Annotated in this window: 49 protein-coding genes; 28 read left to right on the top strand and 21 right to left on the bottom strand. The window is 75.6% G+C overall.

What is annotated here, in order from left to right; genetic code table 11:
- Positions 1 to 13: 13 nt before the first annotated feature.
- Positions 14 to 826 (bottom strand): nitroreductase/quinone reductase family protein, encoded by an 813-nt coding sequence (locus tag ACR807_RS19760; RefSeq protein WP_438922824.1) that lies wholly within the window; start codon positions 824 to 826, stop codon positions 14 to 16.
- 336 nt (positions 827 to 1162) lie between these two features.
- Here ACR807_RS19760 and ACR807_RS19755 point away from each other — a divergent pair, with 336 nt between their 5' ends.
- Complete coding sequence (locus ACR807_RS19755) at positions 1163 to 1825, top strand: DUF4232 domain-containing protein (RefSeq protein ID WP_438922823.1); 663 nt, start codon at positions 1163 to 1165, stop codon at positions 1823 to 1825.
- Between the two features lie 72 nt (positions 1826 to 1897).
- On the opposite strand, the gene ACR807_RS19750 is transcribed toward ACR807_RS19755, so the two are convergent.
- The 4 genes from ACR807_RS19750 to ACR807_RS19735 all read right to left on the bottom strand — a co-directional run bounded on the left by ACR807_RS19750 (position 1898) and on the right by ACR807_RS19735 (position 6133).
- Positions 1898 to 3199, bottom strand: coding sequence for an ABC transporter permease (locus ACR807_RS19750; RefSeq protein ID WP_438922822.1), 1302 nt, complete (start codon positions 3197 to 3199; stop codon positions 1898 to 1900).
- Positions 3196 to 3912, bottom strand: coding sequence for an ABC transporter ATP-binding protein (locus tag ACR807_RS19745; RefSeq protein WP_438922821.1), 717 nt, complete (start codon positions 3910 to 3912; stop codon positions 3196 to 3198). Before ACR807_RS19745 ends, ACR807_RS19750 begins: the two co-directional genes overlap by 4 nt.
- Complete coding sequence (locus ACR807_RS19740; protein WP_438922820.1) at positions 3909 to 4958, bottom strand: permuted SH3 domain-containing protein; 1050 nt, start codon at positions 4956 to 4958, stop codon at positions 3909 to 3911. The genes ACR807_RS19745 and ACR807_RS19740 overlap by 4 nt, the downstream gene beginning before the upstream one ends.
- A gap of 143 nt (positions 4959 to 5101) precedes the next feature.
- The gene (locus ACR807_RS19735; protein WP_438922819.1) at positions 5102 to 6133 is read right to left on the bottom strand and encodes a GDSL-type esterase/lipase family protein; all 1032 of its coding nucleotides are present in this window, start codon (positions 6131 to 6133) and stop codon (positions 5102 to 5104) included.
- A 202-nt stretch (positions 6134 to 6335) separates the two neighbouring features.
- On the opposite strand from ACR807_RS19735, the gene ACR807_RS19730 reads away from it, so the two are divergent.
- Positions 6336 to 8558 (top strand): PQQ-dependent sugar dehydrogenase, encoded by a 2223-nt coding sequence (locus ACR807_RS19730; RefSeq protein WP_438922818.1) that lies wholly within the window; start codon positions 6336 to 6338, stop codon positions 8556 to 8558.
- A gap of 175 nt (positions 8559 to 8733) precedes the next feature.
- Here ACR807_RS19730 and ACR807_RS19725 read toward each other — a convergent pair whose 3' ends face one another.
- From ACR807_RS19725 to ACR807_RS19715, 3 genes are read right to left on the bottom strand one after another with little or no spacing between them, the layout of a single operon-like run.
- Complete coding sequence (locus ACR807_RS19725; RefSeq protein WP_438922817.1) at positions 8734 to 9687, bottom strand: sporulation protein; 954 nt, start codon at positions 9685 to 9687, stop codon at positions 8734 to 8736.
- 24 nt (positions 9688 to 9711) lie between these two features.
- Complete coding sequence (locus ACR807_RS19720; RefSeq protein WP_438922816.1) at positions 9712 to 10752, bottom strand: hemolysin family protein; 1041 nt, start codon at positions 10750 to 10752, stop codon at positions 9712 to 9714.
- Positions 10749 to 12038 (bottom strand): hemolysin family protein, encoded by a 1290-nt coding sequence (locus ACR807_RS19715; RefSeq protein ID WP_438922815.1) that lies wholly within the window; start codon positions 12036 to 12038, stop codon positions 10749 to 10751. The genes ACR807_RS19720 and ACR807_RS19715 overlap by 4 nt, the downstream gene beginning before the upstream one ends.
- Before the next feature lie 153 nt (positions 12039 to 12191).
- On the opposite strand from ACR807_RS19715, the gene ACR807_RS19710 reads away from it, so the two are divergent.
- From ACR807_RS19710 to ACR807_RS19695, 4 genes are all read left to right on the top strand, one after another.
- A complete protein-coding gene (locus tag ACR807_RS19710; RefSeq protein ID WP_438922814.1) occupies positions 12192 to 12581 on the top strand; it encodes a MerR family transcriptional regulator in 390 nt (129 codons plus the stop codon).
- Positions 12582 to 12745: 164 nt separating this feature from the next.
- Positions 12746 to 12925, top strand: coding sequence for a hypothetical protein (locus ACR807_RS19705; RefSeq protein WP_438922813.1), 180 nt, complete (start codon positions 12746 to 12748; stop codon positions 12923 to 12925).
- Positions 12926 to 13078: 153 nt separating this feature from the next.
- The gene (locus ACR807_RS19700) at positions 13079 to 14248 is read left to right on the top strand and encodes an L-histidine N(alpha)-methyltransferase (protein ID WP_438922812.1); all 1170 of its coding nucleotides are present in this window, start codon (positions 13079 to 13081) and stop codon (positions 14246 to 14248) included.
- Between the two features lie 60 nt (positions 14249 to 14308).
- Positions 14309 to 14872: a hypothetical protein gene (locus ACR807_RS19695; protein WP_438922811.1), complete on the top strand. Its 564-nt coding sequence runs from the start codon at positions 14309 to 14311 to the stop codon at positions 14870 to 14872.
- A gap of 41 nt (positions 14873 to 14913) precedes the next feature.
- Here the strand turns inward: ACR807_RS19695 and ACR807_RS19690 are convergent, their stop codons facing one another.
- Positions 14914 to 15252, bottom strand: a complete 339-nt coding sequence (locus tag ACR807_RS19690) for a DUF6292 family protein (RefSeq protein ID WP_438922810.1) — start codon at positions 15250 to 15252, stop codon at positions 14914 to 14916.
- 101 nt (positions 15253 to 15353) lie between these two features.
- Positions 15354 to 16982 carry a tannase/feruloyl esterase family alpha/beta hydrolase gene (locus tag ACR807_RS19685; RefSeq protein ID WP_438922809.1) on the bottom strand — a complete coding sequence of 543 codons (1629 nt, stop codon included), beginning with the start codon at positions 16980 to 16982 and terminating at the stop codon, positions 15354 to 15356.
- Positions 16983 to 17117: 135 nt separating this feature from the next.
- On the opposite strand from ACR807_RS19685, the gene ACR807_RS19680 reads away from it, so the two are divergent.
- On the top strand, positions 17118 to 17804 hold the full coding sequence (locus tag ACR807_RS19680) for an HNH endonuclease family protein (RefSeq protein WP_438922808.1): 687 nt from the start codon (positions 17118 to 17120) through the stop codon (positions 17802 to 17804).
- On the opposite strand, the gene ACR807_RS19675 is transcribed toward ACR807_RS19680, so the two are convergent.
- The 4 genes from ACR807_RS19675 to ACR807_RS19660 form a co-directional block, all read right to left on the bottom strand.
- Positions 17801 to 18334 (bottom strand): hypothetical protein, encoded by a 534-nt coding sequence (locus ACR807_RS19675; protein ID WP_438922807.1) that lies wholly within the window; start codon positions 18332 to 18334, stop codon positions 17801 to 17803. The genes ACR807_RS19680 and ACR807_RS19675 overlap by 4 nt on opposite strands.
- Before the next feature lie 106 nt (positions 18335 to 18440).
- Positions 18441 to 19328, bottom strand: a complete 888-nt coding sequence (locus ACR807_RS19670) for an NAD(P)-dependent oxidoreductase (RefSeq protein ID WP_438922806.1) — start codon at positions 19326 to 19328, stop codon at positions 18441 to 18443.
- Between the two features lie 13 nt (positions 19329 to 19341).
- The gene (locus tag ACR807_RS19665) at positions 19342 to 20829 is read right to left on the bottom strand and encodes an amidase family protein (protein WP_438922805.1); all 1488 of its coding nucleotides are present in this window, start codon (positions 20827 to 20829) and stop codon (positions 19342 to 19344) included.
- A 108-nt stretch (positions 20830 to 20937) separates the two neighbouring features.
- The gene (locus tag ACR807_RS19660; protein ID WP_438922804.1) at positions 20938 to 21090 is read right to left on the bottom strand and encodes a hypothetical protein; all 153 of its coding nucleotides are present in this window, start codon (positions 21088 to 21090) and stop codon (positions 20938 to 20940) included.
- A gap of 17 nt (positions 21091 to 21107) precedes the next feature.
- Between ACR807_RS19660 and ACR807_RS19655 the strand changes: the two genes are divergently transcribed.
- The 3 genes from ACR807_RS19655 (at position 21108) to ACR807_RS19645 (ending at position 23917) form a co-directional block, all read left to right on the top strand.
- Positions 21108 to 21743 (top strand): hypothetical protein, encoded by a 636-nt coding sequence (locus ACR807_RS19655; protein WP_438922803.1) that lies wholly within the window; start codon positions 21108 to 21110, stop codon positions 21741 to 21743.
- 100 nt (positions 21744 to 21843) lie between these two features.
- Positions 21844 to 22797, top strand: a complete 954-nt coding sequence (locus tag ACR807_RS19650) for a hypothetical protein (RefSeq protein ID WP_438922802.1) — start codon at positions 21844 to 21846, stop codon at positions 22795 to 22797.
- 412 nt (positions 22798 to 23209) lie between these two features.
- Positions 23210 to 23917: a MerR family transcriptional regulator gene (locus ACR807_RS19645; protein WP_438922801.1), complete on the top strand. Its 708-nt coding sequence runs from the start codon at positions 23210 to 23212 to the stop codon at positions 23915 to 23917.
- Between the two features lie 30 nt (positions 23918 to 23947).
- Here the strand turns inward: ACR807_RS19645 and ACR807_RS19640 are convergent, their stop codons facing one another.
- Complete coding sequence (locus ACR807_RS19640; RefSeq protein WP_438922800.1) at positions 23948 to 24667, bottom strand: MBL fold metallo-hydrolase; 720 nt, start codon at positions 24665 to 24667, stop codon at positions 23948 to 23950.
- A 104-nt stretch (positions 24668 to 24771) separates the two neighbouring features.
- Here ACR807_RS19640 and ACR807_RS19635 point away from each other — a divergent pair, with 104 nt between their 5' ends.
- Positions 24772 to 25329 carry a TetR-like C-terminal domain-containing protein gene (locus ACR807_RS19635; RefSeq protein WP_438922799.1) on the top strand — a complete coding sequence of 186 codons (558 nt, stop codon included), beginning with the start codon at positions 24772 to 24774 and terminating at the stop codon, positions 25327 to 25329.
- Between the two features lie 50 nt (positions 25330 to 25379).
- Here the strand turns inward: ACR807_RS19635 and ACR807_RS19630 are convergent, their stop codons facing one another.
- From ACR807_RS19630 to ACR807_RS19615, 4 genes are all read right to left on the bottom strand, one after another.
- Positions 25380 to 26039, bottom strand: coding sequence for a response regulator (locus tag ACR807_RS19630; protein WP_438922798.1), 660 nt, complete (start codon positions 26037 to 26039; stop codon positions 25380 to 25382).
- Positions 26036 to 27070: a sensor histidine kinase gene (locus ACR807_RS19625; protein ID WP_438922797.1), complete on the bottom strand. Its 1035-nt coding sequence runs from the start codon at positions 27068 to 27070 to the stop codon at positions 26036 to 26038. Before ACR807_RS19625 ends, ACR807_RS19630 begins: the two co-directional genes overlap by 4 nt.
- A gap of 146 nt (positions 27071 to 27216) precedes the next feature.
- Positions 27217 to 28644 (bottom strand): serine hydrolase domain-containing protein, encoded by a 1428-nt coding sequence (locus ACR807_RS19620; protein WP_438922796.1) that lies wholly within the window; start codon positions 28642 to 28644, stop codon positions 27217 to 27219.
- Positions 28645 to 28789: 145 nt separating this feature from the next.
- Entirely contained in the window at positions 28790 to 29677 is an 888-nt protein-coding gene (locus tag ACR807_RS19615) for an aminoglycoside phosphotransferase family protein (protein WP_438922795.1), read from the bottom strand.
- 51 nt (positions 29678 to 29728) lie between these two features.
- On the opposite strand from ACR807_RS19615, the gene ACR807_RS19610 reads away from it, so the two are divergent.
- From ACR807_RS19610 to ACR807_RS19565, 10 genes are all read left to right on the top strand, one after another.
- Entirely contained in the window at positions 29729 to 30787 is a 1059-nt protein-coding gene (locus ACR807_RS19610) for a sensor histidine kinase (protein WP_438922794.1), read from the top strand.
- Positions 30780 to 32084, top strand: a complete 1305-nt coding sequence (locus tag ACR807_RS19605) for a hypothetical protein (RefSeq protein WP_438922793.1) — start codon at positions 30780 to 30782, stop codon at positions 32082 to 32084. Before ACR807_RS19610 ends, ACR807_RS19605 begins: the two co-directional genes overlap by 8 nt.
- On the top strand, positions 32066 to 32719 hold the full coding sequence (locus ACR807_RS19600) for a response regulator (protein ID WP_438922792.1): 654 nt from the start codon (positions 32066 to 32068) through the stop codon (positions 32717 to 32719). The genes ACR807_RS19605 and ACR807_RS19600 overlap by 19 nt, the downstream gene beginning before the upstream one ends.
- A gap of 82 nt (positions 32720 to 32801) precedes the next feature.
- The gene (locus ACR807_RS19595; protein WP_438922791.1) at positions 32802 to 33452 is read left to right on the top strand and encodes a hypothetical protein; all 651 of its coding nucleotides are present in this window, start codon (positions 32802 to 32804) and stop codon (positions 33450 to 33452) included.
- A 349-nt stretch (positions 33453 to 33801) separates the two neighbouring features.
- Positions 33802 to 35124, top strand: a complete 1323-nt coding sequence (locus ACR807_RS19590; protein WP_438922790.1) for a glycoside hydrolase family 6 protein — start codon at positions 33802 to 33804, stop codon at positions 35122 to 35124.
- A gap of 51 nt (positions 35125 to 35175) precedes the next feature.
- Complete coding sequence (locus tag ACR807_RS19585; RefSeq protein ID WP_438922789.1) at positions 35176 to 35664, top strand: MarR family winged helix-turn-helix transcriptional regulator; 489 nt, start codon at positions 35176 to 35178, stop codon at positions 35662 to 35664.
- A 128-nt stretch (positions 35665 to 35792) separates the two neighbouring features.
- Entirely contained in the window at positions 35793 to 36239 is a 447-nt protein-coding gene (locus ACR807_RS19580) for a TIGR03618 family F420-dependent PPOX class oxidoreductase (RefSeq protein WP_438922788.1), read from the top strand.
- A gap of 126 nt (positions 36240 to 36365) precedes the next feature.
- Complete coding sequence (locus ACR807_RS19575; RefSeq protein WP_438922787.1) at positions 36366 to 37643, top strand: MFS transporter; 1278 nt, start codon at positions 36366 to 36368, stop codon at positions 37641 to 37643.
- Complete coding sequence (locus tag ACR807_RS19570) at positions 37622 to 38029, top strand: RidA family protein (RefSeq protein WP_438922786.1); 408 nt, start codon at positions 37622 to 37624, stop codon at positions 38027 to 38029. Before ACR807_RS19575 ends, ACR807_RS19570 begins: the two co-directional genes overlap by 22 nt.
- A 63-nt stretch (positions 38030 to 38092) precedes the next feature.
- On the top strand, positions 38093 to 38470 hold the full coding sequence (locus ACR807_RS19565; RefSeq protein ID WP_438922785.1) for a hypothetical protein: 378 nt from the start codon (positions 38093 to 38095) through the stop codon (positions 38468 to 38470).
- A 96-nt stretch (positions 38471 to 38566) separates the two neighbouring features.
- On the opposite strand, the gene ACR807_RS19560 is transcribed toward ACR807_RS19565, so the two are convergent.
- Positions 38567 to 41401 carry an ATP-binding protein gene (locus ACR807_RS19560; RefSeq protein ID WP_438922784.1) on the bottom strand — a complete coding sequence of 945 codons (2835 nt, stop codon included), beginning with the start codon at positions 41399 to 41401 and terminating at the stop codon, positions 38567 to 38569.
- A gap of 289 nt (positions 41402 to 41690) precedes the next feature.
- Here ACR807_RS19560 and ACR807_RS19555 point away from each other — a divergent pair, with 289 nt between their 5' ends.
- Both ACR807_RS19555 and ACR807_RS19550 read left to right on the top strand, forming a co-directional pair.
- On the top strand, positions 41691 to 42053 hold the full coding sequence (locus ACR807_RS19555) for a hypothetical protein (RefSeq protein WP_438922783.1): 363 nt from the start codon (positions 41691 to 41693) through the stop codon (positions 42051 to 42053).
- Complete coding sequence (locus tag ACR807_RS19550; RefSeq protein ID WP_438922782.1) at positions 42050 to 42217, top strand: hypothetical protein; 168 nt, start codon at positions 42050 to 42052, stop codon at positions 42215 to 42217. The genes ACR807_RS19555 and ACR807_RS19550 overlap by 4 nt, the downstream gene beginning before the upstream one ends.
- A 93-nt stretch (positions 42218 to 42310) precedes the next feature.
- On the opposite strand, the gene ACR807_RS19545 is transcribed toward ACR807_RS19550, so the two are convergent.
- Positions 42311 to 43591 (bottom strand): COG1470 family protein, encoded by a 1281-nt coding sequence (locus ACR807_RS19545; protein ID WP_438922781.1) that lies wholly within the window; start codon positions 43589 to 43591, stop codon positions 42311 to 42313.
- Positions 43592 to 43740: 149 nt separating this feature from the next.
- Between ACR807_RS19545 and ACR807_RS19540 the strand changes: the two genes are divergently transcribed.
- The 5 genes from ACR807_RS19540 to ACR807_RS19520 all read left to right on the top strand — a co-directional run.
- Positions 43741 to 44364, top strand: coding sequence for a helix-turn-helix transcriptional regulator (locus ACR807_RS19540; RefSeq protein WP_438922780.1), 624 nt, complete (start codon positions 43741 to 43743; stop codon positions 44362 to 44364).
- A 111-nt stretch (positions 44365 to 44475) separates the two neighbouring features.
- The gene (locus tag ACR807_RS19535; protein WP_438922779.1) at positions 44476 to 47541 is read left to right on the top strand and encodes a hypothetical protein; all 3066 of its coding nucleotides are present in this window, start codon (positions 44476 to 44478) and stop codon (positions 47539 to 47541) included.
- 28 nt (positions 47542 to 47569) lie between these two features.
- Positions 47570 to 48274, top strand: coding sequence for a Pvc16 family protein (locus tag ACR807_RS19530; protein WP_438922778.1), 705 nt, complete (start codon positions 47570 to 47572; stop codon positions 48272 to 48274).
- 86 nt (positions 48275 to 48360) lie between these two features.
- Positions 48361 to 50457, top strand: coding sequence for an ATP-binding protein (locus tag ACR807_RS19525; RefSeq protein ID WP_438922777.1), 2097 nt, complete (start codon positions 48361 to 48363; stop codon positions 50455 to 50457).
- Positions 50458 to 50482: 25 nt separating this feature from the next.
- A partial coding sequence (locus ACR807_RS19520; RefSeq protein ID WP_438922776.1) for an eCIS core domain-containing protein occupies positions 50483 to 52270 on the top strand: 1788 nt, incomplete at its 3' end.

Raw genomic sequence — 52270 nt, 5'->3', positions numbered from 1 at the left:
CGGCGAGACGTGCTCAGGCGTCGAGGAACGGGATCAGCTGCTCCTCCTCGTAGTCGAGGTGCGCCTCCAGGTCGGCCACCAGCCGGTCGACGTCCTCGCGCAGGGTCGCCACGTCGCCGCGCTCCAGCGTCGCCTGCAACTCGGCCAGCAGCACCGCCAGGCGCTCGTGCTCCTCGCGCAGCCGGGCGAGGACGGGGTCCAGCTCCGGGAAGCGCTGCTCCAGCGACGGGAACACGCCCGTGTCCTCCGCGGTGTGGTGGAACTTCAGGCCCTGGCACGCGGTCAGGCAGTTGACCTTCAGCTGCGCGCCCAGCGTGCCGCCGCTCCCGGCCACCTCGCGGCGGATCGTGCGCAGCTCGCGCCGGAACGCGTCGTGCAGCAGCCGCAGGGCCTCCCCCATACTCGACGCGTTCGGCGGGCCGCCGGCCACCTGCTCCAGCGCCACGACCGGGATGACCCGGCTCGTCTGCTCCTGGTACCGCGCCCACCCCTCGTCCGCCTCGACCGCGCGGGCCCAGATCGCGTCGCGCTCCGCGCCCTCCAGGACGGTGGCCTTCGCGTCGTAGGTGAACACCCCGTCCTCCACCTGCACGACGGGGTTGGCGCGCAGGTTGTGGAACCAGTCGGGGTGGCGCGGCGACCCGCCCGCCGAGGCGATGACGAGGATGCGGTCGCCGTCGGGCAGGTAGCCCACGGGCGTCGTGCGGCGGGCACCGGTGCGCGCGCCCGTGGTGGTGAGCAGGACGAGCCTGCCGCCTTCGAAAGGCCCGCCCACGCGGCCCGCGTTCGCGCGGAACTCGTCGATCACCTGTTGGTTGAAATCCATTCGATCGCTCTCCTGAGGCGTTTTCCGGGCATGACGGCAGAACCGCGGGTGAATGTTCCCGCGATTTTCCGTGGAGGTCGTGTGAAGGTGCGCGGGCAGCACTGGGCCCGCGGTGGTGCGAGGAGGTGGAGCTGCGAAAAGCCGGGTACATCACGTTGACGTGCGACAACGTGGAAAACCCGGAGAAGGGGGGCGGGCCGCGGGCCCACCCGGCGCTCACTCGGCGGCCGGGTGACTCTCTCGCTGATGGCTCAAGGCCGACCCGGCAGTCACGGGAGAAGCCTATCCCGGAAATGCGCGGCGCGGCAACACCCATTGCTGTGCCACCATCGAACCGTGCCCCGCATCATTGTCGCCGCGCTGCTGCTGGTGTTGACCGCCTGCACCACGCCGCCGCCCGAGATCCCCGCTTCCGTGCCGCCCTCGACGCCGGCCCCGGGCACCACCCAGCCCACCACCACCCTGCCCGGCACTGCCCCGTCCGCCGACGCCCTGCCCGGCACCGCCCCCTCAGGGGCGGAGCGGGTCGACGCCGGGGCCGCGCCGTGCACCGGCGGCCTGCTGCGCTACTCGTTGGGGACGCAGGACGCCGCCATGGGCCTGCGCGTGCTCGGCATCCGGGCCACCAACTGCGGCACGCAACCGCTGACCCTGGACGGCTACCCGGTGATCGAGGTGCTCGACGAGGACCGCGCCGTGCTGCCGGTGGTGGTCGGCCGGGGCTCGTTCGGCATCTCCAGCGTCGAGTCCTTCGACCGCGCGCCCCAGCCGGTGACCATCCACCCGGGCGAGTACGCGACCACGAGCGTGCTGTGGCGCAACAAGTACGACGACCTCACCGCACCGCCCGCGGTCGGCACGCACCTGCGCATCGTCGCGGCCTCGGACATCGCCCCGGAGGTCTTCGCCCTCGTCGGCGAGGACGGGCCGACCACCATCGACCTCGGCAGCACGGGCCGGCTGGGCGTCGCGCCGTGGCAGGCCGTGACACCCGGCTGACCCCGGCCTGGCTGACCCCGGGCCGGGAGGGTCAGCCCCCGGGCCGGGGTTCAGGCCCCGGGGCCGGGGGTGTCAGGCCCGCATCACCGTCGCGATCGGGATGCGGGCCGCCCGCAGCGCGGGGACCAACCCGCCCAGCACGCCCGCGACCAGCCCGGCCACCACGCCCGCCATGCCCGCCTGCCACGGGAACTCGACGCCCTCCAGCGACGGGGTCCGCGAGCCGAACAGGGCCAGGGCCACCTCCAGCCCGAGCACGCCCGCCCCGATGGCCAGCGCCGCCGTCAGCAGGCCCGTCAGCAGGGTCTCCGCCAGCACGATCCCGGCCAGCAGCAGCCGGGGCGTGCCGACGGCCCGGCGCAGCGCGAACTCCTCGACCCGTTCGCCCACGGTCGCCAGGCCCACGTTGAGGATGCCCGCCACGCCGATCAGCAGCACCAGCGCCGCCATGCCCAGGAAGATCCAGCGCATCAGCGCCAGCTCAGCGGACATCCGGTCCCGCACCTCGATCGTCTGCACCTGGATGTGGTCCGCCGGCGTGCCCGCGGCCGTCAGCCTCGCCGTCAGCACGTGCTCCACCTCGGGGGCCGTGGGCGAGACCAGCACCTGGAGGCCGGGCCCGAAGCGGCCCTCCTTGACGCTGTCGACGGGCATCCAGTTCAGCAGCTCGTCGGACCGGACGTACGCCACGGGCCGGTCGTTGCCGTCCGCCACGACACCGCTGAACACCGGCGTCGGGTTGTGCGCGGCGCCCTCCACGCGCATCTCGGCGGGCACGCGGTGGCGGGTGAACGCCTCCGCCGCGGCCTCGTTCAACACGAGCCGGGGCGCGAGCGACGGTTCCCCGCCGAAGTGCAGCCAGTCGCCGCCCACGGTGCGGAAGGGCCGGAACTGGCGGACGTCCCCGGTCAGCCCCACCAGTTCCAGCTCGACGGCCTGGCCGGGCGGGTCGCCCTCGGCCTCTTCGACGATGTAGCAGCCCGACGCGTCGCAGGTGCGCGTCCCGCTGTAGCCGGGTTGGTCGATCGGCCCGCCGCCCTCGTTGAGGGGCTTCACGCCGGGTTCGCCGATGAACGCCTGCACGCTGGTCAGCGCCACCGCGTCGGTCCGGCCGCGCAGCACCTCCAGCGCCACGGGCACGGTCTGCCCCTCCGGCGGCAGGTACACCTGCCGGGTGCCGTCCTTGGCCACGGACAGCTCCAGGTCGGCGAGCAGCGCCCGGTTGGCGATCTCCGCGCCCGCCTGCACCAGCACGACCGCGAGCACGCCGAGGAACAGGCTGACCATGGACAGGAACGTGCGCAGCTTGCGGGCCCTGATCCCCTGCCCGCCGATGACGACCGCCGACCGCAGCCGCCCGGACAGCCCGCTCACACGACCACCCGCGCCGCGGCCGAGCCCTCGTGCAGCAGGCCGTCGGACAGGTGGAACACTCGGCCCATCTTGGCCGCGTGGTCGTGGTCGTGCGTCACGAGCACCAGCCCGCACCCCTGCTCGGTGGCCGAGCGCAGCACCTCCACCACGAGGTTGCCGGTGTCGGTGTCCAGGGCGCCGGTCGGCTCGTCGGCGAGCAGCACGCGCGGTTCGCGCACCAGCGCCCGCGCGATGGCGACGCGCTGCTGCTCGCCGCCGGACAGCCGGGGCGGCTTCTGCTTGGCCAGGTGCGCGATGCCGACGCGCTCCAGGGCGGCCATCACCTTCGCCTTGCGCTTGCGGCGCGGCAGCCAGCCCTGGCCGTTGACCAGGGCCATGGCGACGTTCTGCGCCGCCGTCAGGTGCTTGAGCAGGAAGAAGCGCTGGAACACGAAGCCGAACTCGGCGCTGCGCAGCGCGGCGGCCTTGCGCTCGGGCAGGCGGGTGATGTCCCGCTCCCCCAGCAGGTACTGGCCGCCGTCGGCCCGGTCGAACAGGCCGATCAGGCTGAGCAGCGTGCTCTTGCCGGAGCCGGAGCGGCCGAGGATGGCGACGCTGTCGCCCGCGCGCACGGTCAGGTCGACGCCCGCCAGGATGGAGCGCGGCTCCTCCTGGCCCTTCAGCGTCTTCGTCAGGCCGGTGAGCCTGATCAGCGGGACGGCTTCGGTGCTCACGCGCCACCCGCCCCGGAGCCGCCCCGCTCCGGCCCGTCCTGCCCGGCGTCGACCGGCGGCAGGCTCGGGCCGGGCACGGCCAGCGTCTCGTCGCCGGTCAGGCCGGACCTGACCTCCACGACCTTGCCGTCGGTCAGCCCCAGCTCGACGTCCCTGGTCTCCCGCGCGCCGTCCGCGCCGACCACGTCGACCTTGCCCTTGCCCTGGCCGCCCGCGACGGCCTCGACCGGCACGACGAGCGCGTTCGGCGAGGTGGCGGTGACGAGTTCGAGGGTGGCGGCGGCGCCGTTGATGAGCTTCACGTCGGCGGGCGCGGTGCACACCAGCCGCAGGCCGGTGGGGTCGGACGACGGCGAGTCGACCGGCTCCTCCCGCTGCGGCGGCGGCGGGGGCGCGGCGGCCCCCGTCGGCGGCGTCCCCGGCTGCTCCGGGGCGGGCGGCTCGACGGGCACGGTGCCGGCGGGCAGCGCGGCGATCGTGCCGAGCAGCGCGCACGCGAACGGCCCCGGGCCGTTCTTGATCTGCGCCTGCACGGTGCCCTGCGCGGCGTCGGCGATCTGGTACGCCTGCTCGCCGCTGATCTCGGCGACGATGCCGTAGCCGCCGTGCTTGGCCGACGCGATCGGCATCCCGGCGGTCACCGCGGCCCGGTCATCGACGAGCCGGCCGCCGAACACCGCCCCGGCGGGCACCTCCACGTTGGTGGGCTTGCCGTCGACCCACACGGTGGCGAACCGGGTCGGCCTGGTCGGCGTGCCGGTCGCCTCGGGCAGGGTCAGGTAGCGCACCTGCCCCGCGACCGGCGACACGATGCCGAAGACCGGGTTCATGGTGACCTTGCCGGTCAGGCCGATCTCGTTCGACAGGTCCTGCCTGGTCGGCTTGGCCGTGGTCTGCACGGTGCCGCGCGGCGCGAGGCCCGGGTCGAGCGGCTCGCCCCCGGTCGACGTGCAGGCGGTGGCGACCGGCGCGACGACGGCCAGCACGGCGGTCAGCACCGCCGCCGCCGGCCGGCCCGGGCGGGCGAGTGCGTTCTCGTGAGACACCGGTTCCCCCAAAGCAGATCCCCACAATCCGGTCCGGCCAACTTACCCACAGGACGCCCACGCACCGGACGGGGTTGCACGAAAAGCGGAAACCGCTTCCACGCCCGGTGGGGTGAAAGCGGTTCCCGCTGGTCGGGGGTGGATCAGGCGATGGCGTGCAGGTTGCCGTCCGCCCCCTCCAGGCAGCGCGCCGAGGAGGCGCCCGAGGTGACGAACTCGGTGATGCAGCGGCCGAGCTGGGCGTGCGCGGCGGCGTTCGGGTGGAACGACTGCTGGGCGAGGTGGATGCCGATGGCGTCGAGGCCGCCGGTGACGAGCGCGTACGGGTCGACGGTCAGCCGCCGCTGCCACTCGCCGCTGGTGGTGGCGCCCTTGCTGCACGCCTCGCGGTTCTCGGTGGCGCGGGAGAAGTCGAGGAACTTCACGCCCGAGCGCGTCGCCACGCCGCGCAGCGCCTCGGTGAACTGCGGCACGGCGACCGTGCGGCCGTACTGGGCGTCGGCCAGCCGCAGCGGGCAGCCCTGCGGGCCGTGCAGGAGCTTGTCCATCTTCTCGGTCACCGGGGAGGCGTACGAGGTGAGGACCAGGTCGTACGAGGAGTCCGCGTACCCGGCGGTGGTCATGGCGGTGCGCACGTCGCGCAGCGCGTTCTCGACCTTCGGGGCCATCGCGGCGAGCCGGCCGGGCCACTCGCGCTCCAGCGCGGAGCGGCAGCTCGGGCCGAACGGGTTCACCCACGCGGCGACGCAGTCGACCATGGTGTCGGCGAACCGCACGTCGTCGTTCGCGCCGACCTGCACGACGACGGTGGTCACGCGGAACTGGCGGGCGATGTCGATCAGCCGCCGCGCCTGGGAGCCCTCGGTGTAGTGCACGGTGTCGGCCAGCGACACGTTCGCCGAGTCCGCGCCGGAGCAGGCGAGGTTGAACGTCCGCGAGGCGAGCTGCGTCCGGTGGACCATGGCCTGCGTGGAGCGGTGGCACCAGTTGCCGTTCTGGCCCTCGGTGCCGGCCTCGTAGGACCCCGCGCCCTCGCCGGACATGGCGCTGTCGCCGAGCGACACCACGGCGGTGGGCCGGTCGTCCGCCGCGCCGGCCGCGACGGGGGTGGTGGCCAGCGCGGCGCCGGCCAGCAGCAGGGCGCCGACGGCGGCGCAGACTCGTTTCCTCGACACCGCGGACCTCCACAGGGCGTTCGGCGGCAGGACGTCAACCGACCGTAAAGGCGCGTTCACACGGCGACAACAAGCCGATCGGCTGGTTCCGCCGGCCCTTCGGTGCTCCGCAGGACGGCCCGCCGGTGTGCCGCCCTTCGGCGGTTGCCCCCCGGGGCCGGTCTGCGAGGCTCGCCTCCTCCGCCGCCGTGAGGGGACCACCATGCGAGTGCTCACCGCCACCGCCTCAGCCACCGCCTTAGCCGCCGCGGCACTGGCCGCACCGCAGTCCGCCGGACTCGCGCACGCCGCCGCGTTCACCGCGCGCATCGACTTCTCCGACCAGGCCACCGCGCCCGCCACCGGCTACGCCCGGGACTTCGGCGAGCCGTACGGCACCCGGCCGAACGGCCAGGTGTTCGGCTGGGTCTCGCTCGGCACCACCACCCCGCTGTCGCTCGTCGGCAACGGCCGCGACCGCGGCGGCACCGGCGACCCGCGCCTGGCGACGCTCGTGCACGCCCAGCTCCCGGCGACCTCGCCGGGCGTGCCGACGCCGGGCAGCTGGGAGATCGCCGTGCCCAGCGGCTCCTACACCGTCACGGTCGCCGTCGGCGACGCGGGCACCGCCACCGACAGCACGCACTGGCTCAACGTCGAGGACCAGAACGCCGTCGCCGCGTTCAAGCCCACGTCGACCGCGAAGCACGCCACCGCGACCCGCGTGGTCACCGTGACCGACGGCCGGCTGACCCTGTCGCCGCGCTCGGGGACCAACACGAAGGTCAACTACGTCGACGTGGACGGGCTGCCGGACGGTCCGCCGTCGGTGCGCGCCGCGACGCCCGCGAACCTGGCGACCGCGGTGGACCCGACCACGTCGGTGGTGGCCGACCTGCGGCTGCCCGCGGGCGCGGTGGACCCGGCGACGCTGTCGTCGACCTCGGTGCGGCTGACCCGGGTGCCCGACGGCGCGGCCGTGGCGGCGAACGTGATCACCAGCGGCGGCGGGGACGTGGTCAACCTGTCGCCGCTGGCGCCGCTCGCCGCGTCCACGCCCTACCGGTTCTCGGTGACCTCGGGCGTGCGGGACGTGGCGGGCAACGCCTTCCGGCCGTTCTCGTCGGTGTTCACCACCGGCACCGGCGGGGGTGGTGGGGCGATCGCGTTCCAGCAGGTGTTCGGGGTGGCCACCGGCGCGCCGTTCACCAGCGTGGCGTTCGGGCCGGACGGGCGGCTGTACGCGGCCACGTTCACCGGTCAGCTCCGCCGCTTCCCGGTCAACGCCGACGGCACCCTGGGCGCCGCGACGGTGATCGAGACCGTGCGGGCGCACGCCACCGCCGCCGGGCTGCCCGGCGCGCCGAACCGGACCGTGATCGGCCTGGCGTTCGACCCGGCGTCCACCGCCGCGGCGCCGGTGCTGTGGGTGACGGACAACTTCGGCGGCACGTCCAACGCGCCGGACTGGTCCGGCAAGGTCGCCCGGCTCAGCGGTCCGGACCTGGGGACGTACACCGAGGTCGTGACCGACCTGCCGCGGTCGATCAAGGACCACGAGTCGAACTCGCTCGCGTTCGGGCCGGACGGCGGGCTCTACCTGGTGCAGGGCTCGATGAACGCGATGGGCGCGCCCGACACGACGTGGGGCGGCCGGGCGGAGCACCTGCTCAGCGCCGCCGTGCTCAAGCTCCACCCGGCGCGGCTGCCCGCGGCGCTGCCGGTGAACGTGCGCACCGAGGCCGGTGGTTCGTACGACCCGTACGCGGCCGACGCGCCGGTGACGATCCACGCGACCGGCGTGCGCAACGCCTACGACCTGGTGTGGCACCGCAACGGGCACCTGTACGTGCCGACGAACGGTTCGGCGGCGGGCGGCAACGCGCCGGCCACGCCGTCACCGCTGCCGGCGGCGTGCGCGTCCCGGCGCGACGGGCCGTACACCGGTCCGGCGGTGCCGGCGGTGGTGAACAACCCGCAGTCCGAGACCGACTACGTGTTCGACGTGAAGCCGGGGAAGTACTACGGGCACCCCGCGCCGGTGCGCTGCGAGTGGGTGCTGGCGGGCGGCAACCCGACGTCCGGGACCGACCCGTTCCAGACGTCCGCGTACCCGGTGGGCACGCTGCCGGACCGGAACTTCGACCTCGCGGGCACCTACGACGCGGGGCTGCACGCGTCGCCGAACGGGGTGGTCGAGTACCGGGGCGGCGCGTTCGGCGGACGGCTCGACGGCAAGCTGCTGATGGTGCGCTACTCGTCCGGGCAGGACGTCCAGTACTTCGACGTGGCCGCGAACGGCGTGCTGTCGAACCGGACGACCGGCACCACCGGCATGACGGGCTTCAACCAGCCGCTGGACATCGTCCAGCACCCCACCACCGGCAACCTCTACGTGACGGAGCTGGGCGCGAACCGCATCACCCTCCTCCGCCCCACCACCTGACCCCGAGAGTCCAACCCCCAGGCCGCGAGAGTCCAACGCTCAGACCCCGTGAGTCCTACGTTCGCGACCCCTGAGTTCTACGCTCAGGACCCCGAGTTCTTACTCGCGAGTGAAGAACTCAGGGGTCTTGAGCGTTGGACTCTCGGGTCCTGAGCGTTGGACTCTCGGGTGGGGGTTATTCCTCGAAGCCGAAGGCTTCGCCGCCGTCTTCGAAGGCGTCGTCCAGGGCCTCGCCGATGATCATGCCGCCGACCACGCCGGCCGCCGCGCCGGCGACCACGCCGCCCATGCCGGGGCCCCGGCGGTGGCCGTGGTGGCCCTGGTGGGCGTAGCCCGGCCGGCCGTACGCGTTGTGGCCGCCGCGTTCGGCCACCTGGGCGACCCACTGGCCGATCACCGACGCCCAGTCGGTGTGCAGCGCGTCCTGGTGGGAGGCGTGGAAGCGGCCGAAGACGTCGCCGCCGGAGGAGAACACCCCGCCGCGCTTGTCGGCCTCCAGCACCACGACCAGCTCGTGCGGGCTGGTCACGAAGGTCAGCTCGACCTGGTTGACGCGGCCCGCGAACTGGGCGGGCGGGAAGAACTCGATCTCCTGGTAGAAACCCAGCTCCTGGTGGACGCCGTGGATGCGCCCGGCCTCCACGTCGGCCGACCGGAACTGGAAGCCGAGCTGCCCGAACGCCTGGAGCACGCGGTCCTGCGAGGGCAGCGGGCCGACGAGGACCGGGTCCAGGTCGCCCTTGTCCGGCGCGCCGGAGATCACCAGCTCGGTGCGCACGCCGACGGTCATGCCGGGCAGCGGCTGCCCCTCGACGGCGGTGATCGGGGTCTCCCACGGCACGGGGAGCTGGAACGGGATGGACACCGACTGGTTCGGCGCGACGCGCACGCCCTGCGCGACGGGGACGCGGAGGAACTCCGAGACACCGCCGAACTCGTGGTCGCCGTGCTCGACCTCGACGCGCGTCACGAGCGACAGCACGACCTGGTCGATCTTGGCCTCGGCGCTGCCGCCCTGGATGCGCACCTGCCCGGTGATCACCTGACCGGGCTGGGCGTGCGGGGTGTCCAGGACGGTGTCGACGGACGGTCCGCCGACGCCGAAGGCGCTGAGCATCCGCTTGAACATGGAGGGGGACCTCTCGCTGAAGGGTTAGCGGGGTGGTTGGTCGGTCTCGTCCTCGAAGTCGCCGATCAGCTCTTCGAGGAGGTCTTCCAGGGCGGCGATGCCGACCACGCGGTCGTCCTCGTCGGCCACCAGCGCCAGCTGCGCGCGGTCGGCGCGCATCGCCGTGACCGCGCCCGCGACGGGCAGCGCGGCGGACAGCGTGAGCGGCTCGGTCATCAGCTCGCGGGCCGGCGTGTCGCGGCCGGCGGCGGTGGCGCGCACCGCCTCGCGGATGTGCACCAGGCCGACGAACCGGCCCGCGCCGTCGGTGACGGGGAACCGCGAGCGGCCGGACTCCCGGCTGCGTTGTTCGACCTCCAGCGCGCCGGCGCGCTCGGTGACGCTCACGGTCTCCCCGATGGGCACCATGACCTGCGCGACGGTGGTCTGCTGGAGCTGGATCATCCGGGTCAGCAGGCGCTGCTGGCCCTCCGGGATGAGGCCGTGCTCGGCGGACTGGCGCAGCAGCATCCGCACGTCGTCCGGGCGGTGCTCCTGGGTCAGCTCGTCCTTCGGCTGCACGCCCACCGCCCGCAGCAGGGCGTTCGTCGTGCTGTTCAGCAGGCTGAGCAGCCCCCGCACGGTCCGCGCGAACGCCCGGAACGGGATGGCGAGCAGCAGCGCCGAGCGCTCGGGGTGCGTGATCGCCCACGACTTCGGGGCCATCTCGCCGACCACCATGTGCAGGAACACGACCAGCAGCAGCGAGATCGTGAACGCGATGGCGTAGGACAGCCCGGCGGGCAGGCCGACGGCGAGCAGCAGCGGGTCGACCAGGTCGGCGACGGCGGGCTTGGCGAGCGCGCCGAGGCCCAGCGTGCACAGCGTGATGCCGAGCTGCGCGCCCGCGAGCATCAGCGACAGCTCGCGCACCCCGGCCACGGCGGCGCGCGCCGCGCGGCTCGTCTCGGCGGCCTCCTCCAGCCGGTGCCGCTTCGCGGCGATGAGCGCGAACTCGGCGGCCACGAAGAACGCGTTCGCCGCGAGCAGCACCAGGGACACGAGCAGGGACCACGTGGCGCTCATCGCCCCACCTCCAGGACGACGCGGCTGGGCACGTGCCGCTGCACGGCGACCACGCGCAGCCGGACGCCGTCGAACGCGACCTCGTCGCCCACGGCGGCGGTGCGGCCGAGGCGGTGCAGCAGGAGGCCGGACAGCGTGTCGTAGGAGTCGTGCTCGGGCAGCTCGACGCCGGTCGCGTCGGCGATCTCGTCGATGCGCAGCCTGCCGGGCACCTCCCAGCGGCCGTCCTCGCCGCGCACCTGGTCGCGCACCACGTCGTCCTCGTCGTGGATCTCGCCGACCAGTTCCTCGGCGAGGTCCTCCAGCGTGACGACGCCCGCGAAGCCGCCGAACTCGTCGACGACGCACGCGAGCTGGCGGCGTTCGGCGCGCAGCCGTTCCAGGACGGCGGGCAGCGGCAGGGTGGCGGGCACGACCAGGGCGGGCGAGGCGACGTCGCCCACGGCGGTGTCGGCGCGCTTGTCGGGTTCGACGGTCAGCACCTCGGCGAGGCCGACGACGCCGCGCAGGTCGTCCAGGCCGTCGCCGGTGACCGGGAACCGCGAGAACCCGGTGTCGAGCAGTTCGACGACGCGCGCGGCCGGTTCGCCGGCGGCGATCGTGCGCACGGCGGGGCGGGGCGTCATGGCCTGCCCGGCGACGAGGCCGCGGAAGTCGAGGCCGCGGTCGAGCAGCCGGGACAGCTCGGGGTCGAGGTGGCCGAGCGCGCCCGCCTCGCCGATGATCTGCCTGAGGTCCTCGGGCGTGGCGCCCTGCGGCAGCTCCTCCACCGGTTCGATGCCGACGCCGCGCAGCAGCTTGGTGGCCGCCGCGTCGAACAGCCGGATCACCGGGCCCGCCACCTTCAGGTAGACGAGCGTGGAGGAGGCCAGCCGCACGGCCAGCACCTCGGGTTCGGCGATGGCGAGGTTCTTGGGGAACAGCTCGCCCAGCACCATCTGCACGACCGTGGCGAACACGAGCGCCACCGCCATGGACAGCGGGACGCCCACCCCGGCGGGCAGACCGGTGACGCCGAGCACGGCCGAGAGCCCTTCGCCGAGCAGCGGTTCGGCGACGTAGCCGACGAGCAGGGCGGTGACGGTGATGCCGAACTGGGCGCCGGAGAGCATGAACGACAGGCGTTGCGTGACCGCGTACGCGCGGGCCGCGCCCTTGTCGCCGCCCTCGGCCAACCGCTGGAGCTTGCCCCGGTCGACCGCCATGTAGGCGAACTCCTGGGCGACGAAGTACCCGGTGGCGACGGTGAGCAGCACGATCGCCAGCAGGCCGTAGATGATCAACACGACTGCCGCCGGGCCCGGCCCGGCCCGTGACTGCAGCCGTCGGCGTCTGTGGACATGTATCGACACTAACACGTGGCACTGTATGGTTGCCCGACGAGAGCCGGTGGCCCGACGGGGCCGCCGCGACGGCGGACGCGGACAGGGGGTGCGGCGGTGACCGGCGCCCTGCTCAGGATCGGCGAGCTGGCGGCCCACGCGCGGGTCAGCATCCGCACCGTCGACTACTACACGGGCCTGGGCCTGCTCTCCCCCGCGCAGCGCACCGCGGGCGGCTACCGCCTGTACGAGCGGTCCGATGTGGACAAGATAGACCTGGTGCGGCGCCTGGAGGTCCAGGGCGTGCCGCTGGAGGAGATCGCCACCGCGCTGCGGACGGGCCAGGTGGACGTGGCGCCGATCCTGGAGCGCATCGACGAGGACCTGAGGGCGCTCCAGGCGGCGGCCGACGCGGCGTCGCCGGAACTGCACGGCCTGCTCGCCGCGATCGCCACGCGGGCCCACTCGCTCCTCGCGCTGGCCCTCCAGATCCCCCCGGCGACCTGAGCCGGCCGGATCTCGCCCGGGAGGCGAAAAGTCGTGACGATTCACTCTGTTGCCGCAGCGCTTCGAGCATATTCGCCCTGACGGTCGGGTATCCGTTGCTCCCCCACTCCGTTCGACGAGGAGCGCGACATGGGCACCCACACAGCACTGGTCGGGAGGTCGTGATGGCACACGTGCGCGACTTGGTCGACATCGTCAGCGGCGACGAGTTCGACCAACCAACCCCCTACGGTCTGGTCTACCCGGTGTGCACGGCGGACGGCTCGGCACCGTCCAGCCAGCGCGGGCGCACCTGGGAGCACCTCACCGCGTCCGGCCGCATCCTGAGGCCGGTCGGCGGGTGACGCCCGGCGAGTTCCCACCCACGGGGTCGTAGGCGAACGCCTACGACCCCCTTTTTTTCGGCCCGGCGAGGCGGGAACGGCGGCGGCAGCGCGCCTCCCGGCCACCGCCGGCGGTGATCGGTAGGCTGCGGTGGGCGACGCGAGGGAGGCCGAGTGACGGCGAGCGAGGGGCGACTGGTCGGCGACCTCGCCAAGGCCATCGACGAATCGGACTTCGCGTGGTCGCTGGTGCTGGTCGGCGAGGACCAGCGGGACAAGCTGGCGGCGCTGACCAGCGACCTGCTCGGCAAGCCGTCCACGACCGGCGACGGCAAGCAGATCACCTCGGGCTACGCCTACTGGGGCATCGGGCCCACGATCGCCTGGGCGCACGCCTGCGCCGACCCGTTCTACCTGGTGATGAAGCAGAGCCTGGACTCGTTCACCCGGCGGTGGGGCCGGGTGCGCGGGCGGATCGGCGCGGGCTTCCACCACGTGAGCTTCGGCGTCGGCACCGGCCACAAGGACCGGCTGGTGCTGGAGCACCTGCTCGACCACAACCCGGACATGCTCTACGTGCCGGTCGACATGAGCTCGGAGATGCTGCGCCTCGGCACCCAGCAGGCCACGCACGGCCTGCGCCTGCGCGGGCACCGCGTGGTGCCGGTGCAGCTCGACTTCTCCATCCCGGGGAACCTGACCGAGTTCCGCGACCTCGTGCACCGGGTGGTCGGCGACGAGCCCGTGCTGTACTCGCTGTTGGGCAACACGATGGCGAACTTCGACCACGACGCCGAGCTGCTCGCGAGCCTCACCGGGCTGGTCCGGCCGCAGGACCTGTTCCTGCTGGAGGTCGCCACCACCGACGCGCTGTCCGACGAGCTGGCGCAGGACGCGGTCGAGGAGTACGCGCGCAGCCGCGCCTACCGCGAGTTCGTCACCAGCGCGTTGATGCACAACACCGACCTGACGATCACCCTGGACGCGGTGCAGTTCCGGGGCGCGGTCGAGGGCGACCGGGCGCTGAAGGTGAAGGTCGTCTACCAGAACCGGACGGGCGGCGACATCATGGTGATGCTGCCCGACCGCACGCGCGTGCCGTTCCCGGACCAGGACACCATCCGCCTGTACCTGACCCGCAAGTACGCGCGGAAGGCGCTGGACGGGGTCGTGCGCGCCGCCGGGATGCGCAAGGTCACCGGCACGCACTCGGACTTCCCGGTGCCCCGGTCGGCGCAGGGGTTCGGCATGGACCTGCTGCTGCTCGCGCCGGGCGGGCCCGACGAACCGGCCGAGCCGGCGCGGGACAGCCGCGCCCGCGACATCTGGGAGCACCGACCGTGACCACTCCCCCCGCGACCACTTCTCCCGTGACCACCGACCTGCGGGAGCGCTGACCCGCCGATGGTCCGGATCGCCATCACGGCGCTCACGTTCGGCGCGCTCGCGGTGGCGATGGGGCTGGGCGTGACGTGGCTCGTCGTGTCGCCGCCCGGCGACCGCTGGGAGCCCGCGGTGAACTCACTGGCCCTGCTGGCGGGCATCACCGGCATCTTCGCCGAGCGCTGGGCGGCGCAGCGCGAGCAGCGCAACCAGGCCGTCGAGTCGATCCGGCTGGAGATGGCCCGCAACCGGGAGACCCTCGACGGCGGGGAGTTCAGCGCCGACGCGCCGGCCGGCCGGCGGCTCTACCCGAGGCTCATCCAGTCGGCGGTGGACTCGGCGTTCTCGTCGGGCGCGCTCAGCCCGCGCCGGGACGCCGAGCTGATCGACCTGCTGCACCGGTGGCGGAGCGCGGTCGGCTCGGTCAACCGGAGGCTGGAGATGACCGAGACGCTGATGTTCACCAGCGCGTCGGCCGAGGAGGTCGAGCAGCTGCACGAGGCGCTGCACGGCGAGGGCAGCTTCATGCGGGGCGTGCGCGCCCTGCTGGACGAGACCCGGACCTACCTGGCCGCGACCCGCTGACCCCGGGGCGGCACCCCGGGGCCGGACGTCGGGCTCGCGGGTCAGCTGGCGGCCAGCATCCCGTCGTCGGTGGTCAGGGCCAGGCCGTCGACCCAGCGCGCCACGCTCGCCGGGTCCGGCCGCACCGGCCCGCGCAGGCGGGACAGCACGAACGGCGGCTCGGCGCTGTCGCTCTCGACGGCGACGGCCCAGCCGCGCGCCTCGTCCCACAGCAGGGCCACGTCGCGGTCCGGGAAACCCGGTAGCCGACCGTCGAGCGCCAGGTAGGCGCTACCGGCCTGCACGAAGAAGGAATCGCCTCGCAGCCCCAACGCCCGCGTCACCTGGGTGAGGTACACGTGCAGGGCGCGGATCTCGTTCTCGTCGAACTCCCAATCCACCGTGAGCACCCCCGAAGACCGCCGTGTCGCGCCGTGGAGAGCGACGCACTCGGGGGTAACCCGTCCGGGGGTAGTTGAAACACGTGAGTTTCGTTTCACACTCACCTGCCGGGCGCGACCGGTCCCGGCAAGTGGTGCAGGTAGGCGCCGTACCAGTCGACCGCGTCGCGCACCGGACCCGACGGCCGCGCGGGCACGAAGTTCGCCGCGTCGTCCACGCTGCCGGTGCCGTCGTACCGGGCGGTGAGCGGGTACGGGAACACCGGCCGGGTCCGCACCGCGCCGCCCTCGTCGCGGCCGGTGGCGATCACCCGGTCGGGCGCGGCCCCCTGCTCCACCCAGCGCAGCAGGCCGGGCAGCGGGTCGAAGCCGGAGATCCGGTCGCCGCCGGAGCAGTGGTGCAGGCCGGGCACCAGGAACAACCGGGTCCACCGGTCGAGGTCGCCGCCGTGGCGGCGCTTGAGCCGGTCGTGGTAGTCGAGCAGCCCGGCGGGCGGGATGGCCTGGTCGTTCCAGCCGTGCCACAGCACGAGCCTGCCGCCCGCGCGGCGGAACGCGGACAGGTCGAGGGCCATCGCGTTGTGCCGCGCGCCGACGGCGTCGAGCCGGCGGAACTCGGCGGCGGTGAACCGGAAGTCGTCGAGCGACGAGTGCGGCGCGCCGATCGGGTAACCCATGTACCGCAGGTAGTTGTCGGCCAGCCGCGCGGCCAGCGGGACGTCGCCGAACTCCGGCGACGGGAGCGTCCAGCCGTACCAGGCCGGTTCCGAGCCCCTGGTCAGGCCGGACGGGTAGAGCCGGCGGCCCCGCTCGTCGCGGGGGCCGTCGTAGAGCTTCCGGACCACGTCGACCTGCTGCGGCGTCAGGCACGCCGGGCCGTCCTGGCAGGTGAGCGCGCCGGGGTCGAAGTCGCAGCGGCGCGGGTCCTCCAGCACCCCGTCGGCCAGGCCGTCGAGGGTGTCGCAGCGCGCCAGCACGGCGTCGTGCAGCACGGGGAGCCGGTCGGTGGTCAGCACCGGCAGGCCGTCCGCGCCGGTGTTCACCCGCGCCAGCCACGCCTGGAGGACGACGACCGCGCTGAGGTAGTTCGCGGGCGCGCCGGCGACCACGCCGTCGAAGTCGTGCGGGTAGCGCTGGGCCAGCAGCAGGGCCTCGCGACCACCGTTGGAGCAGCCGGAGAAGTAGGAGAACCGCGGGGGCGCGCCGTAGAACCGCTCGATCACCCGCTTGGCCGCCAGCGACACGACGTGCGGCGCGCGGAACGCGAAGTCGTCGCGGGCGGCCTGGTCGTCCGCCGCCCAGGTGCCGTCCACGGAGGCGAGCGGTCCCCCGGCGCCCACGTGCCCGTCGTCGGTCGTGGCCACCGCCGTGCCGCCGACCCGGGCACCGCAGTCCGGGATCACCGGCGGCACCAGTTCGCCGCAGAACCCGCCGCAGCCGTACTGGAGGTAGCGGCCCGCGTACGTCGTCGTCGGCAGCTCCAGCGCGAACCGCACGGCCGGCTCGACGTACCCGCGCACCGCGCAGTGCGCGGGTTCGGCGCCCGCCGGCACCTCCACCGCCTCGGTCACGTGCGCCCGCGCGCCCGGCAGCACGACCTCGCGCACCAGATCGGCGCACGCCACCACCGGCCGGTACCCGGACGTGCCCGACGCGCTCACCGCGCTCGCCGTCGTCGTGCCGGCCACCAACGCGACCACGACGGTCACCGCTCCCCACCGAACCCCCATGCCGCAGATCATCGCGCCATCCGGTCCACCGCAGTACCACCGCCCGTCGGTACGCGCCGCCGCCGCAGGTCGCGCGGGGTTTCCCGGGACGCGGCCCCGGGTAGGGGCTGGTTTTCGAGGACTGGAGGGTGGGCGATGCTCAGACGGACCGCGGTGGCCCTGGCCGTGCTGCTCCTGCTGCCGACCGGGTGCGACGTCGTGGGTTCACCGCCCGCGGCGGGCGGCGGCACCACCGTGGACCGGGTGCCGGAGGGCACCGTCGACGGGCCGACCGCGCGGACCCTGCTGGCGCAGCTCGCGGTGGCCGAGCCGGGGCGGATGACCGGGTACGCGCGCGACTGCGACGACGGCAAGGGGTGCGTGTTCGGGCGGCCGTGGGAGGACGTGGACGGCGACGGCTGCGACCAGCGCAGCCAGGTCCTGGCCCGCGACCTGACCGACGTGGTGCGCAAGGAGGGCCGGTGCTCCGTCGCGTCCGGCTCGCTGCTCGACCCCTACACCGGCGGCACCGTGACGACCGTGTCGAAGATCCAGATCGACCACGTGGTGCCGCTGGCCGAGATGTGGCGCAGCGGCGCGGCGTCGTGGCCGCGGGACCGGCGCGTGGCGGCGGCCAACGACCTGCGCAACCTGCTCGCCGTGGAGGGCAAGGTCAACCAGTCGAAGGGTGACCAGACGCCTGACGAGTGGATGCCGCCGAACGGCGCGTTCGCCTGCCAGTACGGGCGGATCTACGTGACGGTGAAGGCGGAGTACGGGTTGAGCGTGACGAACGCCGAGCGCGGCGCGCTCGAGCGGGCCGTCGCCGCCTGCGGGGGTTAGGACGGGCGCGGGGTGTCCACGGCGAGGGCGGCGACGCCGTCGAGGTAGTCGGCGGTGAAGCCGCCCGTCAGCTGCTCGGTCTCGGCGACCACGACGGTGGTGCCGTCGAGGGTGTCGGAGTCGTAGTTCAGCGCGGTGAACGGCACGTCGTCCACGCGCAGCAGCGAGCCGGCCAGGGGGCGGACGTCACCGGTGCCGTGGACGTCCTCCACGCGCTTGAACTCGCGCGCCTGGTCGCGGTCGGCGAACTCGACCCACGCGACGGCCACCAGGATCGTGCCGCCCCGGTCGTCGGTGAGGGTGAACAGCACGCGGTCCAGGGCGACGCACGGCGTGGCCGCCAGCAGCTCCTGGACCTGGCCGAACGCCTGCGCCGCGCAGTCGGTGTCCTGCCGGGTCACCCGGTCCACGACGCGCAGCCCGTTGTCCCGCCACACCTGGTCGGGGTCGCCGGGTGCCGCGAGCCCGCCCGCGCCCGCCGCCACCGCGCCGGCCACCGCCACCGCCGCGATCACACCACCGGTCCCCACGAGCCGCCTCCTCCGCCTGCCGGCACTCCTCCCCGCTAGTACCCGGTGGAACGGTAACCCCGAACATCGGGAACCTGGGCATTCGGGTACGAGCGCGCCGGGGCGGTCAGGCGCCGAACGCGCGGACGACCGCGGCCATGTCCTCGTCCCCCTCGCCGACGGCGGACGCGTAGTGCGACTGGAGCAACCGCATGAGCCGGTCGTCGGCGCCGACCGAGGCCAGCGCGTCCGCGATGAGCGCGGCGTCCTTCACCGCGCCGTCCAGGCCGAAGGACGGCGGCTCGAACGTGCCGTCGATCATCGCACCGCCCTTGGCGTGCGCGTAGGGGCTGTCGACGGCACCGCCCCTGATGGCGTCCAGGAACGCGGCGGGGTCGAGCCCCAGCCCGCGCGCGAGGGCGACCGCCTGGGCCGCGGCGGCGGTGATCGTCAGCACCCACGAGTTGGCCACGAGCTTAAGCCGCTGGCCGTCGCCGGGGTGGTCGCCGACCCACACGGTGCGCGAGCCGATCGCCTCGAACACGGGCGCGACCGCGTCCCGCGCGTCGGCCGCCCCGGCGGCGAGCACGGTGAGCGCGCCCTGCTCGGCGGGCTGCCGGGTGCCGAGCACGGGGGCGTCCACGTACCCGACGCCCTTGGTGGCGGCCAGGTCCGCGAGCCGCTCGGCGCCCTCGACGCCGACCGTGCCGCACTGCACCCACACCGCGTCGTCGCGCATCCGGGGCAGCGCGTCCACCATCACCTCGGCGGTGGCGGACAGGTCGAACAACACGGTGACCACGACGTCCGCGCCGGTCACCGCCTCGCCCGCGTCCTCGGCGACGCGGGCGCCGTCGGCGGCCAGCGCCCGCGCCCGCTCGGGGCTGCGGTTCCACACGACCACGTCCAGCCCGGCGCGCAGCAGGCTCCGCGCCATGCCGGCGCCCAACAACCCGGTTCCCAGCACCACGACGACCATGGCCACCAACCTCCCACCACGGGCCGGGCGGCGCATCCCAGGGGTGCCGCTACGGCGCGGTGGGCAGGTAGGCGGGTGCGCGGCGGGCGCGGGTCAGCTGCTCGAACGCGGCGGCGAAGGCCAGGACGCGGGCGTCGGCGCGGTGGCCGGCCATGAACGACACGCCGATCGGCAGCGGGCCCGCGAACCCGGCCGGGACGGTGGCGTTCGGGTAGCCCGACACCGCCGCCGGGGTCGACGAGCCGAGTTCGTAGGCGTCGCCCTCGCCGTACGCCGTCCTCCACGCGGGGCCGTTGGTCGGGGCCATGACCACGTCGAGGTCGTGCGCGGCCAGGGTCCCGTCGATCGAGCGGCGGGCCAGGGTCGTGGCGGTGCGGCGCTGCTCCCGGTACACCGGGTCGGTCGGCGGGGGCGCGTCGGCGGCCCGGAGGAACAGCTCCTGGCCGAACCGGCTCAGCTCGACCGGGTCGGCCTCGTTGAACGCGATCAGCTCGCGCAGCGTCCCCGGCGCGCCCGGCCGGGTCGCCAGGTACCCCTCCAGGTCGTGCTTGAACTCGGTGACCAGCGCCGGGAACTCGGCGGCGTCGATCTCGTCCTGGTGGGGCAGGTCGACCTCGACGACGGTGGCGCCCGCGCGGCGCAGCGCGTCGACCGCCGACCCGACCACCCGGTCGACCTCCGCGTTCCGGCCCGCCTTGCGCCACACCCCCACCCGCGCGCCGCGCAGGTCGGCGGGTCCGGCGGCCCGCACCGCGCCACCGGAGAGGACGCCCGCCAGGATCGCCGCGTCCACGACGTGCCGCGCCACCGGACCGGCGGTGTCCTGCTTCGACGAGATCGGCACGATGCCGTCCTGGCTGACCAGGCCCAGCGTCGGCTTGAGCCCGACCACGCCGTTCTGGCCCGACGGGCACACGATCGAACCGTCGGTCTCCGTGCCCACGGCGACCTGAGCCGGCGACGCCGCCACCGCCGCGCCCGACCCGGACGACGAGCCGCACGGGTTGCGGTCCAGCACGTGCGGGTTGTTCGTCTGCCCGCCGACGCCCGACCAGCCCGACGTCGACCGGGTGGACCGGAAGTTCGCCCACTCCGACAGGTTCGTCTTGCCCAGCACCACGGCCCCGGCGTCGCGCAGCCGCGTCACGAGCGCGGCGTCGTCGCGGGGCGGCACGCGCAGCGCCCGCGACCCGGCGGTGGTGGCCGTCCCGCGCGTGTCGATGTTGTCCTTGAGCAGCACCGGGATGCCGTCCACCAAGCCCTTGGCCCGTCCCGCGGCCCGGCGGCGGTCGCTCTCCGCGGCCTGGGCGAGCGCCTCGGGGTCCACCGCCACGACGGACCGGACCCGGCGGTCCACCGTCGAGACGCGCCGCAGGTAGGCGCGGGTCAGGTCGACCGAGGTGAGGGAGCCCGCGTCCATCATGCGCGCCAGCTGCGGGATGGTGGCCGAGTCCAGGTCGGGCACCGGGCGGGTGTGGGCCTGCGCCGGCGGTGCGACGACGAGCACGCACAGCAGGGCGGCGAGCAGGGACCGCATCGCCCCACCACAGACCCGTCCGGGCGTCCGGTCAACCTGCCGGTCGGCGGTGCTGCGGGCGCCTGCTCGTCGGGGGTCTAGTCACCGGGGGTCTGGTCACCGGGTCGGTCAGCGGGGTGGCTCGGCGACGCGCGCGTGCAGCCGCTCCCGGATCTCCTCGGGCGTGTAGGCGCGGCGCTTGCGCTCCCCGCGGGCGATCACCACACCCGTCGCGGCGACACCCGCGACACCGGCCAGTCCGAGCAGCTTCCACCAACGCATCTGCCTAGGCTACCGGGATGGCTGGGACGAAGATCGGTCTGGACGAGGCGGTCGAGCTGACCCGCACCGGCGACGTGTGGCTGTTCCGGGGCAGCTCGGCGGCCGACCGCGCGATCCGGGTGACGACCAACAGCCCCGTCAACCACGTGGGCATGACCGTGGCGGTGGAGGACCTGCCGCCGCTGATGTGGCACGCCGAGCTGGGGCGCTCGCTGCCGGACGTGTGGACCGGCACGCACCACCGGGGCGTGCAGCTGCACGACCTGCGCGAGGCCGTGCTGGTGTGGGCGCGCCGGTACGGGCAGCGGGCGTGGCTGCGGCAGCTCGACCTGCCGACGACGAGCGAGCAGGACGACGCCGCGCTCCGGACCGTGGCGCGGTTGAACGGCACGCCGTTCCCGTCCACGGCCCGCCTGGCGACCCGGTGGCTGCGCGGCCGGATGCCGAACCTGCGCCGCGCCTCCGGGACGGCGCTGGAGACCGCCTACTGCGCGGAGGTCGTCGCGGTGACCTACGAGGCGATGGGCCTGCTGCCCGAGGGTCGCCGCGCCAACTGGTACGACCCGGGCCGGTTCTGGAGCGGTGACGAGCTGGAGCTGGAGGCCGGCTACCGGCTGGGTGAGGAGATCGCGGTGGAGATCCCCGCCGGGTGAGCGCGGCGGGTGGCCCGCTGTCGTCCGGTGCGCTGTCGTCCGGCTCGCTGTTGTCGGGAAACGGCCGTGCGGGGCGGCCCGCCCGCCTACCATCCGAGCGGTGATCAGGTGTTGGGGCGTGGCGGTGCTGGTCGGGTTCGCGCTGGTCGGGTGCACGGCGGTGGCCGACGTCTCGCAGCAGCAGCCGCCACCGGCCGGCGGCCTGCTGGGCGCGCTGGCGGGCGTGCGGGCCACCGACGGGTCGACCGCCTACGTCGAGTACGGCGACGTGGCGGCGGTGCGCACGCTGGTCGCCGCGGACGCGGAGCGGTTCGGCGGGCTGCGCGGGTACGGCTACTCCGACCTCGCGCCGCGGGTCGGCGAGGTGGCGGGAGTCGTCGGGTTCGACGCGTCGGCGGCCACCACGGCGCTGCGCGTGGGCGAGGCCCCGACGTGGGCGGCGGTGCTGCGGCTCGACGTGGACGTGGCCGCCGTGGAGGGGAAGCTGACCTCGCTCGGCGGTGAGCGCGACCGGTCCGGCACGTGGACCACCGCCGAGGACGGGCGGGTGTCGCTCGACGGCCCGCTGGCCCGGGCCGGGGTGGTGAGCGGGTTCCAGCGGGTGCGCGTCGAGCCGGGCGCGGTCCGGCACGGCACCGGCGGCGAGGCGCTGGGGTGGGTCGCCGACCCGGGTGGCCGGACCCTGGCGGACGACCCGATGACCGGCGAACTGGCCCGCTGCCTGGGTGACGTGGTGGCGGCGGTGGTCACCGGCCCGAAGGCGGGGCTGCCGATCGCCGTCGGGGTGCGCGCGGCGCCGGCGGGCGAGGCCGTCGAGGTGGTGTGCGTGCCCGACGAGAACCCCAAGGCGTTGCGCGACCTCGTGGAGCGGAACCTGGAGACGCCGTCCACCGGCCGGCCCGCGTGGTCGGACCTGCTGCCCGGCGCGGTGGCCGAGCAGCCCGCCGACCAGACCGGGGTGGTGCGCGTGGTCGTGCCGGCGGGTCCCGGGACCAAGGCCGACCGGGCGCTCGGGGCGCTGGGGCGCGGCGAGCTGGCCTCGCTGTTCGGCTGACCCCGCTGCCCGGCCGACCCCGCTGCCCGGCCGACTCCACTGCTCGGCCGACTCCACTGCTCGGCCGACTTCGCTGCTCGGGTCCCGCTCACCGGCACGCCCGGGTGGCGGTCAGGGCCGGGTGCGGTCGGCTGCCGGTGCGCCCGGTTCGCGCCGGGCCATCCGGCGCAGCACCGCCGGGGCCAGGGCGGACCCGACGACGGCCCACAGCCCGAGCACCACGACCGTCCACGCCGTCCACCACGTCCCGCGACCCTTACCGCACGCGCAGGCCGCGGGTCGGCGCCACCGGGTTCTCCACAGCTCTCACGGGCTTCAACCGTATCGTTGAAGTGCTACTTTGAGCGTTGCGCGCGAGGGGGGCACGTGATCTCCGCGCCACCCTCAAACCCCTGGTGAAGCGGAGGAGCCGGTGGCGCTGCGCCCGGTCGACCTGGCCCGCGCGGCGGGCATCTCGACCCAGCAGGTCCGCAACCACCTCGACGCCGGCGTCCTGCCGCCCGCGGAGCGCTCGCCGACGGGCTACCGCGTGCTGACCGAACGGCACCGCGAGGCGCTGCTGACCTACCGGGCGCTCGGACGCGGCTACGGCTGGGACACCGCCCGCGCCGTCATGCTCGCGGTGCACGAGGACCGGCAGGCCCTGGCGCTGGCCAGGGTGGACGAGGCGCACGCCGCCGTGCACGCGCAGCGCCTCTCCCTGGCGGCCACCGCGGAGGCGCTGGAGGCGGTGGCCGGTCGCCCGCCGGACACCGTGCCGCGGTCCGGGCTGCGCGTCGGGGAACTGGCCGCGCGGCTGGGCGTGCGGGCGTCCGCGCTGCGCGTGTGGGAGGCCGCCGGGCTGCTGGCGCCGGCGCGGACCACCGACCGGTACCGGCTCTACGCGGCGGCGGACGTGCGCGACGCGCACCTGGTGGCGATGCTGCGCCAGGCCCGGTACCCGCTGCCCTCGATCAAGCCGATCATGGACCGGTTCCGGGAGTCGGGCGGCACGGAGGCGCTGCGGCGGGCCGTCGCGGACCGGGAGGTCGCGCTGGCCCGGCAGGCGAGGCTGATGCTGGCCGCGGCGGGCGCCCTGGACCGCTACCTCGCGTCGGTCGCGCCGACGCCGGACGGCTGACCCGGTCGCCCCGCCGCCGGCCGGCCCCGCTCACCGGGACCGGTCGGCGGCCCTGGTGCGGCGGACCGCTTCGGCGAGGCCGCCGTCCCAGGGCGCGCCGTGGCCGGGGAGCAGCCAGGTCGCGTCCACGGCCGCCAGGCGGTCGAGGGAGGCGAGGGCCTGGTCCGCGTCGTCGGTGAACGGGGCGGGCTGGGGACCGCAGGAGCCGGTCAGGACGTGGCGGGTGGTGAGGGCGTCGCCCGCGAAGACGGCGTCGGCGACGGGGACGTGGACCGCGACGCTGCCGGGCGAGTGGCCGGGCGTGCCGATGACGCGCGGCGCGCCCGGGAGGTCGAGGACGTCGCCGTCCGCCACCTCGACCACCTCGGTGAGGTAGGTGGTGCGCAGGCCGCCCTTGCGCGCCGCGTACCCGAGGAAGCGGGCCGCCGCGCCGATCTTCACCGGGCCCCGGGTGGGCTGGGACTTCACCTCGCCGCGGGCGCGGGCCGCGTCGGCGGCGTGGACGTGGACCGGGACGCCGTGGTCGCGGCGGAGGCGTTCGGCGAAACCGATGTGGTCGCTGTCGCCGTGGGTGAGGACGACGCCCTTGACGTCGTCGACGGAACGGCCCAGCGCGGCCAGTTCGGCGGTCAGCTCGCCCCAGTGGCCGGGGAGGCCGGCGTCGATGACGGTGACGCCCTCGTCGGTCACGACCAGGTGGACGGCGACGATGTCGTTGCCGATGCGGTGCAGGTGTTCGCCGAGCTTCACGACGGTGTCCTTCCTCCGGTGTTGATGGCTACGGTACATAGCCATCATGGCTATGGCCAATAGCTATGATGGACGCGACACCACCGCCGGCCGGAGGAGAACCGATGCCCACCCCTGAACGGACCTCGCTCGCGGACATCGTCGCGTCGGCCCGGGACCTCGTGGAGGCGGAAGGGCCCGTGAACCTGACGATGCAGGCGGTCGCCGTGCGCGTCGGCGTGCGGGCACCGTCGCTCTACAAGCGGGTGCGCAACCGGGACGACCTCGTCCGGCTGGTCACCGAGGCCACCGTCCACGACCTGGGCGAACGCCTCGGCGCGGTGCCGGCCACCGGCGACGCCCGCGCGGACCTGGCGGCGCTGTGCCGGGCGTTCCGGGAGTTCGCGCACGCGCACCCGGCCGGGTACGGCCTGGTGTTCGCGGGTCCCGCGGCGAGCAGGCCGGACGTCGGCTCGCTCGCGGGGGCGGCGGCGCCCGTGCTGCGGATCGCCGCGGAACTCGTCGGGGCCGACCGGGCGCTCGACGCGGCGCGCACGGTCACGGCCTGGGTGCACGGCTTCGTCAGCATGGAGCTGGCGGACGCGTTCAACCTGGGCGGGGACGTCGAGGGTGCCTTCGAGTACGGGGTCGCCCGGATCGCGGACGCGCTCGCGGGGACGTGAGCGGTCGGGACGTGAGCGGGCAGGGTGGGGCCGGTCAGGGTGAGGGCCGGTCAGGGTGGGGGGTCGGTCAGCCCCGCCTCGTGGGCGAGGATCGCGGCCTGCACCCGGTTGGTCACGTCGAGGGTGTCGAGGATCGCGCTGACGTGCGCCTTCACCGTGCCCTCGGCCAGGTTGAGCCGCCGGGCCACCTCCTGGTTGGACCGGCCCTCGCCGACGAGCGCGAGCACGTCGCGCTCCCGGGGCGTCAGCGCCGCCACCCGTTCGCGCGCCCGGTCGGCGCGGCCCGCCCGTCCGCCGCGCAGGTCCGCCACGACGCGGCGGGCGATGCGGGGCGACAGGTACGCGCCGCCCTCGGCGACCGCGCGCACGCCGATCAGCAGCTCGCGCGGGTCGGACGCCTTGAGCAGGAACCCGTCCGCGCCGTCGCCGAGCGCGGTGGTCACGTACTCGTCCTCGTCGAACGTGGTCAGCACGACCACCGCCACGCCGGGCAGGGTCCGGCGCAGCTCGCGCGCCGCCGACAACCCGTCCTGGCGCGGCATCCTGATGTCGAGCAGCACCACGTCCGGCCGGTGGGCGTGGGCGAGCGCCACGGCCTCCCGGCCGTCCGCCGCCTCGGCGACGACCTCGATGCCGGGGTCGGTGGCGAGGATCGCCCGCACGCCCGCGCGGACCACCGCCTCGTCGTCGGCCAGCAGCACCCGGATCACGCGTTCTCCTCCACAGTGGACGGTTCCGGAGTGGACGATCCTGGGGTGGACGATCCCGGGGTGGACCCTTCCGGAACCGGCTGTCCGGGCAGTCGGGCCACGACGGTGAAGGCGCCGTGCTCCTCGCCCGCGCGCAGGTCGCCGCCCAGCAGCCGGACGCGTTCGGCGAGGCCCGCCAACCCGGTGCCGCCGGTGCCGCCGCCGGTCCCGGACGGACCGCGCAGCGGGTTGGTCACGGTGACCACCACGCCCTCGTCACGCTCGACGCGGACCGCCACCGGCGCGCCGGGCGCGTGGCGGGCCGCGTTGGTCAGCGCCTCCTGCACGACCCGGTGCACGGCGCGGTCCGCCAGGGACGGCAGGGCGGCGTCGCCCGTGCGGGTGAGCACGACCGGCAGGCCGGCGCGGGCCGCGCGGGACACCAGCTCCTCGACCGACTCGTCCGGCGGTTCCGTGGGCGTGGCGCCCTCGCGCAGCACGCCCACCGTGCGCCGCAGCCGGTCGGTCGCGGCCACCGCCGACTCGCGCAGCTCCGCCGCGGCGCGGCGGTCCGGCCCGGTGCCGGCGGTCAGCTCCAGGGCTCCCGCGCGCAGCGCGATCAGCGCCAGCTCGTGCCCGAGCGAGTCGTGCATGTCGGCGGCGATGCGGGCCCGTTCGCGCAGCCTGGCCTGCTCGACCACCAGCTCCTGCGTGCGCTCCAGCTGCCCGATGCGCTCGCGGCCCGCCGCGATCAGGTCGGCCTGCTGGCGGCGGAACAGGCCGGCGAGCCTCGACAGCGCCACGAACACGGCCAGGGCCGCCAGCACCGCCACCCCCTCCCAGAGCACGACGAACCCGACGCCCACCCCCGCCAGCGCCGCCGCGACCAGCACCGCCCCGCCGTACCGGGTGGGCAGGTGGCGACCGTGCAGGTAGGAGGCGACGGCCAGGACGACGAACAGCAGCTGACGCCACGTGGGCAGCGCGTCGGTGCCCAGCCCGTTGGCCGCGCCGGCCGCCGCGATCACCGCCAGCAGCACGCCGTTCACCACTTGGCCGTTCCCCGCTTGGCCATTCCCCGCTTGGCCATTCCCCGCTTGGCCATTCCCCGCTTGGCCATTCCCCGCTTGGCCATTCCCCGCTTGGCCATTCCCCGCTTGGCCATTCCCCGCTTGGCCATTCCCCACCGGGCCGTTCCTCACCCGGCGGACTGTACCGACCGCAGCCGCACGAGCCTGGCGACCAGCACGACCGAGGCGGACAGGGCGACGACACCGGCGGTGATCGTCAGCGGGGCCGGGAAGTAGGTCAACTGCTCCCACGTGACCGTGCGGCCGTTCACCAGCACCGAGATCAGGTCCGGCAGGACGGCGAAGGTCACGGGCGGCACCAGGAGCGGCACCAGGCGCCACCACCGCCCGGACCGCCGCTGCCCGAACCGCCGCCGCTCGAACCGCCGCGCCCACCGCCCGGACCGCCGCATGCCGAGCACGGCCAGGGCCACCGCCACCAGCGCGACCAGGCCCAGCACCAGCTCCACCGCCTGCCGCCCGCCGCCCGGGTCCGCCGGTCGCCCGCCGCGCACCAGCTCGCGCAGGCCGCGCATCACGGCGTAGGTCTCGTCCTGCAACCCGCTGTTGTTGGTCATCACCGCGAAGCCGTGGCCGGTGGCCGGGTCGATCGCCTGCACGGCGTTGTAGGTGAACAGGTTGCCGGAGTGCACCAGCAGCCCGTCGACGTCCGGCTGCCACCCCATCGCGTACTCGTGCACGGCGGACGAGGTGTGGGTGGTGCGCAGCCCTTCCGGGGACACGACCGCGGGGCCGAAGCCGTTCTGCGCGACCAGCCACCGCCCCAGGTCGGCGGCCGTGGTGATGACGCCGCCGGAACCGTTGTCGTCGAGGAACCCGTCCAGCTCGGCGCGCGGCACCCACGCGCCGAACAGGGAGACGTAGCCGTCCGCCGGCCGCACGTCCTCGTCCGACACCGCGCTGCGGGACATGCCGAGCGGCTCGAACACCTCCTCGCGCAGGTGGTCGCGGAACCGCCGGCCGCTCGCCACCTCCACGAGCCGCGCGGCCAGCGCGTAGTTGACGTTGCAGTACTCGTGGCGGGTGCCCGGGTCGGCGGCGAGCGAGTCGTCGCGCAGCCGGGAGGTGTGGTCGGCGAGCGAGGACGCGTCCTCCAGCTCGGCGACGTCCACGGTGGTGTCCGACAGGCCGGACGTCTGGTGGAGCAGGTGCCGCACGGTGATCCGCTCGTGGCGGGGGTCGGCCATCGCGAAGCCGGGCAGCTGCGCGGCGACCGGCTCGTCCAGCGCGATCCGGCCGTCCTCGACGAGCGTCATGACCGCCATCGCGGTGAACGACTTGCTGAGCGACGCGACCCGCATCGGGGTGTCGGCGGTGACCGGCGCGCCCGTGGAGTCGTGCCCGACGCCGGCGGCGAGCACGACCCGGTCGCCGTGCGTCACGACCGCCGCCATGCCGGGCACACCGGTGCCGTGCAGGGCCCGGTCGAGGTAGGCGCGCAGGTCGTCCGCCGGGTCGGCGCGGGCGGCGGGCACGGGGGCGGCAGGCACGGGGGCGGCCAGGAGCAGGACGAGGGCCGTGATCAGGGATCTCACGCCGTCGACGGTAGGAACCCGGCCGGTCTCGGCACCTCCGCCGACCGACCGCACCCACCCCCGACGAAAGTCGGGGGTCGACCGTGGCGGCGGGACCCCGCGACGCGCGACCGGTCGGGGACGAGCGGTCCCCGCCCGGCGCGGGTCACACCGGCAGTTCGGCCAGGGCGTCGACGACCGCGGTGACCGACGCGGGTTCGCGCAGCAGGCGCGACCACAGCGCCGCCTCCACCGCCCTGGCCCGCGTCCACCGGCGCACCCGCTCGCGGTCCACCTCCGCCGCCTCGGCGAACTCCGCGATCCGCCGCTCCACCGCCCGGCGCTGGTCCGGTTCGGCGGCCACGGCGGGCCAGTCGCCGCGCAGCAGCGGGAGCAGCTCGAAGGCCGGGTCGCCCACCAGCCCGTCCGGGTCGATGGCCCGCGGCCCCTCGTCGTCGCGCATGACGTTGCCGAGGTGCAGGTCGCCGTGCAGCAGGACGGCGGGCTGATCGGCCGCCAGGTCGCGCGCGTCGGCGACCGCGACGTCCACCACCCGCGCGGGCAGCGGCGCCCCCGACCGCGCCGCGTGCGCGGGCACGTCCGACAGCCACCCCGCCGCCTTCTCCGCCAACGAGGGCAGGCCGGGCGGCGGCGCGACGGCCAGTCTGCGGACGAGCCGGCCCACCGCGGTGAACGGGGCGGGGTCGGGCTCCGCCACGGGTTCCAGGCGCTCCAGCAGCATGGCGAACCGGGCGTCGTCGCGCTCCAGCAGCCGCACCGCGCCGTCACCGTCCCACGCCGCCAGGGCGACGGGCTCCGCGGCGTTGCGCGGGGTCGGGAACCCCAGCTTCAGCACCACCCGCGTCCCGTCCGCCCGAACCGCGGGGATCACCACCCCGACGAAACCGTGCATCACCGGCCCGGACGCGGTGCAGGACCAGCGGTCCAGGAACTCGGCGGCCGACGCGGGCAGCCCCTCGACCCACCGCTTGCCCGCCTCGCCCTCGCGACCGGTGATGGCCTCGGCGAACGCCGGTGGGACTGTCGTGGTCACCCCGCCACGGTACTGATCGCGAACGGCTCCGGGGCCGGTTAGGGTCTGGGCGTGCGCGGGCCGGTGGAGGAGGGGTTCCTGGCCGCCGTCGCGCGGTTCGCCGGGCCGGTGCGCGGGGTCGGGGTGGTGCTGCTCAGCGCGTTCGGCGTGCTCTCGGTGCCCGGTGACGGGGTGCTGCTCGCGCTCGCCGTGCTCGGCGTGGTGCTGCTCGGGGCGGTGGCGGACTTCGCCGGGCCGCGGGTGGCGTTCGTGCCCGCGCTGGTGCGCGTGGTGGCGGTGTGCGCGGTGCAGGGGTGGGTCGGCGGCAGCGGGCAGTGGGCGCTCAACGTGCTGACCACGTCCGCCGTGACGCTCCAGTGGGAGTGGTCGCCCCGGGTCACGGTGCCCGTCACGGCGGCGCTGCTGGTCGCGCACGGTTCGCTGGTCGGCTGGGACGGCACGGCCGTGCTGCGGGTCGTGGTGGAGTGCGCCCTGGCCCGGGCGGCGTTCGCGCTGCTGCGGCGGTCCACCCGGCGGGTGGACGAGGTGCGGGCCCGGCGGGCGGCGGCGACGCGGGCCGAGGCGGTCGCGGTGGAGCGGCGCAGGCGGGAGCGCGAGTACCTGGCGCTGCTGCACGACACGGCGTCGGCGACGTTCCTCGTGGTCGCGGTGGGTGGCGCGGAGCCGGCGGCGGTCGCGGGGTACGCGCGGCGCGACCTGGACCTGCTGACCGGGGGCGGAGGGGTGCCGCGCGAGAGCGTCGTGGACGTCGGAGCGGCGGTGCGGGCCGTGGTGGAGCGCTCGCCGCTGCGGGTGGAAACCTCCCTGGACAAGGTGCTGGTGCCGCCGTCGGTGGCGTTGGCGCTGGTCCGGGCGGTGCGGGAGGCGTTGCTCAACGTCGAGCGGCACGCCGGGGCGGACGACGCGTCGGTGGCGGTCGTGGCGCTCGCGGACGGCGTGGTGGTGACCGTGCGCGACGCGGGGCGCGGGTTCGACGTGGGCGCGGTGTCCGAGCACCGGCGCGGCATCCGGGGTTCGGTGGTCGAGCGGGTGGCGGCGGTCGGCGGGCGCGCGGAGGTCGTGTCGGGGCCCGGCGGCACGGTGGTGCGGATGACGTGGTCGCGTGGCTGACACCGACGCCGAGGTGATCGCGAGCCTGCGGCTGGTGCTGCTGGCCGTGACGGCGATCGTGCAGGTCAGCCTGAGCACCTTGCCGCTGGTGAGCTACCCGCACGGGGTGGGCGCGGCGGTCGGGTCCGCCGTGCTCGGCCTGGTCACGGCGGTGTGCGCGGTGTGGGTGGTGCGCCGCAGGCCGCTGCCCGGCCCCGTGGTGGCGGTCGGCACGGCCGCCGTGCTCGCCGCCTCGGTCGCGGCCACGGACGCGCTCCCCGAGGACGGCCACTTCGAGGCCGCGCACTGGTCGTTCGGCCTGGTCGGCTGGCACCTGCTGGTGCTGCTGCTCGACCGGGTGCCGCTGCTGCTCACCGCCCTGGGCGCACACACCGCGCTCAACGCGGCGCAGTTCGCGCTGGCCGGGTCGCCGGACCGGGAGGAGGTGGGCAGCGCGGGCGTGGTCGTGCTCAGCGTCACCAGCTTCCAGCTCGGCGTGCTGGTCCTGACCCGGGTCCTGGTGCGCACCGCCCGGCAGGCCGCCGAGGCCGCCGCGGAGCAGGAGCGCGCCGAGACCCGCACCGCCATGGCCCGGCAGTGGGAGGAGGACCTGCGCGCGGGGTTCGCCGGGCAGCTCGGCGCCACCGTGCCGCTGCTGGCGGACCTGGCGGACGGCGTGCTCGACCCGCGCGACGACGAGACGCGGTCGCGGTGCGCGCTCGCCGCCACCCAGCTGCGCCGGCTGTTCGCCGAGAACGACGACGTGCCCGACCCGCTGGTGCACGAGGTCAAGGCGTGCGTGCACATCGCCGAACGGCGGGGGCTGGTGGTGTCGCTGGCGGTCAGCGGGGCCCCGGTGCCGGTGCCGACGGACGTGCGGCGGGAGCTGACCGGGCCGGTGGCGGTGGCGCTGTCGGTGGCGCGGGAGAGGGCCCGGGTGAGCCTGCTGCGGACCGGGGCGGAGGTGCGGGTGGCGGTGATCACCGACGTGGGCGGCGGATCGGGTACCGACGTGGGCGGCGGATCGGGTACCGGCGCGGGCGGCGGATCGGGCTCCGACGTGGGCGGCGGGTCAGGCGGCGGAGTGGGTGCCGGCGCGGGCGGCGGAACGGGCACTGGCGCGGGTGGCGGATCGGGTGCCGGTGCGGACGGCGGAACGGGTGTCGGCGGTCCGGGTGACGGGACGTGTGACGAACAGGACACCGCTGGGGGCGACGGATCGGCTGATCGGGGAACCGCGACGGCCCGCGTCGTGGTCGAACGGGGCACGTACGGTGGGCAGGCGCGGATGGAGGCCAGATGGCGGACGAGCAGCTGACCGCGGTCGTCGTGGACGACCACCCGGCGGTGCGCGCGGGGGTCGCCTACTGGCTGTCGTCGGGTGTTCCGCCGATCACCGTGGTGGCCGCGGGCGAGGACGTGCGGGTGGCGTGGCTGGGCGAGGGCGCGGGGGCCGACGTGGTGATCCTCGACCTGCACCTGGGCGGTCCGACGCCGGCGCTGGGCGACCTGCGGCGGCTCGCGGAGGCGGGGCGGCGGGTCGTCGTGTACTCGATGCGCGCCGACGACGACATCGCGCTCCAGTGCCTCGAACTGGGCGCGCTGTGCTACCTGACCAAGGCCGAGGGCGCCGACCACCTGGTGCAGGCGACCCGGGCCGCGGCCGAGGGGCGGCCGTACACGCCGCCGTCGCTGGCGGGGGCGCTCGCGGGCGACCGGTCCGACCACCGGCCCGCGCTGTCGGCGCGCGAGGTCGAGGTGCTGGTCGAGTGGTTCCAGTCCGAGTCGAAGGACTTCGTGGCGCAGCGCCTGGGCATCTCGCTGAGCACGGTCAACTCGCACCTGGAGCGCATCCGGATCAAGTACGCCCTGATCGGGCGGGAGGCGCCGACCAAGGCGGCGCTGGTGGCGCGGGCCATCCAGGACGGCCTGATCGGCGTGGACGACCTCTGAGCGGTCCTGTGGTGCGAACGACCGACGCGGGGTTGCTCCGGACGGAGCTAGCGTCGCCGTGCCGCCCACCCGAGGAGTTGCCTTGACGCACGCCCGCACGGCCTCGATCACCGCCGCCTGCGCGGCCGTCCTGCTGCTGTCGGCGTGCGGTGGCGACACGGAGGGCACCGCGGTGTCCGCCCCGGCGGGCGACACGACGTCCGCGACCACGAGCGCGTCGACGAGCGGCAGCACGTCCGCGAAGGCGAGCGCGTCGGCCGCCGCGGACGCCCCGACCGGTGACGTGACCGCGCCCGGCGCGAAGCTCGACGTCGGCGAGCGCGCGGTCGTGCCGTTCAAGTACGGCACGGACAAGAACGGCACCCTCGGGGTCACGGTCAGCGCGATCGAGCAGGGCGACAACGCGGACCTGGCGAAGTTCGGCGACAAGGCCAAGGGCATCACGCCGTTCTACATCCGGGTGACGGTGGAGAACCTCGGCGGCACGGACCTGTCCTACAGCTCGCTGAGCCTGCGCGGCCTCGGCGACGACGGCAAGGGCACCGGCGTGATCATCAGCGGCGAGACGGACAAGTGCGAGTCCGAGAGCGCGCCGCGCGACTTCACCACCGCGGGCGCGAAGTACGAGACGTGCGTGCTGTCGGCCGCCCGCGAGGGGTCGAAGGTCTCGGGCGCGAGCTTCGACAAGGGCGGCGACGCCTACGTGGACGACCCGGTGGTCTGGCGGTCCTGACCCCCGGCAGGACCGGTCGGGACCGCGGTCGGGACCGGGCGACCGCCGCCACGAGCCCCGGCACGACGTGGAGGGCCGGCCGCCACCCCGGCGCGAGGGCGGCCTCGGCGACGGCGTCGTGGACGGTGATGGCGGCCTCCCCGGGTCGGTGCGCGCGACGATCATCCCGCCCGCCACCACCGGTTTTCCGGTCGGTGGCGGCGGGCGGTGGCAGCGCGACCGGTGGCAGCGCGACCGGTGGCGGGGTGCGGTGACGGCGCGGGCGGTGGCGGCCGTTCGGGGCCGGCGGGGGGTGCGTGGCGCGGTACCGTGGACGCACACCGCCTCCGTTCGACCCGGAGGTCGCCGCATGTCCGTCACGCGTCCCGCGCTCCACCTCGCCGCCGCCCTCGCGCTCGTCGCGGGCCTGGTCGGCGCACCGACCGCCACCGCCACCACCCGTGCCGACAACCCGTACGCCGGGGCGCGGGCGTACGTGGACCCGGAGTGGTCCGCCCGCGCCGCCGCCGAACCCGGTGGGGCCGCCGTCGCCGGCGAGCCGACCGCCGTGTGGCTGGACAGCATCGCCTCCGTGCACGGCCGGCACGGCCGGATGGGCCTGCGCGACCACCTCGACGAGGCGCTGCGCCAGGGCGCCGACCTCGTCCAGCTCGTGCTGCACGACGCGCCGGGCCGCGACTGCGGGCGGCTGTCGACGAACGGCGAGCTGGGCCCGGACGACCTGCCGCGCTACCGCGCCGAGTTCGTCGACCCGATCGCGGAGGTGCTGGGCGACCCGGCGTACGCGGGCCTGCGGGTCGTCGCCGTGGTCGAGCCGCACGCGCTGGGGTTCCTGGTCACGCACGTGGGGTCCGCGAACGACGCCACGCCGCTCTGCGAGCGGGTGAAGGCGAACGGCGCGTACACGGGCGCGGTCGGCCACGCGCTGGCCAGGCTCGGCGAGCTCGACAACACCTACTCCTACCTCGACATCGGCCACCACGGGTCGCTGGGCTGGGCGGACCACCGCCGGCCGCTGACCGACGTGCTGCTCCGGGCGGCGAACGCGGCGGGCAGCACGCCGACGGACGTGCACGGGTTCGTGGTGAACACGGCGAACTACTCGGTGCTGCGCGAGGAGTTCATCACCAGGACCACCATCGCGGGCCAGCCGATCCTCCAGACCAGGTGGGTGGACTGGAACCCGTTCCTCGACGAGCTGTCCTACGCGGACGCCGTGCGGCGCGGGCTGGTGGCGGCCGGGTTCCGGGCGGGCGCGGGCGTGGTGGTCGACACGTCGCGCAACGGCTGGGGCGGGGCCGCGCGGCCGACCGGACCGGGGCCGGAGACGAACGTCGACGCGTACGTGGACGGCGGGCGGCTCGACCGGCGGCTGCGGATCGGCAACTGGTGCAACCAGGTGGGCGCGGGCCTGGGCGAGTCGCCGACCGCGTCCCCCGCGCCGGACGTGGACGCCTACGCGTGGCTGAAGCGGCCGGGCGAGTCGGACGGGGCGAGCATCCCGGTCCCGACCGGCGAGGAGAACTTCGACCGGATGTGCGACCCGACCTACACCGGGCAGCCGGACGCGACGCCCGACCCGACCGGGGCGCGCCCGGACTCGCCGCCCGCCGGTCGGTGGGACCCGGCCCAGTTCCGCGACCTGCTGCGCAACGCCCACCCGCCCCGGTAATACCGTCCCGTGACGGACGATCCGGATCGGGACGAGTCGTAGACTGGGGCCATGTCCGCCACGGCCCCCGCGCGCACCGAGCCCGACCTGTCGTTCCTGCTGGACCGCACCGGCCACGTGCTGCGCACGCGGGTCGCCGCGGCCCTGGCCGAGATCGGCCTGACCGCGCGCATGCACTGCGTGCTGGTGCACGCCCTGGAGGAGGAGCGCACGCAGGTCCGGCTCGCCGAACTGGGCGACATGGACAAGACCACCATGGTCGTCACGGTCGACGCGCTGGAGGCGGCGGGCCTGGCCGAGCGCCGACCGTCGACCACCGACCGGCGCGCCCGGATCGTCTCCGTGACCGAGAAGGGGGCCGAGGTCGCCGCGCGGAGCCGGCGGATCGTCGACGGCGTGCACCGCGACGCCCTCGGCGCGCTGCCCGACGACGAGCGCGAGGTGCTGCTGCGCGCGTTGGACCGGCTGGCCACCGGCCACCTGTCCACCCCGGTCGAGGCCCCGGCGACCGCCCGCCGGGCCCGCGAGCGCAGCAAGTAATCCTGAAACAGATCGTCTACAACGGTACTATCTGCTACGGTTCCTCCTGTCACCGCTCGGGCGGGAGGGACCGTGCCGTCCGTCCCGCACGACGACCGGTGACCCCGGAACCGTTGGAAGGACACGACGTGAGCGACGACCGCCCCACCCCGCGGACCCTGACCACCGACGAGGTGACCGACCTGCTCGCCGCGCACCGGTTCGGCGTGCTCGCCACCGTGAAGCGCAGCGGCCACCCGCACCTGACGACCGTCGCCTACGACTGGCGGGACGGCGTGGCCCGCGTGTCGACCACGGCGGACCGGGTCAAGGCCCGGCAGGTCCAGGCCGACCCGAGGGTGGCGCTGCACGTGAGCCCGGACGTGTGGTCGTTCGCGGTCGTGGAGGGCGACGCCGAGGTGTCCGCGCCGAGCGCCGAGCCCGGTGACGCGGTGGGGCTCGAACTGCTCGGCATGACGCCGGGGTTCGCCGACCCGGCCGAGGAGCGCGCGTTCCTGGTGGAGCAGGTGCGCGAGCGGCGGGTGGTGATCAGGCTGCGCGCGGCGAAGCTGTACGGCACGAAGCTCGACGTGTGAGGAGCGGCACGCCGGTCGCGGAATGCCCCCGCCCGTAAAATCGTTTCAGCAGCTGATCGAGTTTCAGGGAAGCCCAAGGGGTCCGGTCACCGTCGACGCGGGACACGGTGACAGGAGCGATCGCGCATGACCACGACCGTCGAGCGGACGGCCGCCCCCCGGACGAGCGGCGCCACCGCCGCGATGAGCGCCATGGCGCTCGGCGGGTTCGCCATCGGCACCACCGAGTTCGCGACCATGGGCCTGCTGCCGCAGGTGGCGGACACGTTCGACATCTCCATCCCGACCGCCGGCCACGCGATCAGCCTCTACGCGCTCGGCGTCGTGGTCGGGGCCCCGCTGATCGCGGGGCTCGCCGCGAAGCTGCCGCGCAAGGGCCTGCTGATCGCGCTCACCGTCGCCCTCGCCGTCGGCAACGGGCTGTCGGCGCTGGCCCCCAACACCACGCTGCTGATGGTGTCCCGGTTCGTGGCGGGCCTGCCGCACGGCGCGTTCTTCGGCATCGCGGCCGTGGTCGCCACGACGCTCGTCGCGCCGGAGCGGCGCGGCACCGCGGTCGCCCGGATCATGGTCGGCCTGACCGTGGCCAACCTGGTGGGCGTGCCCGTGGTGACCGCCGCCGGGCAGCAGATCGGCTGGCGGGTGGCGTACCTGGCGGTGTCGGTGATCGCCCTGGTCACGACGCTGTCGCTGGCGCGGTGGCTGCCCCGCATCCCGGCCGCGCAGGACGCGGGCGTGGCCGCCGAGCTGCGCGCGTTCCGCCGTCCCCAGGTGTGGTTCGCGCTGGTCACCGGCATGATCGGGTTCGGCGGCATGTTCGCCGTCTACTCCTACATCTCGCCGATCACGACCGAGGTGACCGGGCTGTCGAGCACGGCCGTGCCGTGGGCGCTGGCGACCTTCGGCCTGGGCATGACGCTCGGCGCGATGACCGGCGGCCGGTTCATCGACCGGTCCGTGATGGGCAGCGTGTTCGGCGGGCTGGTCGTGACCGCCGCCGTGCTGGTGGCGTTCGCGCTGACCGCGACGGTGGCGGTGCTCGCGTTCGTCCTCGTGTTCCTGCTGGGGTACGTGACGCAGGTGCTCGCCGCCGCGCTCCAGGTGCGGCTGATGGACGCCTCGCCGGACGCGCCGTCGCTGGCCTCGTCGTCCAACCACGCGGCGCTCAACCTCGCCAACGGCGCGGGCGCGTGGCTGGGCGGGCTCGCCATCGCGGCGGGCTGGGGCTTCACCTCGACCGCGTGGGTGGGCGTGGCGCTGAGCCTGGCCGGGCTGGCCGTGGCCGGGCTGTCGGTCGTGGTGGAGCGCCGCGCGGCGGCGCGCGTGCCGGGGTACGTGCCCGCCACCCAGGCTTCGGGTACCCGTCCAGCGGAAGGAGCGCCGTGCCCCCGGCCGTCAGGTTGATCCGCTCGCCCCGGTTGTCCGACGTCGCCGAGTACGCCTACGCGGCCACCGCGCCCGCCGGCGCGCGGCTGGTCTTCCTGGCCGGCGCGTGCCCGCTCGACGAGCACGGGAACACGGTCGGGGCCGGCGACTACGCCGCCCAGGCCGCGCAGGCCGTGCGGAACATGCGCGTCGCGCTGGAGGACGCGGGTGCCGGGATCGAGGACGTGATCAGCACGCGCGTGCTCGTCGCCTCCACCCGGCAGGCGGACCTGGTGACGGCGTGGGAGGTGGTGCGCGCGGCGTTCGGCGACCACGACGTGCCCAGCACCCTGTTCGGCGTCACCGTGCTCGGGTACGACGACCAGCTGGTCGAGATCGAGGCCGTCGCCGCCGTCGTGGACTGAACCGCGGGTGCGCGGCGCCCACCTCGGCGTCGGCCGGGGGACCGCTGATCTAGCATCCGGGACGTGGACCGAACGCGCCTGGGCGCTTGGACGACCCTGATCCTGGCGGTGCTCCACGCACTGTCCGCCCTGCTCAGCGGGGTCTCGGTGGAGCTGGTGGGGCTCGCGCTCGCGGTCAACGCCGCGGCTGCCGCCTCGGCGGTGTGGCTGCTGCGCCGCCCCGGGCGCAACCGGTGGCCGCTGACCGCGTGGACGGCGGGCTTCTTCGGCTGGCACGCCACGGGCCTGGTCACCCTGGCCGGGCTGGTCACCACCGACCTGGACGCCGTGTTCACGGTCGCGGACGACGCCCGCCTGTCGACGCTGTACCAGGCGGTGCTCACCACGGCGGCGGCGTTCGCGGTCCACTTCCTGCTCCCCCGCCCGGCGGGCCGATCCTGACCGCAGGCGGACCCGGCCGCCGAGGTGCCCCTGCCCGACCCGTACCGGCGGTGGTGGTGCTGCTCGCCGTGCGGGTGAACCCGATCGGCGCGGACGTCAGCACGTCCCGGGACACCTGAGCCGCGGACCCGCGGCGTCGGCGGGCCCGTGGCGGCGCGCCCGGCGGTGGCGCACGGGGCGGGGCGGGGTCCGGTGGGGCGGCGGTTCCTCCGCCTCGGCCGGCCGGTGGAGGCGGAGCGTGAACACCCGGTTGTCGAGCAGGTCCGGGCGCAGCGCCACCAGCTCGGGCCGCCGGGGCCGGGCGTGGGCGTCGTCGCCCCGGCGCGGCGCCTGGCCGTGGTCGCGGCGGATCGGGTGCGGTGGGCGCGGGTTCAGCGGCCCTTCCTGGCCCGACGGGGCGGACGGGCCGAAGGGGGCGGACGGGCCGAACGGGGCGGACGGGGCGGACGGGCCGGTCAGGTGCGCCGGTGACGACGGGTGGTGGACGCGCCGGGCCGCCGGCAGGTCGGGCGCGGCCGGTCCCCCGTCCGGGCCGGGGGTCGCGCAGGGCCGTGCGGCGGCCAGCAGGTGGCGCACCTCGGCGACGTCGGCCGGGTCGGTGGCCACGGCCAGCGCGCGCAGCGCCGCGTCCACCGGGTCGCGTCCCAGGCGGGACAGCGCGCGGACGAGCGCCACCAGCACGGTCGCGCGCTGCCCGGCGTCGGCGGGCTCGGTGTCGGCCGCCCGCGCCAGCAGGTCGGCGGCGGCCCTCGGCGCGTGCTCGACCAGGGCCGCGTGGTGGTCCACCAGCCAGCCCAGCACCCAGGCGTCCACCGGGACGGGTTCGGTGACGAGGTGCCCGGCGACGCGCTCCACCGGCGCCCCGGCCGCGGCCAGCGCCTCGGCCGCCTGCCGGTGCAGGGCCGTGCGCACCGGCGCGGACAGGCCCTCGTGCAGCGCCATCCGCAGGTAGGGGTGGCGGAACGCCAGGTGCTCGCCCGCCTCGACCACGACGGAGGCGGCGACGGCCTCGTCCAGGAGGCACGCGAGGTCGATCACCGACCGGCCGGTCACCGCGGCCAGGTCGGGCACCCGGAACTCGACGCCGAGCAGCGCCGCGGACCGCAGCACGTCGCGGGCCGGCGGGGTGAGGGCGTCGAGCGACCGGCTCACCGCGGACAGCAGCGACGGCGGCACCTCGCCGGCCGTGGCCGCGTCGACGTCGGCGACACCGCCCACGACCCGGACCGCGCCGCGCCGCACCAGGGACTGCGCGGCCTCCCGCAGGTACAGCGGGTTGCCCGCGGCGCGCTCGGCGACCCCGCGCAGCGCGTCGCCGGGCCGCGCGCCGACGACGTGGCCGACCAGCTCCTCCGCCTCGTCGGCGGCGAGCGGCTCCAGCGCCAGCACGTGACCCCGCCGCGCCTCCACGCCGCGCCGCACGCCGGCCAGCGCGCGCCGGCCGGGGTCGGGCCGGGAGGCGGCGACCAGCAGCAGCGGCAGCCTGCTGGTGGCGGCGACGAGCCGGTGCCACAGCACGAGGCTCGCCTCGTCGGCCCACTGGAGGTCGTCGACGACCAGCACCAGGGGCGAGCGGGCGCACGTGCGGTCGACGAGCGCGAGCAGCCGGTCCACGGCGGCCGTCACCGGGTCGGTGGCCCAGCCGGTCGCCGGGTCGGCGGTGACGGGGTCGGGTGCGGTGGGCGCGACGTCCAGGCACTCCATGACGACGTGCAGGGGGAACCTCATGCCCAGCTCGTCGGCGGCGGCCCAGCCGACCTGGCAGCCGCGGTCGGCGGCGTCGGCCAGGGAGCGGGCCAGCAGCGCGGACTTGCCGATGCCGGGTTCGCCCTCCACCCACACCACCGAGCCGCGGCCGTCGAGCACGTCGGCGACGAGGGAGCGCAGCAGCGCCGTCTCCACGCGCCGGCCGACGAACGCGGCGGAAGCGGGAGCGGAGGCGGAGGCGGAGGCGGGGGCAAGAGCGGCGGAGGCGGCCAGGACGCGGGGCGGGATCACGACCAGGCGCCGGTCGTGGTCGGGGGTGGGAGGGGGGTTCGGGGAGGTGACGCGGGGAGCGGCGGCGGGCCGGAGGTCGGCGCGCGGGAGGTCCGCGCGCCGTGAGTCGGCCGGCTGGAGATCCGCGCGTCGGGAGTTAATGCGCGGGAGGTCCGCGCGCCGGGAGTCGGTGCGCGGGAGGTCGGTGCCGTCGAGGATCACCCGCTGGAGTTCGCGCAGCCCGGGTCCGGGCTCGATGCCCTGGTCCGCGACCAGCGCGCGCCGCGCCTCCCGGTAGGCGTCCAGCGCCTCCGCGTGCCGCCCGGCCCGGTGCAGGGCCAGCATCAGCAGCTCGCGCAGCGATTCCCGCCACGGGTGCTCGCCGACCAGCGCGCCCACCTCGGCGACCACCTCGGCGTGCTCGCCCAGCTCCAGCGCGGCCCTCGCCCGCGCCTCCGCGGCGCCCACCCGCAGCTCGCCCAGCCGCCGCCGCTCCGCCTCGGCGAAGGGACCCGCCACCCCGTCGTACGCCCCGCCGCGCCACAGGCCCAGCGCGGCGTCCAGCACGTCCTTGGCGCGCGCCCACTCCCCCGCCGCCAGCAGCCGCTGCCCCTCGACCCGGCCGCGGTCGAACACGGCCGCGTCGAGCGCGTCCTCGGCCAGCCCCAGCGAGTAGCCCGCCGACCGCGACACCAGCACGTGCCTGGCCGGCCCGAGCGCCCGGCGCAGCCCGGACACGTAGGTGTGCAGGCTGCCGACCGCGCCGGCCGGCGCGGCGTCCCCCCAGACGCCGTCGACCAGCTCCTCCCGCGACACCACCCGGTTCGCCCGGCCGGCCAGCACCGCGAACACCGTCCGCTGCCGGGCCGCCCCCAGGCCGCGCTCCGCGTCCCCGAGCCAGGCCCGCACCGGCCCCAGCAACCGCACCCGCAGCGCGTCGTCGTCGATCGGCATCCCGTCGCCTCCCCCCGCTCGTCCTACGCAGCATGGCCACGCACGGTGGGTCCACACGGTTCAGAATCCAGAGGGTTTCACCCGTTCGGACGATCTTGGCGGATGGGTCGCGGTGGATCGACAGGTCGGTGACAGGTACGGACGGGCAGACCTGCGCCCGCGACCTGTACCCGCGCCCCCGCACGTGGTGGGCTCGGGTCGTCAACTGGTGAGGGCTCCCGGAGGAGCGGCGCCCCGGTTCCCGTACGGAGGTGCGATGATTGTGCGGCCCGACGGGGACGGAAGTCGCGTGGCGGACGGTTCCACGCGGGAGAGGTTCGCGGGCGACCTGTTCCTCGACCTGGCCGACAAGGGGTGGCTGGTGGTCGAGCGGGGCGAGGCCGAGCGGGTCGTCGCCGAGCTGCTGCGCACCCTGGAGGTCGTCCGGTCCCGCGTGCAGCGGCTGGAGGTGTCGCGCCGGCTGCGCGAGGCGTCCGTGGACGACCTCTCGCCGGACGTGGCCCAGTTCGCGGTCGACATGGTGTTCGCCGAGCAGGTGACCGCGGGCACGTGGGAACGCGCGCTCGTCGAGCTGCCCAAGTACGTGGAGGCGTTCCGGATCGCCGCGCGCAACGCCGAACGGGCGAGCGCCGAACGAGCCCGCGAGCGGTGAGCAGGCCGGAGGGGATCGCCACCTCGGACCTGTGCGCCGAGCTGACGGCGGCGGGCGTCGAGCTCCAGCGGTACCGCACCCTGGGGGACGACGCGACCGCCGACCTGATGCTGGCGTGGATCGACGCCCTGCTCGACGAGTGGAACCGCCGCGCGGGCTGGTGAGCACAGCGCCGGCCGTCGACCCCCGGAGGGGTGTGGACGGCCGGCGAGGGGTGCGCCCGCGCGGTCGAGCCGCTGCCGGGCGCCCCCTCCGCGTCAGGGCAGGTCGGCCAGCACACCGCTGACGTTGAGCAGCTGCGCGCACCCCGACGCCTGCTGGCCGCTCGCGGGCGTGCCCGGCTTGGCGCAGGTCACCGCGGCGGTGACGGTGCCGTTCTCCGGGATGTCGATGGGCGTCACCCAGTGGTAGTCCTGGTTGCGGAACGTCTCCAGGGCGATCGTGGTGATGGTGCGCTCGCCGAACGCGATGGTGAGCACGCCCTCGTCGCCCTGGTGGTTGGCCAGCACGATGTCGCTGATGTGGAACATCTTGCCGTCGGGCACCACGTACGTGCCGGTGGCCTGCTGGCCGGGCGCGGTGGTGACCTGGATGGTGGCGGAGCCCTGCCGACCGGGGCCGAACGCCGTGCCCTGCCCCTGTCCCTGTCCCTGTCCCCGCTGGCCCGGCTGGGCCTGGCCCTCGCCCTGCCCCTGGCCCTGGCCCTGGCCCTGCGGCTGGTCCGCCGGGGGCGCCTGGGCGTCGCCCGCCTGCGCGATCTCCTGCGCCCGCTCGTCGGTGGCCTCGCGGGCCGCGCTGCGCACCGCCGGGCGCACCAGGAACAGCCACAGCAGCAGCAGCGCCAGCAGCGCCGCGAGCACGGACAGCAGCCAGCGGGCCAGGACCGGCAGCTGCACCAGCTCCGCCGCCAGGTCGTGCTCGTGCCGCTCCTCCGCGGCGAGCGCGACGACCTCCAGCCGCACGGGCCACACCAGGGGCTTGCCGAACCACAGCAGCTTGGCCACCCGCACGCGCAGTTCGAGGTCCGCCTGACCGCCCGGTTCCACTGTGGACGGACGCGGGGGCGTGGCGTACCGGAGGTGGTCGTCCTTCTCCGGCACGGCGACGGTCACCGACACCGGCGTGTTGCCCTCGTTGCGCACCTCGACGCGGTAGCGGGCGCTGCGCCAGGCGCGGCGGCGCCGGGGCACGACCCGGACGCGCTGCGCGGCGAACGGCGCGACCACGACGGTGGTCTCGGTGACCACCGCCGAGTCCGGCCGCTCGACGGGCAGCACGCGCACCGCCAGCGGCACCTCGCCCGCGCGCACCAGGGGTGAGCGCGGTGGCCGCAGCACCAGGGAAACCTGCTCGGACGTGCCGGGGAACAGCGAGAGCCGCCCCGGTTCGACGGTGGTCCACGGGGCGCAGTCGCCCACCACCTCGAACTCGTACGCCTCGACGATGTCGCTGTCGTTGCGCACCGTCATCGTGGTGCGGGTCTCCTGACCGGGCGTGACGCCCACGGTGGGGAGACCGAACTCGGTCGTTGTGGTCACCCGGCGAACCGTAGGGAGGTGAAATCCCGGGCCGGCAGGGAGAAAAGGGCACGGTGCGGGCAATCCCGTGCACCGGGAACCCCGTGCCGCTGCCCGTGCGCCCACCCCGCCAGCACGATGGTGGCACGACGGTGTTCAGGAGGGGTGCCATGAGCAGAATCCCGGTGGCCGTGTACGCCGAGGACCCGGTGCTGCGGGTCGGCGTCACCCAGCAGCTGCGCCCGCGGCCCGAGGTGGAGGTGCTGCGGCCGGACGAGGAGTCCCGCGCGGTCGTGGCCCTGGTGGTCGTGGACCAGGTCGACGAGGGCACGTCCCGGCTGCTGCGCCGCCTGAGGCACGCGGAGGAGACGCGCACCGGCCTGGTGGTGGGGCGCTTCGACCACGACTCGTTGCAGACCACGATCGACTGCGGCGTCGCGGGCGTGCTGCGGCGCGCGGAGGCCGACCAGGACCACCTGGTGCGCCTGGTGACCGCGCTGGCGCGCGGCGAGTCGGTGCTGCCGGGCGACCTGCTGGGCAGGCTGCTGGACCACGTGGGCCGGTTGCAGCGCAGCGTGCTGGACCCGAACGGGCCGTCGCTGTCCACGCTGACCCCGCGCGAGGCGGACATGCTGCGGCTGGTGGCCGAGGGTTTCGACACCGCCGAGATCGCGGCGAAGACGTCGTTCTCCGAGCGGACGGTCAAGAACGTGCTGCACGAGGTCGCCACGAGGCTCCACCTGCGCAACCGCGCGCACGCCGTCGGTTTCGCCATGCGGCACGGCCTGATCTGACCGGGTTGCCCGAACGGGCCACCGGTCTTCCCGCGTCGTGCCCGCCGGGACCTCGGTGCGGCGGCCCGTTCCCGACGACGATTCCGGCGACTGACGGAGGTGGAGACCTTGGTGGGATGGCTGCGGAACCCGCACCTGGCCACGGCAACCGCGCTGGTGCTGCTGTGCGGTGCGGTCGTGGTGGTGGCGCACGGGGGCGCCACGTCGGCGGCGGCGCAGGAGGAACCGCCCGCGGCGGGCCGGATCGCCTACGCGGGCACCGGGCACCGCAGCCTCGGCGCGGTGGCGGCCCCCGTGCCCGACCAGCTCCGCGCGAGCGACCCGCTGCTCGGCGCCGGGCCCGCGCACCACGACGACCGGCCGTCCGCGCGCGGCGGGCTCGTGGTGTTCACCAGCCTGCGCGACGAGCCCCGGCCCCAGGTGTACGCGCGGGCCGGGGACGGCGCGGTGCGGCGGCTCACCGAGGGCCGTGACGCGGGCCGCCCGAGGCTGTCGCCGGACCTGCGGTCGGTGGTGTTCGACTCCGCCGAGGGCGGGCAGCGCGACCTGTGGCGCGTCGGCGTCGACGGCACCGGCCTGACCCGGCTCACCGACACGCCCCACGACGAGACGTCGCCGTCGTTCTCGCCCGACGGCGCGCAGGTCGTGTTCTCCGCCGACCCCGACGGCGACGCCGAGCTGTACCGGCGGCCGGTGGCGGGCGGCGCGACCACCCGGGTCACCGACGAACCGGTGGGCGCGGCCGTCGAACCCGCGTGGAACCCGGTGGACGGCCGCATCGCCTACACCCTGGACAGCGGTGACGGCACCCGGTGGCTGCGGCTGGTGGGCGACGACCCGGCGGCGGGCGTCCCGCTGCTGGGCGGCGGGCAGGCGGAGTGGCGCGGCCGGTCGCCCGAGTGGCTGCCCGACGGCACGCGCCTGCTGTTCCTCAGCCTCGACCAGGTGTGCTCGTGCCCGGCCGACCCGAACGTGGAGAAGGTCTACCGCGCCGACACCGCGCCCGGCGTGCCGGTGGTCGCGCCGCCCGACCTGCTGCTGGCCGAGGACCGCGTCGTCGGCGCGCCCACGTGGCTGGTGGACGCGGGCGGCGAGCAGCTCGTGGTCGGCCGCACCACCGCGCCGACCCGCTCCACGGCGGGCCTGCTGGACGTGCGCCCCGACGGGGCGGACCCGCGCGACCTCGGCGTGCCCGTGCTGCGCGAGGACCCGGAGGCGGTGAACGACCCGAACCTGCTGTTCCGCCCGCGCCCCGGCTTCGACCCGTGGACGCAGCGGCAGTCCTACTCGCCCGACGGGCGCACGATCGCGTTCAGCCGCTTCGAGGACGGCGAGGGCGGGCGCGTGCAGCGCGTGTGGCTGGTGGACGCGGACGGCGGCAACCCGCGCCGGCTGCCGGTGGCCGACCGCGCGGCGACGGACTGGGAGTTCGACGCCGCGTGGTCCCCGGACGGCCGGTCCCTGGCCTTCGCGCGCCGGACGCCGGGAGGGGTGCGCCCGGCGGGCGGGCCGAGCCGCGTGGTGGTCGTCGAGGTGGCGACCGGCGCGGTGACGGGGCGCCTGCTGCCGCCGCCCGGCGCGGCCGACCAGGAGGACACGCAGCCCGCGTGGTCCCCGAACGGCCGCACGCTGTCCTTCACCCGCGGCCGGGTGTTCGACGGGCCGACCGCCGAGGTGCGGGACAACCACGTGTGGACGGCCCGCGCCGACGACCTGGGCGGGCAGCGCGACGTCTCCGCCGCGGTGTGCGGCTTCGACTGCGAGGTCACCGACGACAGCTCGGCGTTCAGCCCGGACGGCCGCACGCTCGTGGTCAACCGGGAGGCCGACGGCGTGCTGCTGGTGTCCCTGGCGGACGACGGCTGCACCGTGCTGTTCCCGCGCGGCCGGGACACCTGCGCCGAGCCGCTGAGCGCGCCGGGCGGGCCGTTCCAGCCGCGCGACGCGGCGTTCTCGCCGGACGGGTCGCGGGTCGTGCTGACCGCGCGGCGCGCGGGGGACGCGCGGTCGCCGGAGGAGCTGCTGGTGGTCGACGTCGGCACGGGCGCGGTCACGCGGATCACCGCCGACCTGCCCGGCCGGCAGAAGGAGCCGACGTGGCAGCAGTCCGTCGACCTCGCCGTGCTCGCCCCGGCGGACCTGCCCGACTCGGAGACCGGCGCCACGACCCGGCTGGAGGTGGAGGTGGTCAACCGGGGGCCGGCCACGTCGCCGGGCAGCGCGCTGACCGCGTCCGTGCCGGGCGGCGTGCGGCCGGTCGCGCTGCGCCCGGACCGGGGGGCGTGCGACGTGGCGGGGGTGCGCTGCGACCTCGGCGTGCTGGCCCCCGGTGACGTGGTGCGGGTGTCGGTCGAGCTGGTGGGCGTGGTGGCCGGTCGGCACGAGCTGACGTGGTCGGTCGCGGGACCGGTGCTCGACGCGCTGCCCACCGACAACGCCGCGACCACCGCCGTGCCGGTGCGCGACCCCGCGCCCGCCCCGCCGCCGCCTCCCCCGCCGCCCGCGCCGCCCGCTCCCGCGCCGCCGCCCGCCGCCGGGCCGTCGTTGACCGTCGTGGTGCAGCCCGACCCGTCGTACGTGGGCGGGCGCACGACGGCGACGTACGCGGTCCGCAACGGCGGTGGGGGCCTGGCCACCGGCCTGCGGCTGGACTGGCAGCTGCCCGCGCGGGTGCCGGTCGCGGCCCTGCCGCCCGGCTGCTCGGTGACCGGCTGCCCGGTGCTGCCCGACCTCGCGCCCGGCGCGGCGCAGGTGGTGCAGGTGGTGCTCGCGCCGGACGCGCCGCTCCAGGCCGTCGCGCGCGGCGTGCTGCGCACCACCGGCACCGACGCGAACCCGGCCGACAACACCGCGAGCGCGCCGGTGCGCGTGCTGCTGCCCAGGATCGTGGCCGTGCCGCCGATCGGCGAACCCGGGTTCGTCACGTCCGTGCGGGGCCTGGACTTCCCGCCCGGCGTGCCCGTGCGGTTGACGTGGACGCCCGGCATCACCGCGGCGGCGGCCCCCGTGCTGCCGCGCGCCGACGGCGGGTTCGCCGCGCAGCTGCTGATCCTCGGCAAGGACTCGACCGGCCCGCGCACCATCACCGCGGCCGGACCGGGTTTCCGGTCCGCCACCACGCCGTTCCTGGTGGTGCCGGGCTCCATCCAGCCACCGGACGTGGTGCGGCGCCGGTGACCCGGGACGACGACGGAGGAGGTGTCGGGTGATCCACGAGGTGGACGAAGCGATGCGCAAGCTGTTCGCGGCCGGCGACGTGCCGGGCGGCGGCGGTGAGCTGGCGTTCGACCCGCCCACGACGGACTGGGTGGCGCGGCGCAACGCGCCGACGGTCAACGTGTTCCTCTACGACATCCGCGAGGACCTGACTCGGCGCTCGACCGGCTCGCTGGCCGTGCACGAGGACGAGCACCTGGTGGGCCACCGCCGGCCGCCCCGCTGGTTCCGGCTGTCCTACCTGGTGACCGCGTGGACGAACCGGTCGCAGGACGGGCACCGGCTGCTGTCGCAGGCGCTGGCGTGCCTGGTCGCGACCAACCGGCTCCGGGCGGAGTGGCTGTCCGGGTCGCTGGCCGACCTGGACCTGACGGTCGGCGTCGAGGCGGGCGGCGCGGTGTCGGAGGGCCGGGCCGCGACCGACGTGTGGTCGGCGCTCGGCGGTGAGCTGAGGCCGGCGATCAACGTGGTGGTGACCGCGCCGGTCGTGGGCACGCTCGCCCCGGCCGCGCCGGCCGTGGACGGTCTGGTGCTGGTCGGCCCGTCCGGCGACGAGGGGCGCAGGCTGCGCTACGACGAGGCGGGGACCTCTGGCGGGGCCGGCGGGGTAGGCGGGTCGGGTGTCGGGTTCACCGCGCCCCGACCGCGTCCGCTGCCCGCCGACCGCCGCCGCCACGCGGGCCCGATCCGATGACGGCCGAGGTGGTGAGCGCGGATCGGGCAGGCCCTGTGAGTCCGGCGGGTCCGGCAGGTCCGGCAGGTCCGGCGGGCGCGGGTCGCGTGGCCGCCGCCGGGGCGGGAGGCGGCCCGGCGCGGACCGGGACGGGCGCGGCCGACCTCGCGTACCTGTGGGGCCGGTTGGGCGCGGTCGAGCAGAGGGTGCGCCGGGTGGTGGCGGTGCGCGCGGAGGGTGATCCGCTGCCGGACGACCCGCACCGCGGCCTCTACCTGACCGCGGACGTCGTGCGGCGCATCCTGGACGAGCCGCGGCGGCTGGGCGAGCCGCCCGAGGACGACCCGGAGCTGGCCGCGCTCGCCGCGCTCGCCCCCGACGGCGGCCCCCGGCTGCTGCGGCTGGCCCGGCGGTTCGACCTGACGCCGCTGGACGTGGAGTTCCTGCTCGTCGCGCTGGCACCGGACGTCGACGCCCGGTTCGAGCGGCTCTACGCCTACCTCAACGACGACGTCACCCGCCGGCGGGCCACGGTCGGGCTGGCGCTGGAGCTGTGCGGGCTGCCCCCGGCGGCCCCGGCCCGGTTCCGGTTCGCCGCGTCCGCGCCACTGGTGGCGGGCGGGCTGGTCGAGGTCGTCGACGGCGGCCTGCCCGCGCTGTCGCGGGTGCTGCGGGTGCCCGACCGGGTCGTCGCGCACCTGCTGGGCGCGGACGAGCCGGACCCGGTGCTCGCCGGCGCCGCCCGCGTGGTGCCGGCGGGCGGCGACCCCGGCCCGGACCACCGGCTCGGGGCCGCGCTGCGGGCCGGGGTGTCGGTGGTCCACCTGCGCGAGCGCGACGGGGACGGCGGGCGGGTGGCGTGCGACGCGCTGTCCGTCGCCGGGCTGGGCGCGGTGGTGCTCGACGCCCCGGCACTCGCCGCCGCGGCACCGGGCCCGGCGGGGACGCCGCTGGTCCGGGCCGCCGTCCGGGAGGCCCGGCTGCGCGGCGCGGGCGTGGTGCTCGGCCCGCTGGACACCCTCGTGCCCGACCACGTGGGCGTCGTGCGCGACCTCGTCGCCCTCGCCGGCGACGTGCCGCTCCTGCTGCACGGCCGGGGGCACTGGGACCCGTACTGGACCGCGACGCCGGTCCCGTCGGTGGACGTGCCGTCCCCCGACCCCGGGCAGCGGGCCCGGTGGTGGGCGGGGGCGTTGGCGCGGGCGACCGGGACCACCGCGGACGACTCGCTGGTGGCGGCGCTGTCGGGCTACCGGCTCGGCGCGGACGAGGTGACCCGGGCGGTGGACGTCGCGGCGGGGCTGGCCGTGCTGGAGGACCGCCCGGTGGGCCTGGGGCACGTCCGCGCCGGCGTGCGCGCCCAGAACGGGGCCGGGCTGGAACGGCTGGCCCGCCGCATCACGCCCGCCGTCGGCTGGGACGACCTGGTGCTGCCCCCGCCCACCCGCGCCCAGCTCGACGAGCTGGTGGTGCGGGCCCGCTACCGCGACCGCGTGCTCGGGCAGTGGCGGATGCGGCCCGGCGGCGGCCGGGGGCGCGGGGTGGTGGCGCTGTTCGCGGGCGAGTCGGGCACCGGCAAGACGATGTCGGCCGAGGTGGTCGCCGCCGAGATCGGCATGGACCTGTACGTGGTGGACCTGTCGTCGTTGGTGGACAAGTACATCGGCGAGACGGAGAAGAACCTGGAGCGGATCTTCACCGAGGCGGCGGGCGTGCACGGGGTGCTGCTGTTCGACGAGGCGGACGCGGTGTTCGGCAAGCGGTCGGAGGTCAAGGACTCGCACGACAAGCACGCGAACACCGAGTCCGCGTACCTGTTGCAGCGCATGGAGTCCTTCGACGGCATCGCCGTGCTGACCACGAACCTGCGGTCCAACGTGGACGAGGCGTTCACCCGCCGCATCGACGTGGTCGCGGACTTCCCGGTGCCCGACGCGGAGCAGCGGACCGCGCTGTGGGACCGCTGCCTGGGCACCGCCATGCCCCGCGCCGACGACCTGGACCTGGCGTTCTGCGCCGAGCGCTTCGACCTGGCGGGCGGCTCGATCCGGGCGTGCGCGGTGACCGCCGCCTACCTGGCCGCCGCCGCCGACCGGCCGGTGGCCATGGCGGACGTCGTGGCGGCGATCCACCGGGAGTACCGCAAGCTCGGCCGGCTCGTGCTGGAGAACGAGTTCGGACCGTGGTGGCAGGACCGGCCCTGACCGGCACAGGACGCAGGAGGAGCACGTGACGCACGCACACCACCATCACCACCACGGGCCGGAGCGCGACGACCCCGTGCCGGGCGTGGACCGCCCGGCCGACCGGACCGGCGACCTGCTGCGCGTCCAGCGCACCGCGGGCAACACGGCGGTCGCGCGGATGGTCGAGCTGGCCCGGGAGGCCGAGGCGGCGGGCGGGCGGGCCGCCGGGCAGCCGCCGGCGGTGCAGCGGTCGGCCGTGCACGACGTGCTGGACCGGCCGGGCACGCCCCTCGACAGCGGCACCCGCACCGAGATGGAGGCGCGCCTGGGCGCGGACTTCTCCGGCGTGCGGGTGCACGCCGACACCGCGGCGGCCCGTTCGGCGGAGGAGGTCGGCGCCCGCGCCTACACGTCGGGCGAGCACGTGGTGATCGGCCGGGGCGGCGGGGACCGGCACACGCTGGCGCACGAGCTGACGCACGTGATCCAGCAGCGGCAGGGCGCGGTGTCGGGCACGGACACCGGCGACGGCCTGCGGGTGAGCGACCCGTCGGACCGGTTCGAACGCGCCGCCGAGGCCAACGCCACCAGGGCGCTGAGCGCCCCGGCCCCCGACCCGCACCACCACGTGGACCGGCACGCCGGTCACGCCGATCAGGCCGGTCAGGCCGGTCAGGCCGGTCACGCGGACCACGGCGGCCAGGCGGACCACGGCGGCCAGGCGGACCACGGCGGTCACGGCGGCCACGACCACGGGGCGGGTGGGCCGGCCGTGCAGCGCACCCCGGCGACGTGGAGCCTGGAGCAGTCCGTGCGGGACGCGGCCGGCGAGCGGATACCCAACCCCAGGCGGTCCCAGTGGCCGGCCATCGCCCGGCGGGTCGCCGACTACTCGAACCTGCCCGCCGCCGACTTCACCGCCCGCGGGCTCCTGCTGGCCGAGTTGCAGGTCGCGATGGACGACTGGGAGCGCAACCAGGCCAGTCGCCTCACACCGGACCTCCACCGGGAGCAGACCGCGCGCCGGGCGACCATCATCAGGGGCCTGCGCCAGCTGGTGACCGGCGAGGTGAACGAGGTGAACGCACTGCGGCGGCAGGCCGGCGGCGAGTCGCTGGCCCGGACCCCGACCCCGGAGGAGCGGCCGCAACCGGCGCGGAGCGCGCCGATGGGCATCGGCATCCCCGGCGCGTCCGGCTCGGGGGCCGGCCGGCCGCGCTTCGACAGCGACGAGGACGACGACAACGGCCGTCGGCCGCTGCCCGCCAACGAGAACGTCAGCATCACCGCGTTGGACAGGCGCTACCAGAACGTGCCCGCGCTGCCGCCCGTGGTGCAGCTGCACGGCCACCTCACCCGCCCCGACAACCGGGAGGGCATCCACGAGGAGGGCCTGACGCGCGCCGGCGGCCAGGGCATCGGCCTGCCCGAGGACATGGGCGGCAGGCCGGGCGAGGGCGACCCGAACAACATCTACGTGCTGTCGGGCTCGCCCAACAGCACGGCCACCACGTTCGTCGCCCAGGACCTCGGCGACTACGCCCCCATCGGCGTGGTGAGCGGGCAGGGCGTGGCCTTCGACCGGGACGCGAACTACCGCGGTTCCGGCGCGTACACGCACGCCGGGGACGCGCCGCCGGTGCGCGACAGCGACGACGGGGACACCGGCCCGTTCTCCTTCACCCTGCCCGCGACGCCGACGACGCGGTCCGGCATCGCCGCCTTCATCAACCGGAGGCTGCCGCCGAACGCCCAGCTGAGCGAGGCCGAGGCCGTGCTGCGGGTGGAGGCGGAGCTGTACCGGCGCTTCCGGATGAACGTGGCCGAGTAC

It is taken from the genome of Saccharothrix sabaoui (genome assembly GCF_051756985.1).
GTDB lineage: Bacteria > Actinomycetota > Actinomycetes > Mycobacteriales > Pseudonocardiaceae > Actinosynnema.
The sequence above is the reverse complement of the archived record's forward strand: the minus strand, read 5'-3'. Positions and strand labels throughout refer to the sequence as shown.

Bases quoted from the DNA above. Each gene is read 5' to 3' on its own strand.
- ACR807_RS19660 (WP_438922804.1), bottom strand. From the start codon at position 21,090: ATGCGTTGGTGGAAGCTGCTCGGACTGGCCGGTGTCGCGGGTGTCGCC.
- ACR807_RS19590 (WP_438922790.1), top strand. From the start codon at position 33,802: ATGTCCGTCACGCGTCCCGCGCTCCACCTCGCCGCCGCCCTCGCGCTC.
- ACR807_RS19560 (WP_438922784.1), bottom strand. From the start codon at position 41,401: ATGCCGATCGACGACGACGCGCTGCGGGTGCGGTTGCTGGGGCCGGTG.
- ACR807_RS19695 (WP_438922811.1), top strand. From the start codon at position 14,309: ATGGTCCGGATCGCCATCACGGCGCTCACGTTCGGCGCGCTCGCGGTG.
- ACR807_RS19760 (WP_438922824.1), bottom strand. From the start codon at position 826: ATGGATTTCAACCAACAGGTGATCGACGAGTTCCGCGCGAACGCGGGC.
- ACR807_RS19540 (WP_438922780.1), top strand. From the start codon at position 43,741: ATGAGCAGAATCCCGGTGGCCGTGTACGCCGAGGACCCGGTGCTGCGG.
- ACR807_RS19685 (WP_438922809.1), bottom strand. From the start codon at position 16,982: ATGGGGGTTCGGTGGGGAGCGGTGACCGTCGTGGTCGCGTTGGTGGCC.
- ACR807_RS19600 (WP_438922792.1), top strand. From the start codon at position 32,066: ATGGCGGACGAGCAGCTGACCGCGGTCGTCGTGGACGACCACCCGGCG.
- ACR807_RS19720 (WP_438922816.1), bottom strand. From the start codon at position 10,752: ATGAGCGCCACGTGGTCCCTGCTCGTGTCCCTGGTGCTGCTCGCGGCG.
- ACR807_RS19575 (WP_438922787.1), top strand. From the start codon at position 36,366: ATGACCACGACCGTCGAGCGGACGGCCGCCCCCCGGACGAGCGGCGCC.
- ACR807_RS19730 (WP_438922818.1), top strand. From the start codon at position 6,336: ATGCGAGTGCTCACCGCCACCGCCTCAGCCACCGCCTTAGCCGCCGCG.
- ACR807_RS19665 (WP_438922805.1), bottom strand. From the start codon at position 20,829: ATGCGGTCCCTGCTCGCCGCCCTGCTGTGCGTGCTCGTCGTCGCACCG.
- ACR807_RS19680 (WP_438922808.1), top strand. From the start codon at position 17,118: ATGCTCAGACGGACCGCGGTGGCCCTGGCCGTGCTGCTCCTGCTGCCG.
- ACR807_RS19705 (WP_438922813.1), top strand. From the start codon at position 12,746: ATGGCACACGTGCGCGACTTGGTCGACATCGTCAGCGGCGACGAGTTC.
- ACR807_RS19670 (WP_438922806.1), bottom strand. From the start codon at position 19,328: ATGCGCCGCCCGGCCCGTGGTGGGAGGTTGGTGGCCATGGTCGTCGTG.
- ACR807_RS19635 (WP_438922799.1), top strand. From the start codon at position 24,772: ATGCCCACCCCTGAACGGACCTCGCTCGCGGACATCGTCGCGTCGGCC.
- ACR807_RS19585 (WP_438922789.1), top strand. From the start codon at position 35,176: ATGTCCGCCACGGCCCCCGCGCGCACCGAGCCCGACCTGTCGTTCCTG.
- ACR807_RS19725 (WP_438922817.1), bottom strand. From the start codon at position 9,687: ATGTTCAAGCGGATGCTCAGCGCCTTCGGCGTCGGCGGACCGTCCGTC.
- ACR807_RS19655 (WP_438922803.1), top strand. From the start codon at position 21,108: ATGGCTGGGACGAAGATCGGTCTGGACGAGGCGGTCGAGCTGACCCGC.